The following is a 56,577-nucleotide window of genomic DNA, read 5'->3' on the forward strand; positions in this document are numbered from 1 at the left end:
CAAACCCGAAAGTCTGCCCAGCACGGGGTATAAATCATAATTGGCACTGGCTTATCAAGCACCCTGTTGAGTTCTCAAAGAACAACCACACACCATTCGGTCACCGCTTATCGCGGCGAACCGTCCGGGGCAACTCGCTTAACTTACTAGGGCTGAATTTCGCTGTCAAATTCGCTTCCGCGATCAGCCAGCTCGACTCAAACCATTTCCACGCCGACGCACGCCGTTTCCGGCGGTCGTTGCTGTCGTGGGAATCGGCAGACCGGCTGGCATCCGCTTTCGCGGCGCCCGCCCGGCTCCCTGCCGGCTTCAGCACTCTACCCGGTCAGCTTCGCGTTCGCAACCCCAACCTGCGGGGCCTCTCGCACTGCCCGATCCTCAGCATCGCTCGGCGTCTCCGCCACGATCCTGGTGCTTGCTTTCAGCCGGTTTGTCCGGCCTGCCGCGTGCAGAGAGAAAGTTACGCGGCTGTCCACCGGAAGGCAAATCAATGATCGTCACTTTCCGTGCTCGGCGGTCGTACCATCCGAGCGGCCGGCACCCGGTCGACCGGCTGACCCCCCTCCCGGCGGCAGCCGGCCCGCTGCGGGGCGGTACGACGTGCCGGGCGCGCTGGGATGCGCCGAGTTCGCTGCGGCACCGCGCACCGGAACCGACGACGGGATGGCCGATCCGTGCCAGAGTGGCTGCCATGGATGAGGCGTCCCGATCCCCCACGGTCACCCTCGCCGACGACGCGCTGCTCGGGCTCCTCCTGCCCTTCTGGCAGCTGGTGATCGCGGCGGTCGTTCTCGTCGTCGTCGTACTGTCGGTCGTTCGACTCGCCCAGCGGGGACCGTCCAGGATGGGAACGGCGTTGCTGGTGACGGCCGCCGCGATCATCGGCCTGGCCATCGCCGGGGTACTGCTGAGCTGACCCGACACGCACCCCGCCCCGGACCCGGCGGATCGTGAACCGGCAGCCGCACCGCAGCGAGGCACCGCCGGACCAACAGGGCCAGAACAGGCCGGTGCTCGGCGACCAGGTCGGTCGGCGACCGGTCCAGATGCCAGCAGGCGCAGGGCGGCATCGCCGGGGCGTCGAGGTCAGTCAGAGACGACGGTTCGCCAGGCTGGGCAGCTCGGCCCGGATCGTGCGCAGCCGATCGAGGTCCAGGTCGACGACGGTCAGGCCCGGCCCGTCCGGCACCTGGCCGAGGACCGTGCCCCACGGGTCGATCACCATGCTGCGCCCGAAACAGGTCCGACCCGGCTCGTGGTCGCCGGTCTGCCCGGCCGCGGCCACGAAACACTGGTTCTCGATCGCCCGGGCCCGCAGCAGGACCTCCCAGTGGTCCCGCCCGGTGTGCATCATGAACGCCGCCGGAACGACCAGCAGATGCGCGCCCCCCTCGACGGCGAGCCGCCGGTAGAGCTCCGGGAAACGCAGGTCATAACAGATGGACAGGCCCACCCGCAGCCCTTCCACGTCGACCACCACCGGCTCGTGTCCCGGCGCCACCGTGGCGGATTCCCGGTAGGACACCCGGCCGGGGATCTCCACGTCGTACAGATGGATCTTTCGGTAGCTGGCGGCCAGCCTGCCGGACCGGTCGAAGACCAGCGAGGTGTTCCAGGTGTGCGCCGGGTCCGGCCCGACCTCGTGGAAGGAACCGGCGACCAGCCAGATCCCCAGCCGGCCGGCTACCTCGGCGAAGAAGGTCCCCACCGCGCCGTCGGCCCCCTCCGCCGCCGGCATCCCGTCGGACCGGCCGAGATAGTCGACGTACTCGGGAAGGACCGCCAGGTCGGCACCGGCCGCCGCGGCCCTGACCAGCAGGGCCTCGGCGGCGGCCAGGTTGGCCGCCCGGTCGTCGCGGGCGTTGAGCTGGCAGACGGCGACGCGCATGATGCCAGGGTACGGGCGGACGGCGACCCGGGACAGCGGACAGCCTGCGGCGGACAGCGGACGCGCACGGCAGACCCGGACAGCGGGCCGGCGCTGCGACCCACCACACCGGCGAAGACCGCTCCCGGTCCCCCGTGAACGCCCACAGCACGGCGGTGGGCGGACGGCACACGCCGTGGCTCCCCCGGGCACCACGTGGGGCGTCCCCGGCCGGTGGTGACCGGCTACAGCCCGTCAGCGACGCCGCTCAGCAGTTCGGCGGCTGTTGCCCCGCCGTTGCCCGGCGGGGCAACAGCGGCGACATGCCCGTGCCGGCGACGACAGCCAGCAGGCCGGGGCAGGTGGCGAAAACCGGGGGCAGACCCGGACCCGTCACGCGCAGAAGCACGGCCCGGGACAGCGGCCGTGCTTCCGACGGTGTTCGGGGAGGGGTCGGTCAGGCCGACTTCTCCTCGCGGTCGCGGCGGGCCCGGCGGCCGGTGAACTCGCGCGGGACGATGGTCGGGTTGACGTTCTCCAGGACGGCCTCGCGGGTGATCAGCACCCGGGCGGCGTCGGGGTTGCTCGGCACCTCGTACATCACGGAGAGGAGGACCTCTTCCATGATGGCGCGCAGACCCCGGGCACCGGTGCCCCGGAGCATGGCCTGGTCGGCGATCGCCTCCAACGCCGGCGGCTCGAACTCCAGCTCGACGCCGTCCAGCTCGAAGAGCCGCTGGTATTGCCGCACGAGGGCGTTACGCGGCTCGGTGAGGATGCGCACCAGGGCGGAGCGGTCCAGGCTGCGGACGTTGGTGATCACCGGCAGTCGGCCGATGAACTCGGGGATCAGCCCGAACTTGAGCATGTCCTCCGGCATCACCTGGCTGAAGATGTCGTCGGTGGAGCGCTCCGAGACCGACCGGAGCCGAGCGCCGAAGCCGGTGCCGCCGGAACCGGTGCGGGACTCGATGATCTGGTCGAGGCCGGCGAAGGCACCACCGCAGATGAACAACACGTTGGTGGTGTCGATCTGGATGAACTCCTGGTGGGGGTGCTTGCGTCCGCCCTGCGGCGGCACGTTGGACACCGTGCCCTCAAGCATCTTGAGCAGCGCCTGCTGCACCCCTTCGCCGGAGACGTCCCGGGTGATCGACGGGTTCTCCGACTTACGGGCGATCTTGTCGACCTCGTCGATGTAGATGATGCCGGTCTCGGCGCGCTTGATGTCGTAGTCGGCGGCCTGGATCAGCTTGAGCAGGATGTTCTCCACGTCCTCGCCGACGTAGCCCGCCTCGGTCAGCGCCGTGGCGTCCGCGATCGCGAAGGGGACGTTCAGCATCCGGGCCAGGGTCTGCGCGAGGTGTGTCTTACCGCAGCCGGTGGGGCCGAGCAGCAGGATGTTGGACTTGGCCAGCTCGACCGCGTCGTTGCCGGAGCCCGGCGCGTTGGCCGCCTCGGCCTGGATCCGCTTGTAGTGGTTGTAGACCGCGACCGCGAGCGCCTTCTTGGCCTGGTCCTGGCCGACGACGTAGTTGTCGAGGAACTGGCAGATCTCCATCGGCTTGGGAAGCTCTTCCCACTTCACCTCGCCGGACTCGGCCAGCTCCTCTTCGATGATCTCGTTGCAGAGGTCGATGCACTCGTCGCAGATGTAGACACCTGGCCCCGCGATGAGCTTCTTGACCTGCTTCTGCGACTTGCCGCAGAACGAGCACTTCAGTAGGTCGCCGCCGTCACCGATCCGTGCCACCTACGTTCTCCCTGCACTCGTCGACCGGAACCCGGCCCTGAACCGCGGGCGCCGGGGCACCCGTCCGTGGTGAAATCCGTTCCGCCGGTCCGACCCGGCCACGCCGTACGGACCCGACGTTACCCGCTGGCGGGGGTTTCTCCGACCCCCAAAACGGGTGTGTCAGAGGCCGGTCGGGAACTCCTCGCCCCGACCGACCTCCGATCGGCAGTGCTCAGCGGGCCGCGTTGGAGGCCAGCAGACCCTTCTTGCGGCTGGTCAGGATCGTGTCGACCAGCCCGTACTCCTTGGACTCCTCGGCCGTCATGATCTTGTCACGGTCGATGTCCTTGCGAACCTGCTCGATCGGCCGGTTGCAGTGCCGGGAGAGCATGTCCTCCAGCTGGGTACGCATCCGCAGGATCTCCCGGGCCTGGATCTCGATGTCCGAGCCCTGCCCGTAGCCGCCCTCGGTGGCCGGCTGGTGGATGATGATCCGCGAGTTGGGCAGCGCCATCCGCTTACCGGGGGTGCCCGCCGACAACAGCACCGCCGCCGCGCTGGCCGCCTGACCCAGGCAGACCGTGGAGATGTCCGGCCGGACGTACTGCATGGTGTCGTAGATCGCCGTCATGGCGGTGAACGAACCACCGGGCGAGTTGATGTACATGATGATGTCGCGGTCCGGGTCGGTGCCCTCGAGCGTCAGCAGCTGCGCCATCACGTCGTTGGCCGACGCGTCGTCGACCTGGACGCCGAGGAAGATGATCCGGTCCTCGAAGAGCTTGTTGTACGGGTTGGACTCCTTGACCCCGTACGAGGTGCGCTCGACGAACGACGGCAGGACGTAACGGTTGTGCACGGCCGCGAACTGGGGCGGCAGGCTCAGATCGGTCATCGTCAGCTCCTCAGCTCAGGGTCCCGGCGCCATCCGGAACCTGCGTGGCCCCGATGATCACCTTGTCGATGAAGCCGTAGTCCATGGCCTCCTGGGCGGTGAACCAGCGGTCCCGGTCCGAGTCGGCCTCGATCTGCGCCTGGCTCTGGCCGGTGTGGTGCGCGACCCGCTCCTGGAACATCCGCTTGGTGTAGAGCATCTGCTCGGCCTGGATCGCGATGTCCGACGCGGTGCCGCCGAGGCCACCGGACGGCTGGTGCATCATGATCCGCGCGTGCGGCAGGGCGTACCGCTTGCCCTTGGTGCCCGCGCAGAGCAGCAGCTGACCCATCGAGGCGGCCATACCCATCGCCACGGTCGACACGTCGTTGTCGATGTACTGCATGGTGTCGTAGATCGCCATGCCGGAGTAGACCGAGCCACCCGGCGAGTTGATCCAGAGGAAGATGTCGCGGTCCGGGTCCTCCGCCGCGAGCAGCAGCAGCTGGGCGCAGATGCGGTTGGCGACCTGGTCGTTCACCTCACTGCCGAGGAAGATGATGCGCTCCTTGAGCAACCGGTTGTAGACCGAGTCGTCGAGGTTGCCAATGGTGTCGCCACCTCGGGCTTCGATCGCCCGGAGCGGCTTCGCTGGGATGTGCATGTCGGTCATGGCAGCCCTTCGCTCTCCGTACCGTCGTACCCGACATTAACCGCTCCACCGGGTGATCGACTCCCGGTCGCGGCACTGTTCGCTCTCAGCGCAGCTGGCTCGGGACGTACCCGCAGAAGTGGTTCGGCCGCCGTTCGCCGCAACGGGCGGACGGCGGCCGACCGGGTCGGATCAGTGCTCGTGGTCGTGGTCGTGCGCCTGCTCGCTCTCGGCCCGCAGCGCATCGAGGGTGACCTCGTTGCCGGCGGTGTCCTTGATCTTGATCTTCTCCATCACGGAGGCGAGCGCCTTGCCGCGCCGCACGTCACCGAAGACGGCGGCGGCAGCGCCGGAGCGGACCAGCTGGTCGTAGTACTGCTGCGGGGCCATCCCGGCGCGCTGCGCCCGGTGGACGATCTCGTGGCCGAACTCGTCGTCGGAGACCTGGGTGTCCTCGGCGTCGGCCAGGGTGTCCAGCAGCAGCTGGATCTTGACACCCTCGGTCGCCGCCTCGGCCAGCTCGGCGTCGATCTGCTCCTCGGTCTTCTCCTCGGCGGCGAGGTACTCCTCCATCGAGGCGCCGATCCGCTCCAGCTGGTCGACCATCGCCTGCTTGCGGCTCTCGACCTCCTCGCGGACGATGCCCTCCGGCGCCGGCACCTCGGCGGCGGCGACCAGCTGCTCCAGGGCCTTGTCCCGGGCGGCGTAGATCTGCTCGACCCGCTTGCCCCGGCTGACCTTCTCCCGCAGGTCGGCACGCAGCTCGTCGATGGTGTCGAACTCGCTGGCCATCTGGGCGAAGTCGTCGTCCAGCTCCGGCAGCTCCTTCTCCTTGACCGTACGGACGGTCACCGCCACCTCGGCGTCGCGGCCGGCGAAGTCGCCGCCCACCAGCTGGGTGGTGAAGGTGGTGTCGTCGCCGGCGGCGAGACCGACCAGGGCCTCGTCCAGCCCCGGCAGGAGCTGCTTGCTGCCGACCTCGTGCGAGATGTTGCTCGCCGAACCGCCGGGCACGTCCTCGCCGTCGACCGTCGCGTTCAGGTCGATCTGCACGTAGTCGCCCTCGGCGGCGGCCCGCTCGACGGTCTTGAGCGTGGCGAACCGCTCGCGCAGGTTCTTGACCTGCTCGTCGATCTCGCTCTCGTCGATCTGCAGCTCGTCGACGGTCACCTCGACGGTGGCCGGGTCCGGCAGGGTCAACTCGGGCCGCACGTCGACCTCGGCGGTGAAGTTGAGCGAATCGCCGTCGTTGAACTCGGTGATCTCCACCTCGGGACGACCGAGCGTCTTGAGGTCGTGCTCGCGGACCGCGGCGAGGATGTTCTGCGGGATGGCCTCCTGCACCGCCTCGTTGAGCACGGTGCCCCGGCCCACCCGCTGGTCGATCACGGCGGCGGGGATCTTGCCCCGACGGAAGCCGGGAACCTGGACCTGCTGGCCGATCTCCCGGTACGCCTTCTTGAGGCTCGGCTCGAGCTCGACGAACGGCACCTCGATGGCGAGCCGCACGCGCGTCGGGCTCAGAGTCTCGACGGTGCTCTTCACAGGCGTACTCCTTGACGGATCTCAGTGGTGGGTCTGGGCGTGATTGCGCGCATCGAGTGTAGGCGAGCCGGGACGCTGCTCCGGCAGCGCCCGGCATACCGCACGGAATCGGCGTCGCCCCCGGGAGGTGCCCCGGATGCGCACGCAGTCGGGGTGGCGGGATTTGAACCCACGGCCCCTCGCTCCCAAAGCGAGTGCGCTACCAAGCTGCGCCACACCCCGTGGCAAAAGAAGTGTAAGCCGTCCCGCCCCGCCGGGAATGCCGGGGCGTCCCCACCACCCCCTCCCCCACCCCACCTCCGGCGCACCCCCCGAAAGGCCACCCGCCCCGGTGATCAAGAGGTTTGCGCCAAGTTGATCGCCGCAGGTGACGCAAACCTCTTGATCACCGGGGTCGAGGCGGGGAGGGAATGCCGGTGCGCGGGGGGTGGAGGGAGCGGGTAAGGTGTGGGCGCGTCCTGGTGTACGGGGCGCGATGCGGGCGTAGCTCAATGGTAGAGCTTCAGTCTTCCAAACTGACGGTGCGGGTTCGATTCCCGTCGCCCGCTCCACCCAAAGGACCAGGTGAACCGCCTGATCGCGGCACCTGGGTCGGCTACTTCTCCCTAGTAGGTGACTAGCATCGGCTCCCGGGGTCACGAGCCAGTTCGGGCGGGGTCGCCGGGATTGCGGCCGAGACCTCGGTGATCAGGTCGCGGACCTCGTCACCCCGACCGGTCACCTCACGCTACGACTCATCCGCCTGCGGCTCCGTCGTACCGCCATCAAGGTGCCGCGCCAGCGCGGCGCAGGTCCGCCACGCTCGGTGGATCCGGGTTCGACAGTCAGTCGTCCGCGCCGCCATCGTCTTCGTCGCGCAGCAGGCGATCGAGGTCTTCCGGTTTCATCCGCTTGATCTCAGCTTCGAACTTGTGGCTGTAATTGCGGTCATTGGGATCGCTGCAGTTGCTGGCCGCCACCCGGCCGTACGCCCTCATGAACGATCCGAGTTCGCGTCGAATCCGATCCTGTCGATGCCCCATCCGCCTCACGGTACGAGGCCGGGCGCGTCCCCTCACAGCGATTTACCCGCTGACGACCCGGCGCGTCATCCGAGCCGGTCGATCGCGTCCAGCTTCTCACCGACGGCGGTCCTCGCAGGTGACGCCGTCCGGCCCGCCGCACTCTCCGGCCCGCCGCACCCTCCGGTCGGCGCGGTGCGGTGCGGTGAACGTGGACACGTCGACGATGGAGTAGAACAGCGCCGTGGACCTCGAGACCCTCGGCCGTGCCCTCGACGACGTGTTCGACCACGCGCTGGTCTACCACGGGTTCACCGACTACATGCGGGACTACGAGGCCATCGTCCACGTGACCGCGGATCCCCGCACCGAGATCGCGCCGACCTACCTGCGCTACCTGTTCCGGTACTGCGTCGAGGCGCACTGCCGGACCTCGGTCCCGCCGGTCACCTGGCGGGCGTCCCTGGACGATCGCCTGATCGACCACGAGACAGGCGTCGACCTGGACGGGTACGTGTGGGGGGTGAAGTGGCACGCGCTCTATCCGGGGGCCCGGGTCCAGGCGGAGTCGGCCACCGCGCGGAGCTGGGCCGAGGCGACCGGGCTCGACTTCCACGAGGTGCTGATTGAGACCAACGCCCACGTGCTCACCCTGGTCTTCTCCGACCTGCAGGTCAGCGAGGTGCCACCGGGGTACCGCCCGTTCACGGTCGACCGGGACGGCTAGGTTGGACCGCCGTGCGGGTGCCGGTCGGCAGCGCGCCCGCCACCGTGGGCCGGCGTACCGGCGCGCAGCCGGGCCGGCCCGGGGCGGCTACGCCGGGGCGGACCCGGTTGCGACCTGGGCCTCGGCTGCCGCCAGCCAGCGCCGGTACCAGCGGGCGAAGCCGAGCGGCGTGCCGTCGTCGTCGTGCAGGGGCCGGAAACCACCACCCTCGGCGATGTCGTCCGCCCACATCCGACCCCGTGCGGGGCCGCTGACCACGAGCGCCTCCCGCAGCGCGCAGCCGAGATGGCACAGGTACAGCAGGCCCATCGAGTGCTCGGGCGTGAAGACGAGCCTCTCGTACTGCTCCTCGTAGGCGTCCTGCGCGGCGGTGAACGCCTCCTGCGAGTCGTAGTCGTCCTCGTCCGGGTGGGCGGGCAGGCCGTCGGCCGGGTTGAACGCCGCGACGTGGGCGAAGGGACGCCCGAGCGCCTCCGGGGTGGTGAGGTCGGCGCCGTCGCCCTCCCACTGCCACCGGCCGTCGAGCCGTCGCATCGGGAAGAGTCCGTAGGCCGGCCCGGCTCCACCCCGTCCCGCCTCCAGCAGGAACGACCGGTACTCGGCGGGCAGCTCGACCTGGAACTGCGCCTCGGCCTGCGCCAGCTCCTCGGTGGTCAACGGCAGTTCGAGCTGCCACCCGTGGTCGGCGGCACCGAACACCGCGCCGGCACCGGGGGCTGCGGCCAGCAGCGCGAGTCGTCCACGGACGTCTGACCAGTCGGGGCGCGTCACGCCGGGGACGATACAAGCCGACGGGGTCAGAGCCGCCGGCCGGCCGCGTCGCGGGCGACGATGCCGTCGAGACGTACGCCGGGCGTCAGATCGGCCGGGTCGAACCAGAAGATCACCAGGTCCGGGTCCGTGCTCCAGCGGACCAGCCGGGCGTCGACCTGCCGCCCGGCGGCGGTGCCGACGATCCGGGTTGCCGGCCCGACGAAGTAGCCGAAGGTGGGCACCACCGGGCGGACATCCGAGGGGGTCGCGTCGTCGTAGCCGATCTCGTGGAAGCCCGGCCTCCGGTCGCTGCCCCGCACGTCGTTGACGACGATGTCGTCGATCAGCTCGCCGGCCGAAGTGCGGCGACCGGCCATCAACCCGATCGTCACCCCGGGTGCCTCCGGCAGGTCGACCGCGACGACATAGAGCACCCGCTCGCCGGAGCCGTACCGGATGCCGGTGTCCACCACGTCGCCGACGGGCTGCCGGCGTTGCTCCCCCCGGGTCGGGCCCGGGTAGGGCGGCGACGTGACCGGGGGTCCCACGGTGGGGGCGGAGAGGGTGGGGGCAGGGAGGGTGGGGGCGGTCGCGGCGGCGGGTGGGCGGTCCGGTGCCGGCGGCCGGGTCCACCGCACGCCGAGCCCCACACCGCCGGCCACCAGCACGGTGACCAGCGCCGTCGCGCCTGCCCCGGCGAGCCGGCGGCGGCGACGCAACCGCCGGCCGTCGCGCATGATCACGGTCAGGTCGAGGTCCTCGGGGTACGGCCGTTCGGTCGCCCGCATCGCCCGGCGCAACTGCTCAGGCTCGGTCATCGGCCGGTCCCCTGGGTCGCCGGGGTCCCGGTGGCGCGCAGCTTCTGCAACGCCCGGGAACCGGTGCTCTTCACCGTGCCGAGCGATACGCCCAGTTCGCGGGCCACCTGTGCCTCCGGTAGGTCGAAGTAGTAGCGGAGCACGACGATGGCCCGCTCGCGAGGGCTGAGCGCGCCGAGGATGTCGAGCAGCCAACGGCGGGTGGCCACGTCGTCGGCGACGTCGCCGCGCCGCTGCTCGGGCAGGTCGTCGGTGGGGTACTCCCGGATCGGCCGCCGCCACCCGTCGACGAGGTGGTTGACCAGCACCGTGCGGGCGTACCCGTAGGCGTCCTCCTCGCGGATCCGGGACCAGGACGCGTACGTGCGGACCAGGGCGGTCTGCGCGGCGTCCTCGGCCTGGTGGTGGTTGCCGGTCATCAGGAACGCGGCGTGTCTGAGCCGCCCGGAGGCGGACCGGGCGAACTCGACGAACTCGGCGTCACCCCGGGCCATGCCCGCTCTTCCCATCTGCCACGCCGGACAGGACGGGCGGGGGCACCGAAAGGTTGAGTCCCGTCGGGATCAACTGTTCCGGCGGACCGCCCGTCCTTCCCGCTGCCCGACGCTGCCCGGCGGTGGGCGGAGGAGGCAGCATGGCGACGAAGGTTAGCCCCCGCACCGGCACCGGCCCACGCGGACGGTCGGTGACGGCGCTGCTGATGGCGGCCTGGCTGACCGGCTGCGGGATGCCGGCGGCAGAGCGTCCCCCGGCGGGGCCGGCGTCCCCGGCCGTCCCCGCCGGGATGTCCGACCGGCCCGGTGACTCCGGCCGGGCGGGCGGGCCGATCGGGCCGGGTGACTCCGGCCCGGCGGGTGGGACGGACAGACCTGGCGGGGCGGGCGGACCTGGCGGAGCGGCACCCGCACCGGTCAGTTATCCGGCGGACGGGACCAACCGCTGGCAGGTGGCGGCCGGTGAGCCGGCGGCCCCGGCGGGAACCGGGCGGCTGCTGCGGTACCGGGTCGCCGTGGAAGGCGACATCCGAGGGCTGCCGGTGGCGCAGTTCGCGGCCGAGGTCGGCGCGACGTTGACCGCCCCGCAGGGGTGGACCACGGGCGGGACGCTGCGGCTGTGGCGGGTCGGCCCCGGCGGCCCGGCCGACTTCACCGTCCACCTGGCCACCCCGGGCACCCGCGACGAGCTGTGCGGGGACGCGGCGGACGGCTACACCTCGTGCCGCAACGGCAACCGGGTGGTGATCAACGTGGCCCGCTGGATGAAGGGGGTGCCGGGCTACGGCGCGAGCCTGGCCGTCTACCGGCGGTACATGGTCAACCACGAGGTCGGGCACCGGCTGGGCCACGGCCACGAGCGGTGCCCGGGGCGGGGCCGACCTGCGCCGGTGATGCAGCAGCAGACGCTGGGCCTGCACGGGTGCACCGCGAACGCCACGCCGTACCGCGACGGGGTGCGCTACTCGGGGCCGGCCGGCTCCTACGCCGACGCGATCCCGCCCCGCGAACCCGGCCGTCGGGGCTGAGCGGACCCGGTGGTCCGGCCCCGGGGTCACGACGGCAGTGAGCACGGCCGACGGCGGGGCGGCACGGGCTGCGTACCATGCGGGACCGGGCATCCCCTCGCCCGGTGGAGGTAGCGACGGATGGCAGGCCAGCAGGACGGATACGCCCTCGGGATCGACCTGGGCACCTCCAACACGGTGGCCGTGTTGCGCTGGCCGGACGGGCGGACCCGACCGCTGCTCGTCGACGGTCACCCGATCCTCCCCTCCGGGGTGTACGCCGACACCGACGGCCGGCTGCACGTCGGCCGGGACGCCCAACGGCTGGCCCAGGCGGACCCGACGCGCTACGAGCCGAACCCGAAGCGTCGGGTGGACGACCCGACGGTCCTCCTCGGCGACCGGTCGTACGCCCCGGCGGAGCTGCTCGCCGCGACCCTGTGGGCGGTCGCCGAGCAGGCGGTGGCGACGGTGGGGTTCCTGCCGCCGGCGGTACTCACCTACCCCGCCGCCTGGGAGGCCCCCCGACGGCAGGTGCTGCACGACGCGCTGGCCCTGGCCGGTTGGCCGTCGGCCGCCGAGCACACCATGTCCGGTCCGGTGCCGGTCGGCACCCGGCTGCTGCGGGAACCGGTCGCGGCGGCCCGCTACTACACCGAGGTGCTGCGCCGACCGGTGCCGGTGGGCGAGGCGGTCGCCGTGTTCGACTTCGGCGGCGGCACGCTGGACGTGGCGGTGGTCCGCAACGAGGGCGCCGACCCCTGGGGCGACTCGGGTTTCACGGTGATCGCCACCGGCGGGATGGCCGACCTCGGCGGACTGGACCTGGACGCGGCCCTGCTCGGACGGCTCGGTGAGCGGCTCGGCGACGCGCAGGCGGCGCTGTGGGCCCGGCTGACCCGGCCGGAGACGACCGGGCAGTGGCGGGACCGGCAGCAGCTCTGGGACAACGTCCGGGGGGCGAAGGAGATGCTGTCCCGGGTCGCGGTGGCACCGGTCGCGGTGCCCGGCCTGGAAACCGCCGTCCCGCTCACCCGGGCGGAGCTGGAGCAACTCGCCACTCCCCTGCTGATCCGGGCGGTCGCCCGGACCCGGGAGGTGGTCGCCGAGGCGGGCCTCACCCCGGACCGGCTCGCCGGGTTGTTCCTCGTCGGCGGCTCGTCCCGGGTGCCGCTGGTGGCCCGGCTGCTGCACGGCGAGCTGGGGGTCGCGCCGACCGTGCTGGAGCAGCCCGAGCTGCCGGTGGCCGAGGGGGCGCTCACCGACCTGCCGCTGCCCCGGCCGGGCCGACGTCCCGGGCCGGCCGGCGCAGCCGGGCCCGCCCCGGCACCGCCATCGCCCGCCCCGGTGCAGGCCCCGCCCGCCCCGCCCGCTGCGACGCACGACGCCGCGCCGTGGGCACCCGACGCCGTGTCCGCCCCGGTCGGGTCGGATGACGGCCAACCTGCCGGCACGGCCGCCAACCTGCCGGCAGGCGTAGCGGCGGCCGGCGGCACGAGCCACACCCTCCTGCCAGGGCCAGGCCCCACCCTGCCGGCGGGACCCGGCGCGACGCTGGTGGCCGGGGCGGGTACCCCGCTCGGTGGGACACCGGTGGCCGGATCAGGCGGAACGCCGGTGCCGACCCTGGGCGGGATGCCGCCGCACGGGACCGTACCGGGCAGCGCGCCCGCCCAGGCCGGGTATCCGGCGGGCTGGCCGGGCGTACCACCGGGGGCGGTGCCACCACCGGGGACCGGTGCCGGCCCCCCGACGCCGGTGCGGCGCGGGCGTCGCCGGCTGTGGATCGGGCTCGGTGCGGGCCTGGCGCTGCTCGGCGTGCTCGGCGCGGCGGCGCTCTGGTTCACCCGGGACCGCTATCCGGCGCTGGAGTTCCACACCCTCACCCAGGTGGCCCGGCCCGCTGCCGACGGGGACCGGCCGACGGCGATGTTCACCACCGTCCTCGACGACCGCGCCTACCTGGCCTACCAGCTGTCCGACGACCGGCTGACGGTGGTGGCGGTCGACGCCGGCACCGGCAAGCAGGCGTGGCGGAGCACGATCTCGGCGGGCAGCCAGCGGTGGGCCGGTCTGCGGGCGGTGCCGGGCGCGGTGCTGGCCGTCGCCGACGCGGCCGGCGACAGCACCCCCCGCGACGTGGTGGTGCTCGACGCCGGCGACGGCGGGGAACGGTGGCGGCTGCCCGTACACGGGGACGACGCGGTGCACGTCACCCGGGAGACCCTGGTGTGGGTGGACCGCGCCGGCAGCCGCCTGGTCGGGCTGCGGCTGCGCGACGGACGGCAGGGCTGGGCACAGGACAACCCGCGCAGCGAGTACGGCGACACCCGCAGCACGGTGCTGCCGGTCGGCACCGAGCAGGCCGAGGTCGGCCCCGCCGGGTTCGACGGCGTCTCCCGCGCCCCCTGGCTCGGTGACACCGACCGGCTGGTGCAGGTGGGTGCCGACCGCTCGGTCCGGGTGCTCGACATGGACAGTGGCGAGGTGCTGCGTCGCCGCGACGGGGTGGCCGACGTCAGCGACCGGATGGTCGCGTACGGCGACCGGTTCTACGTCGTGGAGGAGGACCAGGGATACAAGCTGCTCGGCTACGATCTGGGCAGCTTCGCCGAGCCGACGGTGCTCTACAGCGCGGGTCAGCAGCGGCGGGTCACCGGGCTGGTGGCCTGCGGCGAGCACCGGGCCTGCCTGTTGGAGGTGCCCGAGGGTGACGCCGAGCGGACCGAGGTGGTCGCCGCCACCGAGGGCAAGGGCAGCCGGCGCTGGGCGACGCCGGGCGGCGCGGACCTGGTGCCGGTGGGTGGGCACCTGCTCGTCCGGCGGCAGTCGCCGAAGACCACGGTGAGCCTGTACGACCCGGCCGGGAAGGCGGTGCTGACCGACCGCCAGGGCACGGCGGCCCGGGTCGACGCCGGCAACCTGCTGCTCTTCGCCGAGACGCCGAGCAGTGTCGAGGACGACCGCAGCCTCGCCGGGGTGTCCAAGGCCGGCGACCTGACCGAGATGGGGCAGCTTCAGGGCGTCCGCAGCGAGTCGTGTGCGTGGAACACCTCGGTGATCGTCTGCGGGGCGGAACGGGACTTCGTGCTGTACCGGTTCGCCGGGGACGGCTGAGCCGGCCACACCCCGGCACGGGGACGGCTGAGCCGGCAGCGCCGTCCGCACCGGGACGGCCGAGCCGGCAGCGCCCCCGCACGTGGGCCCCCGACGGGTCGGACGTGACCGCGCCACCGACGGCCCGGCAGGGCGGTCGGTGGCGCGGTGGTGCGTGGTGCGGGTGGTCCCGGTTGCGGGCCGGCGGGTCAGCCGCCGAGGCTGGCGGCTGCCGAGGCGATCGACGCGGCGAACGTGCTCACCTGGGTGTAGACGCCGGGGGCGTTGGGCCGGGCGCAGCCGTCGCCCCAGCTGACGATGCCCACCTGGATCCAGGCGTTCGCGGCGTCGCGGCGGAACATCGGGCCACCGGAGTCGCCCTGGCAGGTGTCGGTGCCGCCACTGGCGTAGCCGGCGCAGATCTCCTCGGCGGCGACCAGCTCACCGGGGTAGGAGGCGGAGCAGCTGGCGTCGCTGACGAAGGGCACCGTCGCCTTGAGCAGGTAACGCTGCTGCGCACCGCCCTCGCGGGCCGCACCCCAACCGGCGATGGTGAAGGTGCCGCTGTCGTACGCGGTGGTGGTGGCGATCGGCAGGGTGGCCTGTGAGGTGACCGGGGTGGCGAGCCGGATGAGCGCCCAGTCCTTACCGGTGCCGTTGTAGCCGGGGGCCCGGTATACGTAGTTCGACTTGACCTGGATCCGGCTGCTCGACTGGAGGTCGACCGCGCCGAGGGTCGCGGTGATGCTGGTGTTCGTTCCGGTGCGGTTCACGCAGTGGGCGGCGGTGAGCACCAGCCGGGGGCTGTAGAGCGCCCCGCCGCAGCCCATGGAGAGCCGGACCATGAACGGGAACTCGCCCTGCGCCGCCCGGGTGCCGCCGACGACGGACGGGGCCGCGTCGGGGGTCGGCGCGGCGGTGGCCGGGGCGGTCAGGACGAGCGATCCGGCGGTGACCGCCACCAGTGTGGCGGCCATCCGGCCGATGAGACTGCGCCAACGGTTCACTGGGCCTCCAACCCTCGGCGGCGCGCTTGGTGGGGCGCCGGTTCGATGGCGGGAGCCTAGGGCGATAAATTGACACAGCTCAACATCTCGATGAGGTCATACGATCGTGGTCCCGCCGCCGGGGGTCACCCGGCCGGACGGGGATGAAGCCGTCGCGGCGGGGTAAGACAGCCCCCGGCCTGGAGGAGTGTCGACCGGTGTCGCGGGGCGTCCCCGCGACCGGACGCGGGCGGACCGGGTCACACCCGGCCCGCCCGCGGTGCCGTCCGGGGCCGGCCCGGGTGGAAGGCGGTGCCGTCCGGCCCGGGTGGGTGGCGGTGCCGTCCGGCCCGGCCAGGCGGCCGACTCAGTTGCCGGTGAGGAAGTTCCAGGCGTCCATCACCCACTGGGTCTGCTGGAGGTAGGCGATGCCGACCCCGGCCAGGAACACCGCGGTCACCAGGTGCGCGCCGCGCGCGCTGCGGCGTACCCGGCCCAGTTGGCGTTCCAGGACCACCCGGCCGAGCAGCCGGGAGAGCGCGAACAGGCCGGCCGCCACCAGCAGGCTGAGCAGGAAGGTGAGCAGCGGGGTGCCCAGTTCGCCCCGACCGGAGATGGCCCAGATCCCCCAGCAGACGAACGCGAACAACGCGCCGGCCGCGCTCCACTCGCCGCCCCGGCGCAACTGCTCCACGTGCCAGCTCATCGGCCGGCGCGGCGTCGCCGGCTCGGACCAGCCGGACGTGTCGTGCTCGACCACCGGGAACGGCTCGGTACGCGGAGCCCGGGACTGCCCCACCGAGGCGACGCCCCGACGGAACGGCTCCCGCTGCGGCGGGACCCCGACACCGGGCTGGGGTGGCACCTCGACGGTCCGCTCCGCCCACGGCTGTGTCTGGTCTGCCATCTCGTTTCCTCCCCATGACCGGTGCCGGCCGTCGACCGGTCCACCACCTCCGAGGGTAGCGAGCGGACAAACTGCCTCGACCGGCCCGGCCCGGGGGCCTGTCGGACGGTACGGTCGGGAGATGGCGGATGCGGAGCGGCGGCGACGCCGGTTACGGCACCAGCCGGAGGCGACGGACGGTGGCGGTGAGCTTCCGACGGCGGCGACGGCGCCGGTGCACGACGGGACACCGGCCCCCCGGCCCCGGCGCGGTGGCCCGGGGGCGGAGGACAGCGAGCGAGGGCTGCGCGGGCTGGTCGGTTCCGGCTCGTCCCAGGTCGGGGTGGGTTCCGCGCTGCGGGCCCGGGACGCCGCCCGCCCCACCGAGCAGGATCTGGCCGAGGCCGAGGAACGACTGGTGATCATCCGACGGAACTGGGTGCCCCGGGAGGAGTTGCCCCGCTCGGGCCGGTGACCGGGCCGGCCGGTGACCGGGCCGGCGGCGGCCGGCCCGGTCGAGAGGTCAGGACGAGGCGGGGGTCAGGGCAGCTCGGCGGGGGCGGGCAGCTCGGGCAGCTCGTGGGTGCGCTCGTACTCGGCCACCTGGGCGATCCGCCGGGCGTGCCGCTCATTGCCCGAGAACGGGGTGGTGAGGAACGCCTCGACGATGGCGGCGGCCTCGTCCAGGGTGTGCTGGCGGGCGCCGACGGCCACCACGTTGGCGTCGTTGTGCTGCCGGCCGAGCTGGGCGGTCTCGACGCTCCAGGCCAGCGCCGCCCGGATGCCGGCGACCTTGTTGGCGGCGATCTGCTCGCCGTTGCCGGAGCCGCCGATGACCACACCCAGGCTGCCCGGGTCGGCCACCACCCGGTCGCCGGTGTGCAGGCAGAAGGTCGGGTAGTCGTCGTCGGGGTCGAAGGCGTGCGGGCCGACGTCGACCAGCTCGTAGCCCTGCTTGGCCAGATGATTGGCCAGGTGCACCTTCAACTCGAAACCGGCGTGATCGGATCCCAGGTAGACGCGCATACCGGGCAGTCTGTCAGGGCCGCGCCCCGGCCCGCCGTGGGGGCGGCGTGCCGGGGCGAATTCGTCACAACCGGGAGCGGGGGTACGCCGGGACGGCGACCACCGCCGGGGGCGCGATCAGCAGCGGGCCGGGATCAGCGGGGCAGCTCGGCGACGACCAGGCCGCCGCGTGCCTTCGGGGTGAACCAGGTGCTCTTGCGGGGCATCTTCTCCCGGGCCAGGTTCACCGCGACGAAGTCGTCCACGGTCACCGGGGCGATCAGGACGGCGAGCTCCGCCCGGCCGGCGTCGACCTCGCCGGTGAGCCAGCTCGCCGGGTAGTCGCCGCCGACGTAGGTGATCCGCTTGTCGCCCGGGTCGAGGCCGAGGGCGTCGCGCAGCAGCAGCCGCTCCACCAGGGCGTGGTCGAGGTTCTCCAGCCGGGCGGCGTCCGCGTCGTGCGGCAGGGTCACCGCGTACCCCTGGCCGGCGAGGCGGAGGTGCACGGTGCCGCCGGCCGCCGGGACCTCGACCGGGCCGTCGACCGGGGCGAGCTGCGCCCCGGCGGCGCGCAGCCGGTCGAGCAGCTCGTCGGGGGTGCAGGGCAGCTCGCTGACCAGCCGGTTGTAGGGCTGGATGGCGACCGACGCCGGGGTGGTGACCACCGCGAGGAAGCGCGGGAAGCCGCCGGTCTGCGCGGCCAGGCTGCGGTGGTTGCCGTCGGCGACCACCAGCTCGCCGCCGCCGGCCAGCGCGGTCAGCGCGTCCTGCTCCGGGCCGGGGCCGACCAGCCAGATGGCGTGCGTGCGGCCGGCCTGGTCGGTGTCGGTGGCGGCCGGCACCCCGGCCTGGTCGGTGGCCGCCGCGAGCGCGGCGTGCAGCTCGTCACCGCGCCCGGTCTGGAGAAGGAGTACGGGGGACAGCAGGTGCCCCAGCGCCTCGGCCAGGGCGACCCGCTCCCGCACCTTGGCGATGAACACGTCCTCGTTGCGGATCACCAGGCCGGGCTCGTCGGCGCTGGTGGAGATCTGGTCGGTGTCGACCATGGCGAACAGCCCGTACGCCGACTCCTCCCCCGGCGCGCTGATCCGGTAGAGGACCACCACCTGCTCGGCCGGGGTGTAGCTGCCGTCGTCCTTGGCCTCGGTGAGCCGGGACACCGCGTCGCCGAGCGCGTCGAGGAAGGACTTCCCCAGGCTTTCCGGCGCCCGGTGGGGCATCTCGATGCCGAGGGCACTGTGCGGGTTCGCCTCGATGATCGCGGTGATCTCCGCGTCGTCGGCGAACTCGTCGTAGTTCTGCGCGCCGGTGCCGCCAGTGGTGATCCAGGCCCGGGCGATCGGATGTACGACCGTCATGGGGGTTGACGCTACCGGCGACGACGGCCCAGGCGACGCCGACCCCGCGCCGGGTCCACCAGATGAACCGTCCCCCGGTCGGGGCCCGGCCCGACCGGACCGGGACCCGACCGGGGTGGGGATCAGTCGAAGATCGGGCCCAGCTCGCGGGACCGCTTCAGCTCGTAGAAGCCGGGGGTGCCGGCGACCAGCAGGACGCCGTCCCAGAGCCGACCGGCGGCCTCCCCCTTCGGCGACGGGGTGATGACCGGGCCGAAGAAGGCGACCTTCTCGCCGTCCGGGCCGGGGGCGTGCACCACGGGGGTGCCGACGTCGGTGCCGACCGGCCGCATCCCGGCCTCGTGGCTGGCCCGCAGCGCCTCGTCGTACTCGGTGGAGTCGGCGGCGTCGGCGAACGACGGGTCCAGCCCGACGTCGGCGAGCGCCGCGGTGATCATCTCCCGGCCGAGCGATTCCTTGCCGAGGTGGATCCGGGTGCCCATGGCGGTGTAGAGCTTCGCCAGCGTCGCGCCGCCGTGCGCCTGCTCCACGGCGATGCAGACCCGCACCGGCCCCCAACCCAGCTTCATCATCTCCTGGTACTGCTCGGGCAGTTCCCGGCCCTCGTTGAGCACGGACAGGCTCATCACGTGGTAGCTGATGTCCACCTCCCGGACCTGTTCGACCTCCAGGAGCCAACGGGAGGTGATCCAGGCCCACGGGCACAGCGGGTCGAACCACATGTCGACGGCGACACGTTCGGTCACGGTGGAGTCCCTTCGTGACATCAGGCACGTCGGCGGACCCGACGCGGCTGATTCGATCCTCACCCCGAACGGCATCGATCGGTAGCGGAATGAGAGCGTGACGTCGACCACCGCAGGGTCGGTGCATGGAAGACTCGGCTCGGGTCGCCGCCACGAGCGGCCGGCAGGGGCTGGCGCAGCCGGAAGGCGGCGAGAGTGGGATGGAGACGAAAGTGCCAGGAGTGCGCAACCTGACCCAGGTCGAGGCCACCGAGCGGGCCCGCCTGCTGGAGGTCACCGGGTACGACATCAACCTCGACCTGTCCACCGCGGTGCAGGCCGAGGGCCGCACCTTCCGGTCGGTGACCGAGGTCAGGTTCCGCTGCGCCGAACCCGGCGCCGGCACCTTCATCGAGACCGCCGCCGAGGCGGTGCACGCGGCCACGCTCAACGGCGAACCGGTGGACCTCGCCGGCTGGTCGGCCGAGAAGGGCCTGGCGCTGACCGGGCTGGCCACCGAGAACGTGCTCGTGGTGGAGGCCGACTTCGGCTACTCCAACAGCGGGCAGGGCCTGCACCGCACGGTCGACCCGGTCGACGGCGAGACCTACCTCTACAGCCAGTTCGAGACGGCCGACGCGCAGAAGGTCTTCGCCTGCTTCGACCAGCCCGACCTGAAGAGCGTCTACACCTGGCACGCCACCGTCCCGGCGCACTGGCGGGTGGTGTCCAACATGCCCGTCGAGCGGGAGGAACCGGCCGGCGAGGGGCTCAAGACCGTCCACTTCACCACCTCGGCGCGGATGAGCACCTACGTCACCGCGCTCTGTGCCGGGCCGTACCACGAGGTGCGCGACAGCCACGACGGCATCGACCTGGGGGTCTTCTGCCGGGCGTCGATGGCCCCCCACCTGGAGGCCGACGACCTGTTCCTGATCACCAAGCAGGGCTTCGACTTCTTCCACGAGCAGTTCGGGGTGCGCTACCCGTTGCCCAAGTACGACCAGCTCTGGGTGCCCGACTTCAACGCCGGCGCGATGGAGAACTTCGGCTGCGTCACCCACGCCGAGTCGCACTACCTGTTCCGCTCGCAGGTCACCGACTTCGAGTACGAGCAGCGGGCCAACACGATCCTGCACGAGCTGGCCCACATGTGGTTCGGTGACCTGGTCACCATGCGCTGGTGGAACGACCTGTGGCTCAACGAGTCGTTCGCCGAGTGGGCCAGCCACTGGTGCAACACCCACGCCACCCGGTTCTCCGAGGCGTGGACGACCTTCCTGTCGATCCGCAAGAACTGGGGTTACCGGCAGGACCAGCTCTCTTCCACCCACCCGGTCTACTGCGAGATGCCCGACCTGGAGGCCGTCGAGGTCAACTTCGACGGCATCACGTACGCCAAGGGTGCCAGCGTGCTCAAGCAGCTCGTGGCGTACGTCGGTGAGGAGCCGTTCCTGGCCGGGCTGCGGGCCTACTTCGCCAAGCACGCCTGGGGCAACGCCACCTTCGACGACCTGCTGTCGGAGCTGGAGACGGCCTCCGGCCGGGAGCTGCGCAAGTTCGCCGCCCAGTGGCTGGAGACCGCCCAGGTCAACACCCTGCGCCCCGAGGTGACCATCGACGCCGACGGCGGCTACGAGCGGGTGCTGGTCCGGCAGGAGGCACCGGCCGGCCACCCGACGCTGCGTACCCACCGGATCGGGGTGGGCCTGTACGACCTGACCGAGGGCCGGCTGGTCCGCCGGGAACGGGTCGAGGTCGACGTCACCGGCGAGGCGACCGACCTGTCGGTGCTGCACGGCCGCCCGGCCGCCGACGTGCTGCTGCTCAACGACGACGACCTGACCTACACCAAGCTGCGCCTCGACGAGCGGTCGATGGCGACGGTGGTGCAGCACATCGCCGGCTTCGACTCGTCGCTGGCCCGGGCGCTGTGCTGGACGGCCGCCTGGGACATGGTCCGCGACGCCGAGCTGTCCGCCCGCGACTACGTGGCGCTGGTGCTGGCCGGGCTGCCCGCCGAGACCGACATCAACCTGGTCACCGCCACCCTGCGGCAGGCCAGCACGGCGCTGATCTTCTACGCCGACCCGGCGTGGGCACCGACCGGCTGGGCCGGGCTGTCCCGGGCCGCGAAGGACGCGCTGGCGGCGGCCGAGCCGGGCAGCGGATTCCAGCTCGCCTGGGCCCGCGCGTACGCCTCGGCGGCCCGCGCCGACGAGGACCTGGCGACGCTGCGCGGCTGGCTGACCGGCACCGACGTGCCCACCGGTCTGACCGTCGACACCGAGCTGCGCTGGACGATCCTGCAGTCGCTGGTGGCCAACGGGGCGGCCGGCACCGCCGAGATCGAGGCGGAACTGGCCGGCGACCGGACGGCCTCCGGTGAACGGGAGGCCGCGTACGCGCACGCGCTGGTGCCGACCGAGGCGAACAAGGCGACGGTGTGGTCCCTGCTGACCGGCCCGGACGCGCTGCCGAACTGGCGTAACCGGGCGCTGTTGCAGGGGTTGACCCACCCGGCGCAGGTCGCGCTGGTCGCGCCGTACCGGGAGCGGTACTTCGCCACGGTGGCGCAGGTGTGGGCGCAGCGCGACAGCGAGCCGGCGCAGGAGTTCGTGCAGCTGGCGTACCCGGCGTACCTGGTCGAGGAGGAGACGGTGGCGGCCACCGACGCGTGGCTGGCCGGCGACGGCCACCCGGCGTCGCTGCGCCGGTTGGTGGCCGAGGGGCGCGACGGGGTGGTCCGGGCGTTGAAGGCCCGCGCGCGGGACGCCCGCAACGGCTGATTCTGGCGGCCCGGCCCGGGGCCGGCGCGGGTGGCAGCCCACGCCGACCCCGGCCGTTATCGTGTGTCGAGGAGGTGGACGTGATGGCACAGCCGACGTACGAGTGGCGGCCACCCGGGCGGGACTGGCGCGAACAGGACCTGTTCGACCTGCCCGAGGACGGTAACCGCTACGAGATCATCGACGGGAGTCTGCACGTGACCCCTCCGGCCGGGCCGTACCATCACGAACTCGCCGACGACATCCGGATGGCGCTGCGGCAGAGCGCGCCCACCGGCTGGCGGGTGATCCGGGAGATCGGGGTTCGGGTGCCGGCCGGCAACCTCATCCCGGACGTCACCGTGCTCAGGCCGGGCACCCCCCGGGACCGGATGTGGGCCGACCCCGCGGACGTCGCTTTGGTCGTCGAGGTGGAATCGCCCAACAGCCGCCGCCACGACCGGCTGACCAAACCCGCGCTCTATGCGGAGTCCGGCATTCCCGCCTACTGGCGGGTCGAGCGGGGCGACTTCGGTCCGGTCGTCTACCGGTACACCCTGGTCAAGGGGGTGCACTACAACCTGCTCGGCACGGTCGGCCCGGACGAGCCGGTGCCGGTCGACGAGCCGTGGCCGATGCGACTCGATCCCTCAGGCTGGCCCCGCTGAGCGCTGTCCACGCAGCAGGCCGCTGACCGGACCGGATCCGGTCAGCGGAAGCTGGACTACCGGGAGCACCCGGATGTGCCGGAGCCCGGTCCGCGTGCTGCGGGCCGGGCTCCGGACGGGTCAGCGGGTTGCGGGCGGGCTCAGGCCCGACCGGCGTGGCTGGCGAGCTGGTCGAGGCCCTGGATGATGCCGCCGGCCAGGTCACCGCCGCCGAAGGACGCCACCATGGACAGCGCGGCCAGCTTGACGTACGTGTCGGGGATGCGCTTGCGGGCGTACCGGCCGGTGACGACCTCCAGCTGGCGCTGGTTGGGCGACACGGCGATCAGCACCGACTTGTCCGGCTCGGCGAGCTGCCGGTGCAGCCGCTCGGCGTGCTCCCGGACCGGCTCGTCGAGACCTCCGACATAGACCGAGAAGACCAGGCCGCTGCCCTGGTCGGCCAGGCGCAGCGCCTCGTCGATGCGCAGCAGTTGCCGGGTCGAGAACGGCCCGTCCAGCACCTCGGGCGGGGTGCCCGTACCGGCCTGGTCGACCTGCTCACCAACGGTCACTTGCGCCTCCGGTTCCACCGGCCGGCGCCTCGATGCCGGCCTGCTGCTGCTTGTGGCTGGTCAGCGCCGGTGCCTGGGCGCCGGCGGCCAGGGCGGTGCCGGCCGAGTCGGCCAACTGCTCCGGGCGGCCCAGGAACCAGACCGGCGTGAAGTCGAAGCGTCGGCCCGGCCGGTAGCGCTTGGCGCCGCCGGCGCTGCCGTGGTTGGCGGCGAAGACCAGCCCGACGATCACCAGCACCACCGCCGCCGGGATGCCGACGAAGATCAGCAACGTGTCAGTGACAGACAATCCCAACGCCCCCAGGCGGTAAGAGAGACCAGAGCTTCCGGGTCGGGTGGACGATCGTGACAACGGGCTCCCGACTCCGCTGCCATTCACGTTAGCGGAGCCGACGCCCCGCGAGCCTGCGGGGTGCCGATCCCATCTGTCACTCCAGTGTTCCAGCGGCCCCGCGATGGCGACGAGTCGGGTCGAACCGGTCCCATCCTGCCGGTTCGGCACCCGATCGCGCCGGGACGACACGACCGGCACGGGTGTGGCGTGCGCCCCATATTCCGTCTGACATGACCCGGCCGGGATTGCCGGTCTCGGTGCCGGGACCCGGAGGATGGCCCGTACCGATCGGACGTTTTCGATCGATTCCGGTCCACCCACCCGCAGGGAGCCCCCGTGCAACCCGTGCCCGCCCTCCACGCCCACCCCGCCCGGCCCCGGTCCCGGTCCCGCCGGCCCTGGCCCCGACTGGTCACCCGCCCGCTGCTCGCGCTCGCCCTGGTCGGCGGCAGCGCGGTCGCCGCACCCGCCGCGACCGCCGCACCCGTCGACAGCCGGACGGTCGCAGCGGTCGCCGCCAATCCCTACGAGCGGGGCCCCGCCCCGACGACGGCCAGCATCGAGGCCACCCGGGGCCCGTTCGCCATCGCCCAGAGCACCGTCGCGGCGTCCGCCGTGAGCGGGTTCCGGGGTGGCACGATCTACTACCCGACCAGCACCGCCGAGGGCACCTTCGGCGCGGTGGCGATCTCCCCCGGTTATACCGCCAGCCAGTCCAGCGTCGCCTGGCTCGGCCCCCGGCTGGCCTCGCAGGGCTTCGTGGTGATCACCATCGACACCCTCTCCGTGTACGACCAGCCGGCCTCCCGGGGCACCCAGCTGCTCGCCGCGTTGGACTACCTGACCGGCAGCAGCGCGGTGCGGACCCGGATCGACCGCACCCGACTCGCGGTGATGGGGCACTCGATGGGCGGCGGCGGCAGCCTGTCGGCGGCGAACACCCGGCCCGCGTTGCAGGCCGCCATCCCGCTCACCGGCTGGCACACGGTCAAGAACTGGTCGTCGGTACGGGTGCCGACGCTGGTGATCGGCGCGGAGAACGACTCGACCGCCCCGGTGGCCTCGCACTCGGAGCCGTTCTACACCAGCCTGCCGGCGAGCCTGGACAAGGCGTACCTGGAGTTGAACGCGGCCGGTCACTCCGCGCCGACCTCGCCCAACGTCACCGTGGCGAAGTACAGCATCTCCTGGCTGAAGCGGTTCGTCGACGACGACACCCGCTACGAGCAGTTCCTCTGCCCGGCGCCCCGGGGCAGCGCGATCCAGGAGTACCGGGACACCTGCCCGCACTCCTGACCGCACACCGGCCGGTCCCGTCGCCCCGCCCGGCGGCGGGGCCGGCCCGTGGACCGGACGCGGTGCCGTGGCCCGCCGCGAGCGCGGGCTGCCGGGGTCACATCGCGGTGCGGGCCGACCACAGTTCGGGGAAGACCACCCGGGACATGCTGCGCTGCAACCAGGCCAGCCCGGCCGACCCGCCGCTGCCCACCTTGGCGCCCATGGTGCGCTGCACGGCCTTGACGTGGTTCCAGCGCCAGTCGCCGAACTGCTCGGCCACGTCGGCCAGCGCGTCGCCGAGCTGCCGCAGGTGGTTGTCCGGGCCGTCGTCGTCGTAGACCGCCACCCAGGCCGCCTCGACCCGGGGATGCGGCAGGTGCTCGTCGGTGACGTCCCGGTCGAGCAGCTCGGCGGGCAGGTCGTGACCGTGCCGGCCGAGCAGGGCGACCACCTCGTCCCAGAGGCTCGGCTCGGCCAGCGCGGCGTGCAGTTCGTCGTAGACCTGGGTCTGCCGGCGGAAGGGGCGGATCAGCGCCGGTTCGCGCAGCCCGAGCAGGAACTCCAGCTGGCGGTACATCGCGGACTGGAAACCGGAGCCCTCACCGAGCAGGTTGCGGAACCGGTTGAAGTCGGCCGGGGTCATCCAGCGCAGTCCGCGCCAGGCGGCGTTGAGCCCTTCCAGGTGCAGGGCGGCGCGGCGCAGCGGGGCGAGCGCCGGCCAGACCCGGTCGGCCCGCAGGTCGTCCCGGGCCTGGCGTAGCTCGTGGCAGGTCAGCCCGAAGTACAGCTCCATGATCTGGCTGACCATCAGGAAGGACATCTCCCCCGGGTCGCTGCTCAGCGGCTGCTGGAGGGTGTGCAGGGTGCTGGCGTGCACGTACGCGTCGTAGGGCACCCGGTCGGCGAACTCCAGGGTGGGTTCGCCGCCGTTGCGGGCGGCCCGGGCGCTGCGCTGCTGCGGGGTGACCGGGCGCACCGCCGGGGTGGTGGCGCGCGCCCGCAGGTCCGTCTGTTCCACCGTCTCGCCTCCTCCGATGCCTTGTCCGACATGATCTCCCGACGGGCCGGGGCGGTGGAATGCCGCTTTGACGGAGCTGAGCGACTTCCACTTCACGAACGAAAGGCACTTCGGCGGATCAGCCTGCCGAAGATAAGGTCGGTGCGTGGACGAGATGGACTGGGCCCTGCTGCGCGAGTTGCAGGCCGACGCGCGGCTGTCGTACAGCGAGTTGTCCCGGCGGGTGCACCTGTCCCCACCTGCGGTCGCCGAGCGGGTCCGGCGACTGGAGGAGTCCGGCGTGATCACCGGCTACCACGCCCATGTCGACCTGGCCCGCGCCGGCCGACCGGTGGTGGCGCTGATCCGGATGTCCTGTTATGGCTCGCGCTGCATCCTGCACGACCCGCAGGTCGTCGACTGGCCGGAGATCCAGGAGATCCACCGGATCACCGGGGACGCGTGCAGCGTGCTCAAGGTCGCCGCCGGCTCGATCGGGCAGTTCGAGGCGGTCATCGACCGACTCGCCCCGTACGGGCAGCCCTCCAGCACGATGGTGCTGTCCAGCCCGTTGCAGTGGCATCCGGTCACCCCGCTGCCGCCCACCCCCACCCCCGGGCGGGCCTGAGTCCGGGTTTGCCCCCGGGCCAGCGGGAATGCAGGTCCGCACACCCGTCGCAGGATTCCGGCGAATCGTCGCCGGGAGGGGGGAATCATGCGGGGGCTCACTCTGCACCGTCGTGCCATCCACGCCGTACTCACGATGTTCGCCCTGGTCGGGGCATTCGTCCTGATGGCGGCCCCAGCGGCGCGGGCCGGCGAGAACACCTTCGTCGAGGTCACGCCGAACAGCGCGCAGGCCGGCACCCGGGTCACCGTCCGGGCCAACTGCGACAACGCCAACAACCAGCAGGCCACCGTGCACTCGGACGCCTTCGGGCGGGTGGTGCTGCGCCCCGGCAACGGCTTCCTCACCGGTGCGGTCACCATCCCGGGCAACAAGCAGGCCGGCGACTACCCGGTCGACCTGCGGTGCGCCAACGGCAACACCGCCTCCACCATGCTGACCGTGCTGAACATGGCGCAGCCGAGCAAGGGTCCGGCGACCGGCGGCGGTGGCATGGCGGGCGACCGGGGTGCCGGTTCGCTGCTGCTGGTCGGCGGGCTGGCCGTGGTCGCCGTGGTCGCCGGGCTCGGCGTCTTCGGCGGCAACCGTCGGCGAACCCGGCCGGGTTCCTGACCGCCCGCCGCCATGGCCCGTACCCGTCACCGTCGGCCCCGGCCGAGCGGCAACCGGATGCGGGCGGCGGCCCGGCGGACCGGGCGGGCCGCCACCCGCTGCCGCCGGGCCGCCGGCCGGGCCGCCGCCCGCGCCTGCCGGACCGCACGCCGCCTCCGCCGGGTGGCCGTCCGCTTCCGCCGGGTGGCCGGGCAGGCGTTCTCCGCCAGCGTGACCACCGCCGACCCGGTCACCCAGGCCCGTCCGGTACGCCCGGTGCCCCGGCAACCGGCGTTCGGCGGCCGGTTCGCCGGCACCGGGCCGGGCCTTCCGGTGCTGGCGATCGCCGCCGTGATGCTGCTGATCGTGACGATGCTCGGGGTGGAACGGGTCACCGGACTGAGTGTCCTGCCGGACCGGTTCATCGCCGGCCTGCGTCCACCACCGAAGAAGTTCCCCGTGCTGTCGGGGAGCCCTCCGACGCAGATCGCCATCTCCCGGCTCGACCTGCGCGCCCCCGTACACCAGGTCGGCATCGCCGCGGACGGCAGCATCGCCGTCCCGGACGCCACCCGCGCCCAGGAGGCCGGCTGGTACGACCAGGGCCCCACCCCCGGCCAGTACGGCCCGGCGGTGATCGTCGGGCACGTGGACACCACCACCGGGCCGGCGGTCTTCCACGGGTTGAAGGAACTACGCGACGGTGACGAGATCGAGGTGACCCGCGCCGACCGTCAGGTGGCCGTCTTCACGGTCGACGAGGTGCAGCGGTACGGCAAGGAACGGTTGCCGACCGACCAGATATTCGGCGACTTCAGCCGCCCCAACCTGCGGTTGATCACCTGCGGTGGCCGCTGGGTCGGCGGCGCGACGGGCTACGCCGACAACGTCGTGGTCTATGCCACCCTGGTCCGGGCCCACTGACCGGTCGGGCAACCCCGGTCAGGCGGCCTCGGCCTCGCGCAGCGGGTCGCGCAGGTCCAGCCAGTCCGCCCAGCGGGGGTCCGGCGCGCGGTGGCCGAGCACCCGCCAGGCGTTGCCCTTCGGTGCCGCCGGCAGGCTGTGCAGCCGCCAGCCCAGCTCGGCGGGGGTCTTGTCGCCCTTGGTGTGGTTGCACCGGGCGCACGCGGCGACCACGTTCTCCCACGCGTGCCGACCACCCCGGCTACGCGGGAAGACGTGGTCGATGGTCTCGGCCGGCCCTCGGCAGTAGGCACACCGGCCACCGTCGCGGGCGAAGATGGCCCGGCGGGACAGCCCCACGTGGGTGCGGTAGGGCACCCGGACGAAACGGGTCAGCCGCACCACCGAGGGGACCGGTAACGCGTCGTGGGCGCTGTGCAGGATGCCGTCGCCGTCGGCGACACAGACAGCCTTGGCGGTGAGCACCAGGATCGCGGCCCGACGCACGGACACGACGCACAGCGGCTCGTAGGTGGCGTTGAGAACCAGCGCGCCGGAGCCCACCGTGGGTCGTATGTCAGGCATCGTGCTCACCCTCCCGGTCCAGCCGCTCCCACCGCTGGCTGCGCCGGTCGACCCCCGGGCAGCCGAGGGCCACGACCGACTCCGGCGGGATCACCGTCGTCCGTTGACGCCAATCGTCCCTGATCGGACCCCGTAATGCACGTACTAATCCGGGGTACCCGCGGAACCCTCCGCACGGTGTAGGAAGATGTCCGGTTCGACGTCGTACGACCATGGGCCGGGACTCCCCGGTGGGCCGGCCGTCGGCCGCCGCACCCGCTGCGGTACTAAGACAGGGTGAGCGCCTTCAGCCTGTCGACCGTCGTCCTGTCCGCCGCACCGAGCCCGGCGCCGAGTGGCAGCCCGGGGGCCGGGAGCGGCTCGGGTGCCGACTGTCTGGGCAGCACCTCCTGCGAATACCTGTACCGGCTGACCGGGTCGGCCTGGTTCGCCGAAGGCAGCTACTGGATCCTGCTCAAGCCGCTGCGGGTGGTGCTGATCCTGCTGCTGGCGTTCGTGGCCCGCTGGGCGCTGCACCGGACGATCGACCGGCTGGTCCGTACCACCGCGCACGGGTCGGTGCCCACGTTGCTGCGTCCCCTGCGGGAGCGGGTGCCGACGGCCGCGCTCGATCCGACCGAGTTCGTCCCCGAACGGCGTCGCCAACGGGCCGAGGCGATCGGTTCGGTGCTGCGCAGCATGGTCACCGCCTTCGTCTTCGGCATCGCCCTACTGATGATCCTGCGCGAGTTCAGCTTCGACCTGGCCCCACTGCTGGCCAGCGCCGGCATCGCCGGGGTGGCCCTCGGCTTCGGCGCGCAGAGTTTGGTGAAGGACCTGATCGCCGGGCTGTTCATGCTCATCGAGGACCAGTACGGCGTCGGTGACACGGTCGACCTGGGCGAGGCGACCGGGGTGGTCGAGTCGGTGGGGCTGCGGGTCACCACGGTCCGCGACGGGCGCGGGGTGCTCTGGTACATCCGCAACGGCGAGATCATCCGGGTGGGCAACAAGAGTCAGGGCTGGGCGCTGGTCGTGATCGACCTGCCGATCGGGTTCGCCGGCACCGAGGAGGCCAACGCGGTCCTGCGCACGGCCGCCGCCTCGGTCGCGATGGACCCGGACCTGGCCCCGGAGATCGTCGAGCCGCCCGAGGTGCTCGGGGTGGAACAGGTCACGGTCGACGGTGCGGTGCTCCGTACGGTGGTCAAGACCACTGCGGAGGGGCAGTTCGCGGTGGGCCGGGAGTTGCGCCGCCGACTCGCCGAGGCGCTGGAGAACTCGGGCATCACCGCGCGGATCGCCGCCGCCCGGCTCTATCCGGGACTGCCCCCGATGGGCACGACCACCTTCCCGGCGACCCCCGCCGGCTCCGGGCCGGCCGGCACCGGCCCGACAGCACCCACCACCACCGGCCCGGCAGCACCCACCACCACCGGTCCGGCCGGGTCCGGCGGCACCGGGTCCGGCGACCGGACCTGACGACCACCGGGAAGCCGTCCGGCGGGCCCGGACCGGATCAGGGTCGGGGTCCACAGTGCCGGTCGACCGGTCGGGCAGGTCTCGCGGCACCTGCCCGACGGGGCGGATCGTGGGCTCCGCCCCTGGTGGACACACCTCCACCCGGTCGGCACCACCGTGCACACCGGCCCGAAAAGTCGGGGCTCGCCTACCGGCCGGCCCCTCGGGTATCGTCCGTTCGTTCAGTCGGGGATGCGACGATCAATCCGTTCGCCCTAGTCAGTTGTCAGACGATCGGGCAGAATCCGGTGCACGCGTTCCCGGGAGCGTGATCACGTCATCGCTGATCCGCGAATCTGACGACGGGGCCCCGCCGGGCCATCACAAGTGGCCGGTGCCGGGGCCCGATGGAGGCGACGGTGTCCGACGATCGACCGGCCCCGGACCAACCGGCCACCTTCCGTGAGGTGTTCGGGCGGGCCGAGTTCCGAGCGGTCTTCACCGCCAGCATCCTGTCCTGGGTCGGCGACTACGTCGCCAAGGCCGCGGTCACCGTGCTGGTCTACCAGGAGAGCCGGTCAGTCGCCCTCTCCGCCGCCGCGTTCGCGGTCAGCTACCTGCCCTGGCTGGTCGGTGGTCCGCTGCTCGCCGCCCTCGCCGAACGCTACCGGCACCGGCAGGTGATGGTGACCTGCGACGTGATCCGGATGGTACTGACCGCCCTGATCGTGCTGCCCGGTCTGCCGGTCTGGGCGATCCTGGCCCTGCTCTTCGCCGCCACCCTGGCCAATCCACCCGGCCAGGCGGCCCGGTCGGCGCTGCTGCCGGCGATCCTCACCGGCGACCGGCTGGTGCTCGGGCTGTCGCTCAACGCCAGCGCCGGCCAGGCCGCGCAGGTGGTCGGTTACCTGGCCGGCGCGGCGGTCGCCGCGGTCAGTCCGACAGCGGCGCTGCTGCTCAACGCGGCCACGTTCGGCCTGTCGGCCCTGATCGTCCAGTTCGGCGTACGGGACCGTGAGCCCGCACTGAGCGCGGCCCACCGGACCCATCTGCTGCGGGAGACCGGTGAGGGCTTCCGGATCGTGTTCGGTACCCCCGTCCTGCGGGCGATCAGCCTGCTGGTGTTCAGCGCGATGCTCTTCTCGATCGTGCCGGAGGGACTGGCCGCGGCCTGGGCCGGCGAGCGCTCCGGCAACGGCCTGAACTCCGGTGCCGCCCAGGCCGTCATCATGGCGGCCAACCCGGTCGGCTACATCGTCGGCGGGTTGCTGGTGGGGCGGTTGGTGTCACCCGGCGGCCGGCTCGCCCTGATGCGCCCGCTGGCGGTGCTCGCCCCGTTGGCGCTGGTGCCGGCGCTGCTGAATCCTCCGCCGGTGGTGGTCGCCCTGCTCGCGGCGGCCTGCGGCTTCGCGGTCGCCGGGCTGATCCCGACCGCGAACGGCCTCTTCGTGCGGGCCCTGCCCAACGGCTACCGGGCCCGCGCGTTCGGCGTGATGGCGACCGGGATCCAGGTGATCCAGGGCGGTGCGGTGCTCGCCACCGGCCTGCTCGCCGACCGTTTCTCGGTCCCGGTGGTGGTCGGGGTGTGGAGCGCCGCCGGGGTGGTGCTGATGCTGTTCACCGCGTTGCACTGGCCGGACCGCACGACGGTCGACGCCGCCGTGAACGCCGCCGACCGGGCCAACGCCGGCACCGGCAGGCCCGCCGAGGACCGGCCCGACAGCACGGCGACACGGCCCGGGGAGCGGGCCCCCCAACGGCACGCTGTGACGTGATCGGCCGGCGGGCGGCGGCCGTGGCACCGGCACACCTGGCAGGATGAGAGGGTGACCTCCGCAGGCGAATCCCGGCCCGTTCCGCAGGCGACCCTCTTCGACGCGGTCGGTGGTGAGCCCACCTTCCGCAGGCTGGTCGACAGGTTCTATGCCGGTATCGCCGCCGACCCGCTGCTGCGTCCCATGTACCCGGAGGGCGACCTCGGGCCGGCTGCCGAGCGGATGACCCTGTTCCTGATGCAGTACTGGGGCGGCCCGAACACCTACTCCGCCCAGCGGGGGCATCCCCGGCTGCGGATGCGGCACGCACCGTTCCGGATCGGGGCGGCCGAGCGGGACGCGTGGCTGAGCCACATGCGCCGGGCGGTGGACGAGTTGGCGCTGCCACCGGAGCTCGCCGCCACTCTCTGGGACTACCTGGAGCGGTCGGCCTACTTCATGGTCAACGTGATGGAGGACCCGGCCGCCCGGTGAACCGGCGGGGGCGGGTCCTCCGGTCGCCCGTCAGAGCAGGGCACCCTCGTCGTGCAGCCAGTCGACGAAGGTGGTGGCCACGGCCGCCCCGCAGTCCAGCATCTCCACCAGCAGCGCGTCGTGCGCCCCGGCGCCGAGCGGCACCTGCAACTCGGCGTAGATGGGCAACTGGCCGCGCTCGGTCGGGTCACCGATGTAGGCCTTGCAGAACCGGCGGGTGTGGTTCCACTCGTTGACCACCCGGTAGGCCCGGTCGGCCCAGTCCGGCGGGACGGTCGCGTGCGGACGGGCCCGCATGACCAGGATCTCGTCCTCCGGGCCTTCGAGGGTGACCAGCACCGCGTGCCGCTCCCACATGGCCAGCAGGTTGCCGTCGCCGTCGGCGAGGTAACGCACGTCGAGCAGGTCGAGTGCGTCGCACACCCGGGCCAGGGTGACCGGTGCCACGGAGACGGGTCGGTCGGTCACCACGGGCCGCTCGGTGTTGGGGCAGTCCTCCGCCGGTTGGCGGGGAGCCGGTGGCCCCACCCGGGGGCTGTCCACCGAGATCCCGCTTCGAGTTTCCGTGTCGCCGCCAGCGGCGGGACCAGGGCGCCATGACCACCACGGCATCGCTCGCGCACCTCACTCCCCAGCGGATCCAATCGCCTACGGTGCGTTGGATCCGAGGATGGACGGTACCCGGACAGCCGGGTTGAGACACCCCCCCAACGGCAGCACCAACCCGGAAGAATGAGCCGGGGTCATACTTTCGGCTGATCCCGCGCCGGACGAATTGCGAGATCCGAAACTTTCCGCGACCAGGCGGCTCCATATGGTCCCACCAGGCCGACCCACCGGCCCGCCACCCGCACCTGGACCTCCTGCGCCCCGGTCACCTCGGCCGGGCCGAGGAAGCCCATCCGGACCACACCCTGCACCAACCGCTGGGTCACCTCCACCGGCTCGGTGGGGTCGGCGTCCGGCGTGACGGTCACCGCGACATGGTCGAGCAACGCGTCGCGCAGCACCCGCTGCCCCACCGCTCGGCCGCGTACCCCCTCGGCGGCGGCCGTGCGCAGGGTGCCGGCCGCGGCTTCGGCGATCCGCCGCAACCCGGCCGCGGGCAACACCTCGACCGGTCGACTCGCCCCCGGCGGCAACGGCCAGCGCCACCGGTCGTCGCGGCCGGGAGGCAACGCGGCGTCGGCCGCCGCCAACCGGGCCAGCAACTCGGCCGCCACCACGGTCACGTCGGCGGGGGCCAGGCCGGCCACCGTCCGGACCACCAGCACGTCCCACGGCAACCGGGCCCAGAGGGCGGTACGGCCGACGTCGGGCAGCGGGCGTAACCGGACCACCGTGGCCGGGTCGAGGCGCACCAGCCGGGCCAGGAAGGCTCCCGCGTCGGCGGCACCGGCCAGCCCGTGCCCGGGCCGGACGGTGGACCCGCCGTTCACGCCGCCCCGTCGGTCAGCGCCCACGACTCCAGGAAGGCCCGTTCGTCGTCGCTGATCCGCCGGGGTCGCTTCTCGACCAGGTCGAACGGGACCAGCACCGAGCGGGCGGTGCTGGCCAGCACCTCACCGTCGTACAGCTCGTAGGCGACGGTGAACGAGGCGGCCCGGATGCGCTCCACCCACAGTTCGATCCGGACGGTCGGCGCGGCCTGGGCGGTGGCCCGACCGAGCGCGTAGTCGACCGGGCGCAGGTAGTCGACCTCGTGCCGGCGGATGACGACCCCGTCGGCGAACGAGCCGCCCCCCCACGCCTTGCCGCCGGCGAACATCAACGCCACCCGCGCCTCCTCGTACAGGGTGAGGAAGCGCGAGTTGTTGACGTGGCCGTACGCGTCCAGGTCGGACCAGCGCAGGGTGCAGTGGTAGACGAAACGGTCCGCCATGCTCAGTCGCGGGTCAGCTTGCGGTAGGTCACCCGGTGCGGGCGGGCCGCCTCGGCGCCGAGCCGGTCGATCTTGTTCTTCTCGTACGCGTCGAAGTTGCCCTCGAACCAGAACCACTTCGACGGGTTCTCGTCGTCGCCCTCCCAGGCCAGGATGTGGGTGGCGACCCGGTCGAGGAACATCCGGTCGTGGGAGATGACCACGGCGCACCCGGGGAACTCCAGCAGCGCGTTCTCCAGGCTGGACAGCGTCTCGACGTCCAGGTCGTTGGTCGGCTCGTCGAGCAGGATGACGTTGCCGCCGATCTTGAGGGTGAGCGCCAGGTTGAGCCGGTTGCGCTCGCCACCGGAGAGCACCTTGGTCGGCTTCTGCTGGTCGGGCCCCTTGAACCCGAAGGCGGCGATGTACGCCCGGGACGGCATCTCGACCTTGCCCACCATCAGGTAGTCGAGCCCGTCGGAGACGACCTCCCAGACCGTCTTGTCGCCGTCGAGGCCCTGCCGGTTCTGGTCGACGTACGACAGGGAGACGGTGGGGCCCACCCGGACCTCGCCGTCGGTCGGCTGCTCCAGCCCGACGATCGTCTTGAACAGGGTGGTCTTGCCGACGCCGTTCGGGCCGATGATGCCGACGATGCCGTTGCGCGGCAGTGAGAAGGACAGGTCGTCGATCAGCAGCCGGTCGCCGAAGCCCTTGCTGAGGTGGTTGGCCTCGATCACCGTGCTGCCCAGGCGCGGGCCCGGCGGGATCTGGATCTCCTCGAAGTCCAGCTTGCGGGTCTTCTCCGCCTCGCTGGCCATCTCGTCGTAGCGGTCCAGGCGGGCCTTGGACTTGGTCTGCCGGGCCTTGGCGTTGGAGCGGACCCACTCCAGTTCCTCGGTGAGCCGCTTCTTCATCTTGGCGTCGCGGCGACCCTCGACGGCCAGCCGGGCGGCCTTCTTCTCCAGGTAGGTGGAGTAGTTGCCCTCGTACGGGTAGGTCCGGCCGCGGTCGAGCTCCAGGATCCAGTTGGCCACGTTGTCGAGGAAGTACCGGTCGTGGGTGATCGCCATGACGGTGCCCGCGTACTTGGCCAGGTGCTGTTCCAACCAGGAGACGCTCTCCGCGTCGAGGTGGTTGGTGGGCTCGTCGAGCAGCAGCAGGTCGGGGGCCTCCAGCAGCAGCTTGCACAGGGCGACCCGGCGACGCTCCCCACCGGAGAGCTGGGTGACGTCGGCGTCCGGCGGCGGGCAGCGCAGCGCGTCCATGGCCAGTTCGAGCTTGGAGTCGACGTCCCAGGCGTCGAGGTGGTCCAGCTCCTCCTGGAGCCGGCCCATCTCCTCCATCAGCTCGTCGGAGTAGTCGGTGGCCATCTGCTCGGCGATGGCGTTGAACCGGTCCAGCTTGGCCTTGGTCTCGGCGACCGCCTCCTCGACGTTGCCGAGCACGGTCTTGCTGTCGTTGAGCGGGGGCTCCTGGGCGAGCATGCCGACGGTGTAGCCGGGCATCAGCCGGGCCTCGCCGTTACTCGGCTTGTCGAGCCCTGCCATGATCTTCAGCAGGCTGGACTTACCGGCGCCGTTCGGGCCGACCACACCGATCTTGGCCCCCGGCAGGAAGTTCAGCGTCACGTTGTCGAGCACGACCTTGTCGCCGTGCGCCTTGCGCGCCTTTTCCAGGACGTAGATGAACTGGGCCACGGTGCGGGCTACCTCCGTCGATTGCTGTCGCCTTGGACGGCGGCGCGGCGCGGGCTGCGACTTCGCCCGCCGCCGCCGGCCGGGGGCCGGCCACGCGCACGCCACCGTCAATCCTGACAGGTACGGCCCGCCGCGCCCACATCACCCCGCCAGGTCGGGTCCACGTCACTTTCGCTACCGCTGAGCTGGTGATGTTGACAAGATCACGGTACGGGTTCAGCGGGCGTGGGAAGGGTAGGTAACTCCGGCACGGGGTCCCAGATGCCGCAGCTACGCTCAGTACGCTCATCGCGGTGGACCCGTCAGCACCCGGAGGTGGCCGATCGTGACCGTCCGTAGCTCCTTTGTCGTTGTGGCCAACCGACTGCCGGTCGACGAGGTGAGCACACCCGAGGGGCGGCAGTGGCGACGCAGCCCGGGTGGGCTGGTGACCGCGCTGCACCCCGTCCTGGCCGAGCACCGGGGCACCTGGGTGGGCTGGGCCGGTGGCACCGGCGCCGCCCCGGAGCCGTTCGATCTGGAGGGCATCCGCCTGCATCCGGTGCCGTTGAGCGCCGAGGAGTTGGAACGCTACTACGAGGGCCAGTCCAACGCGACCATCTGGCCGCTCTATCACGACGCGGTCGAGACCCCCGCCTACAAGCGTCGCTGGCGGGAGGCGTACCGGCTGGTGAACGCCCGGTTCGCGGAGGCGGCGGCGGACGTCGCGGCCGAGGGCGCGACGGTCTGGGTGCAGGACTACCAGCTCCAGCTGGTCCCGGCGATGCTGCGCGAGCTGCGGCCGGATCTCAAGATCGGCTTCTTCCTGCACATCCCGTTCCCGCCGATCGAGCTGTTCATGCAGATGCCGTTCCGCACCGAGATCCTGCGCGGTCTGCTCGGCAGCGACCTGGTCGGTTTCCAGCAGCGGTTGGCGGCACAGAACTTCGTCCGGCTGGCCCGGCACCTGCTCGGGCTGCGCTACGAGGGCCAGATGATCCAGGTCGACGGGCGGCAGGTGAAGGCGGGCGCCTTCCCGATCTCCATCGAGACCAAGGAGATGGAGCGGCTGGCCGAGGACCCGGCGATCCAGGCCCGCGCCAAGCAGATCCGCGAGGAGCTGGGCAACCCGAAGACGATCATCCTGGGCGTCGACCGGCTCGACTACACCAAGGGCATCGAACTCCGCCTCAAGGCCTTCCGGGAACTCCTCTCTGACGGAAAGTTGACAGTTCCGGACGCGGTTATGGTGCAGGTCGCCACGCCCAGCCGCGAGCGCGTGGAGCACTACCAGGCACTTCGGGTCAAGGTGGAACGCGAGGTTGGTCGGATTAATGGCGAATTCGGCAGGGTCGGCGTGCCTGCGGTGCATTACCTGCATCAGTCGTACAGTCGCTCCGAACTGGCCGCGATGTACGTCGCGGCCGACGTGATGATGGTGACCCCGCTGCGAGACGGAATGAACCTGGTGGCCAAGGAGTACGTCGCATCGCGCGCCGACCAGGGCGGTGCGCTCGTGCTCAGCGAATTCGCCGGCGCGGCCACCGAGCTGCGTCAGGCGTTCCTGTGCAACCCGCACGACCCCGACGCCGTCAAGGACGCCCTCCTGCGGGCTGTACACGTAGAGAAGCCGGAGGCCCGCAGACGCATGCGGATCATGCAACGTCATCTGCGCACCCACGATGTGGGGCACTGGGCGAAGTCCTTTCTGACCGAGTTGGGCGCACCGGGAACGGAGGCCGAGTGAACGCCCCCACCGCCGAGATCATCACCCCCGCCGCCGGGACGATGGACCCGGAGCTGCTCGCCGCGATCGGACGCATCGCCCGCGTACCACAGCTCCTGGTCGCCTGCGACTACGACGGCACGCTCGCGCCGATCGTCGAGGACCCGAGCAAGGCGGTGCCGCTGCCCGAGTCGGTCGCCGCCGTCCGGGCGCTGGCCGCGCTGCCGCAGACCACCGTCGCGGTGGTCTCCGGGCGCGCGCTGCGCGACCTGGCCGCGCTGTCCCGGCTGCCCAACGAGATCCACCTCGTCGGCAGCCACGGCTCCGAGTTCGACATCGGCTTCGTCGAGCGGCTCTCCCCCGAGCTGGTCGCGGTCCGCACCCGGCTGCGCGACGCGCTGCGTGAGATCGCCCAGGCCCACCCGGGGGTGCGGCTGGAACGCAAGCCGGCCAGCGTCGCGGTGCACACCCGCGGGGTCGACCCGCAGGTCGCCGCCGCCGCCGTCGAGGCCGTCCGCAACGGGCCCGCGAAGTGGGACGACGTCACCGTCACCCAGGGCAAGGAGGTCATCGAGCTGTCGGTGGTCGCCACCCACAAGGGCACCGCGGTCGACCAGCTACGCACCCAGCTCTCGGCCAGCGCGGTGCTCTTCATCGGCGACGACGTCACCGACGAGAACGCCTTCGGCACCCTGCGTGGCCCCGACCTCGGCATCAAGATCGGCCCCGGGGACACCCAGGCGCACTACCGGGTGGCCGAACCGATCGAGGCGGCCCGGGCGCTCGGCCTGCTGCTGGAGACCCGACGGCACTGGCTCTTCGGCGAGCGGGCGGTGCCGATCGAACGGCACTCGATGCTGGCCAACGGGCGTACCGTCGCGCTGCTCACCCCCGAGGCCAAGGTCAGCTGGCTCTGCCACCCCAAGCCCGACTCGGCGGCGATCTTCGCCGACCTGGTCGGCGGCAGCCCCGCCGGGCACTTCACCGTCGGGCCGGAGCGCGGCGGCATCCCGCTGGGCCAGCGCTACCGCAACGGCACGATGACCGTGGAGACCCGCTGGTCGGGGCTCACCGTCACCGACTGGCTGGACCTGCCGGCCCGGGAGACCACCCCGGACGGCCCGGCCGTCATCACCGGCGACTCCACCCTCGTCCGGGTGCTCACCGGCTCCGGCCGGGCCCGCATCGAGTTCGCCCCCCGCCCGGAGTTCGGTCAGGTCGCCACCCAGCTCCAGCCGTCGGACGACGGCCTGCTGGTGCTCGGCTCCAACGAACCCGTCGCGCTCTACTCCCCCGGGGTGACCTGGCAGGTCCGCAACGACGGCGGCTACGAGACCGCGCACGCCGTGGTCGACCTCTCCGCCACCGGCGGCCAGGTGGTGCTGGAGCTGCGCTTCGGCACGCACAGCCTGGAGGACCACGCGGTCGCCGTCCACGACCGGCAGGCCAAGGCCGAGCAGCCCTGGAAGGACTGGGTGGCCTCGCTGCGGCTGCCCGCCACCGCCCGGGACCTGGTCGCCCGCAGCGCGCTCACCCTGCGCGGGCTCTGCCACGAGGCGACCGGCTCGATCCTGGCGGCGGCGACCACCTCGCTGCCGGAGGAGCTGGGCGGCGTCCGCAACTGGGACTACCGGTACTGCTGGCTGCGCGACGCGGCGATGACCGCGCGGGCCCTGGTCGACCTCGGCTCGATCGAGGAGGCCGAGGCGCTGCTGCGCTGGGTCGACGGCTGCATCGAGCGCACCGGCGGCCACCCCGAGCGGCTGCACCCGCTCTACACGGTGGACGGCTACGAGCTGGGTGCCGAGGCGGTCATCGACACCCTGCCCGGGTACGCCGGCTCCCGGCCGGTCCGGGTCGGCAACCTCGCCAACCACCAGCTCCAACTGGACGTCTTCGGCCCGATCGCCGACCTGATCGCGGCCGTCGCCGACGCCCGCGGTTCGGTCCGCGACGACGAGTGGCGGGTGCTGGACAACATGGTCGAGGCGGTCCGCCGCCGCTGGCACGAGCCCGACCACGGCATCTGGGAGGCCCGCCTCCCACCCCGGCACCACATCTTCTCCAAGGTGATGTGCTGGATGACCGTCGACCGGGCCCTGCACGTGGTGCGTCAGCACGACGGTGAGGACCGGCCGGAGTGGGTGGAGCTGCGCGACCGGATCGGCGCCAACGTGCTGGAGAACGGCTGGCACGAGGAGGTCGAGGCGTACAGCGTCGCGTACGGCGACGAGGACATGGATGCCTCCTCGCTCTGGATCGGGCTGTCCGGCCTGCTCCCGGGCGACGACCCACGCTTCCTCTCCACCGTGCTCAAGATCGAGGCGGATCTGCGTAGCGGCCCGGTCGTCTACCGCTACCACTGGGACGACGGTCTGCCGGGCCGGGAGGGCGGCTTCCACATCTGCACGGCGTGGCTGATCGAGGCGTACCTGCGCACCGGTCGGCGTACCGACGCCGAGGAGCTGTTCGCCCAGATGGTCGACACCGCCGGCCCGACCGGGCTGCTCCCCGAGCAGTACGACCCGCTGGCCGAGCGGGGGCTGGGCAACCACCCGCAGGCGTACAGCCACCTCGGGCTGATCCGCTGTGCCCTGCTGCTGGACAACATGCTCAAGCAGTAGATCGACTGGTTCGATCGACTCGTCTGGTCGAAGGTAGCGGTGTCCCCGGGCGGGGACACCGCTACCTTCGCGAACGGGAGTCGATCACCCCCCGTGGCCCGGCGGGCGGGGTCAGGTGGCGAGGGCGTCGACCACGTCGCCGATCACCACGATGGCCGGGGGCCGCAGCCCCGCCCCGACCACGTCGGCCGCCACCGCGCCAAGGGTCGACCGCAGGCTGCGCTGACCACCCGTGGTGCCCTCCTGGATCACCGCGACCGGGGTGGCCGCGTCCCGGCCGTGCCGGGTCAGGGTGTCGGCGATGGCGGCCAGGTTCTTGAGCCCCATCAGCACCACCAGGGTGCCCCGCAGGCCGGCGAGGGCCTCCCAGCGCACCAGGGAGACCGGCGAGTCCGGAGCGACGTGGCCGGAGACCACCGTGAACTCGTGCGCCACCGCCCGGTGGGTGACCGGGACACCGACCGACGCCGGCACGGCCACGGCGCTGGTCACCCCGGGCACCACGGTCACCGGTACGCCGGCTTCCGCGCAGGCCAGCAACTCCTCCCCGCCACGCCCGAAGACGTACGGGTCGCCACCCTTGAGGCGTACCACGACCTTGCCGGCGAGCGCCCGGTCGACCAGGATCCGGTTGATCTCCTCCTGGGCGCGGGACGGCCCGTAGGGGATCTTCGCGGCGTCGACCAGCTCGACGTCGGGGCGCAACTCGTCCAGGAGCAACCCGGGCACCAGCCGGTCGGCGACCACCACCTCAGCCTCGGTGAGCAGCCGCCACCCCTTCACCGTGATCAGCTCCGGGTCGCCCGGTCCCGCGCCGACCAGCGACACCCGACCGACCGGGCCACCCGGACGGGTCGCGGCGTCGCCGGACCCGGCCGGCGTCGGCTCCGGCGGGCCCGCGAGGGGCGCGTCCGCCACCGGTTCACCCGGGTCGACCTCCCCCGGGTCGACGAGCGGGCCCGTCCGGGCGGTGAGCAGCTCCCGGACGGCGTCCCGGACCCCCATCGCCCGGTGCGGGTCCCCCCCGCCCAGCACGGCCACCGTCACCGGCCCGTGCCGGGTGACCGCCGGGGTCCACGCGGTGGCCGCCGTCCGGTCGTCGGCCCGGACGCAGAAGATCCGCCGTTCGTCGGCGACGGCGCTGACCGAGGCGGCGGCGAGCGGATCGTCCACCGCGACCTGGACCAGCCACGCCCCGTCGAGGTCGTCGGGGGCGAACCGGCGGGGTCGCCAGTGCAGCCGCCCGGCGTCGACGTGCGCGCGTAACGCGGGGGTGACCTCGGGGGCGACCAGCAGCACGTCGGCCCCGGCGTCCAGCAGGGCGGGCACCCGCCGGCTGGCCACGGCGCCGCCGCCCACCACGACCACCCGGCGTCCGGCGAGCCGCAGGCCGAGGGGGTACGGGTTGGTGCTCACTTCTCGGAAACCCCCGCCGCGTCGAACGTCGCCACCTCGTGCAGCACCCGGACCGCTCCGGTGACCACCGGCAGGGCCAGCAGCGCGCCGGTGCCCTCGCCGAGGCGCAGCCCGAGGTCGACCAGCGGGTCGAGACCGAGGTGCCGCAGCGCCACGGTGGCGCCCGGCTCGGCGGAGCGGTGCCCGGCGACCATCGCGCCGACCGCGTCGGGGGCGAGGGCGGCGGCGGCGAGCGCGGCACTGACCGCGATCACCCCGTCGAGCAGCACCGGCACCCGGCGGGCCGCCGCGCCGAGGATCAGCCCGGTCAGCGCCGCGTGCTCCAGGCCACCGACGGCGGCCAGCACCCCCAACGGGTCGGCCGGGTCGGGCCGGTGCCGGTCCAGCGCCGCGCGCACCACGCCGACCTTGCGTCGGTACGTCTCGTCGTCCACCCCGGTGCCCCGGCCGGTCGCCTCGGCCGGGTCCACCCCGGTGAACGCGGCGATCAGCGCGGCGGCCGGCGTGGTGTTGGCGATCCCCATGTCGCCGGTGAGCAGCACGCCCGCCCCGGCGTCGAGCAGCTCACCGGCGACCCGGATGCCGACCTCCACCGCCGCCCGCGCCTCGTCCCGGGTGAGCGCGGCGGTGACCGTCATGTCCCGGGTGCCCCGCCGTACGTTCGCGTCGAGCAGGCGCGGCGGTGCCAGGGTGGTGCCGGTCGGGGCGGGCACGTCGGCGGGCGCGGCGTCGGCGGGCGGGAACGGCAGCGGCGCGGCCACGCCGACGTCGACCACGGTGACCGAGGCGCCGGCCTGTCGGGCGAACGCGTTGACCACCGCCCCGCCGGCCAGGAAGTTCCCGATCATCTGGGCGGTGACCTCCTGCGGCCACGGGGTGACCCGCTGGGCGTGCACACCGTGGTCACCGGCGAAGATCGCCACCGCCGCCGGTTCGGGCAGCGGCGGTGGGCAGGCCCCGGCCAGGCCGGCCAGGCGTACGGACAGCTCCTCCAGGGCGCCGAGTGAGCCGGCCGGCTTGGTCAGCCGGGCCTGGAGGTCCCGGGCTGCGGTCATCGCCGACCCGTCCAGCGGACCGATCGCCGCGATCGTCGTCTCCAGCATCATGCCTCCAGGATTTCCCTCAGTACCTCGATGAACGCGTCGGTGGTCGCCGGGTCGCGGACGGCGATCCGCAGCCAGTCCGGCCCCAGCCCGGGGAAGGTGTCACCGCGTCGGACGGCCCACCCGCGCTCGCGCAGCACCTGGCGCAACCGGTCGGCCCCGGGGCGGTGGATCAGGACGAAGGCGCTGGCCGGTCGGCCCACGACGCGTACCCCGGGCAGGGCCGACAGGCGGCGCACCAGGTGGTCGCGGTCGACGGCGAGCCGGGCGGCGATGGCGCGCTCGGCGGCGACCCCGGTCGGGGACGCGACGGCGGTGGCGGCGGCCAGCGCCGGGGTGGAGACGGCCCAGAGCGGCTGGACGGCGGCCAGCCGCGCCAGCAGCGCGGCGTCACCCAGCAGGTAGCCGATCCGCAGGCCGGCCAGACCCCAGGTCTTGGTGAGGCTGCGCACCACCACCAGGCCGGGCAGGTCGCGGCGGGTGGCGAGCGACTCCGGCTCACCCTCGACGCCGGGTACGCCTGTGGTGTCGGCGAACGCCTCGTCGACGACGAGCACCCGGCCGGGCCGGGCCAGGGCGGCCAGGTCGGCGGCGGGGTGCAGCACCGAGGTCGGGTTGGTCGGGTTGCCGATCATGACCAGGTCGGCGTCGGCCGGCACCCGGGCCGGGTCGAGCCGGAAGTCGTCGTCCGGGTCGAGCAGCACCCGCTCGACCCGGTGCCCGGCGGCCCGCAGCGCGGCCTCCGGCTCGGTGAACTGCGGGTGCACCACCACCGGCCGGCGTACCCCGCCCAGGGCGCGGGCGAGCAGCACGAAGCCCTCGGCGGCACCGGCGGTGAGCAGCACCTCCGCCGGTGGGCGGCCGTGCCGGGCGGCGACGGCGGCCCGGGCCTCCCGGGGGTCGGGGTAGCCGGCCAGGTCGGCGAGGGCGGCGGTGAGCGGGCCGGCCAGCCAGTCCGGCATCGGGTCGCGGCGCACGTTGACGGCCAGGTCGACCAGGCCGGGGGTGGCCTCGGCGTCCCCGTGGTGCGCGAGATCCGGCTCGGTCCCGGCGGACGGCCCGGGGTCGGCAGGCCCAGGGCCGGTCGGCGGGCCGGGAACGACGGGCCCCGGGCCGGTCGGCGGCTCGGTGCCGGTCGATTGCCCACGCATGACCGCGATCCTGCCGGGAAGCCGGCGCGGGGGACAGCCGATCCCGGCGTGGGCCACATCACGGCGGGGGGCCGCACCTCGGAGGCGTTCACGAGTTCTTCTCATGGATGAATCGGAAATGTCATAACTTGACCAGGTGAGCAATCGACCCCTTTCCGCCGCAGGCCGTTCCGTTCCCCTCCTCCGCGCCGGGCTGATCGCCGGCGTCGTGCTCGCCGCCGTGGCGTACCCGCTGGCCGCCGTGACCGGCCTGGGCGCCAAGGCCACCGCGCACGCCGTGGAGCACAAGACGAACATCCTGCGCACCGCCCTGCCCGCCGAGACGTCCTACCTCTACGCGCCGGACGGCAAGACGATCCTGACGATGTTCTACGAGGAGTACCGGCAATACACCAAGTTGTCGGACATGTCGCCGAACATCCAGCAGGCCATCGTCGCCGCCGAGGACAACCGCTTCTACCAGCACTCGGGTGTCGACCCGAAGGGCGTGGCCCGTGCCTTCGTGGCCAACGCCCGCTCCAGCGGCGTCTCCCAGGGCGCCTCCACCCTGACCATGCAGTACGTCCGGATGGCGCTACGGGACAGCGCACAGACGCCGCAGGAGGTCCAGGAGGCCACCCAGCAGACCAGCCTGCGCAAGGTCAAGGAGATGCGGATGGCGCTGGACATCGAGAAGGAGCTGACCAAGGAGCAGATCCTGGAGCGCTATCTCAACTCGGCGTACTTCGGCCACCGGGCGTACGGCATCTACGCGGCGGCGCAGATCTTCTTCTCCAAGACCCCGGCCACCCTCACCCCCGTCGAGGCGGCCACCCTCGCCGGGCTGGTCAAGTCCCCCTCCGAGTACGACCCGCTCAGCTCGGACCAGAAGGAGGCCACCGGCCGGCGCAACTACGTCCTCGACAAGATGACCCAGCTCGGCTACCTGTCCCCGGACGCCGCCGCAGTGGCCAAGAACGAACCGATCCGGACCCGGCCCACCACCCCGGCCAACGACTGCGCCGCGATCTCCAGCGCCTACAACGCCTGGGGCTTCGCCTGCGACTACGTGAAGAACTGGTGGAGCGCGCAGCCCGCGTTCGGGGAGAACCGGCTGGAACGGATGGACAAGTTGCGCCGGGGCGGCTACCGGATCGTGCTGAGCCTCGACCCCAAGGTCCAGTCCGCCGCCGAGAAGAACGTCCGCGCCAAGGAGGGCGTCGGCAGCCCCTTCGCCAACGGGATCGTGGTCGCCGAACCGGGCACCGGACGGATCAAGGCGATGGCCGTGAACCGGACCTACTCCCTGGACATCGGCGGCAACGGGCCCAGCTCGAACCCCGAGGCCGACCCGAAGACGAAGGCGAACTACCCGAACACGGTCGCCCCGCTGCTCGGCGGCGGCACCCTCCCCGGTTACCAGGCCGGCTCGACGTTCAAGATGTTCCCGATGCTGGCCGCCCTGGACGCCGGGATGCCGCTGTCCACCGCGTTCGACTCGCCGTACCGCTACCGGTCGTCCGTCTACGACGGGTGGGCACCGTCCAACGCCAGTGGGGCGATGACCGGCCGGCAGACCATGTGGTCCGGGTTCGGCAAGTCGGTCAACACCTACTTCGTCCAACTGGAGGAGAAGATCGGCGCGGATCGGGGGGTGCACCTGGCCGAGCAGTTGGGCCTGCGCTGGCGTACCGACGTCGACAAGGAGCAGGCGTCACCGGCGAAGGCCAAGAAGTGGGGCGCGTTCACCCTGGGCGTCTCCGACGCCACCCCGCTGGAGATGGCCAACGCGTACGCCGCGATCGCCGCCGACGGCCGGTACTGCGAGGCGATGCCGGTCAACTCGATCACCAACCGGGACGGCACCCCGGCCACCTACAAGACCGCCGGTGGCATCGAACGGGAGGTCGCCAAGCCCCGCTGCCGGCAGGTGGTGAACGCCGACGCGGCGCGGGCCGCCACCGACGCGGCGCGCTGCCCCACCGGCGACACCCCGGCCAAGGGCACCTGCGGCGGCTGGTCGACGGCGGACAGCGTCCGCCGCACGGTGGGACGCCCGGTCGCCGGCAAGACCGGCACCACGGACAGCACCCGGTCGGCCTGGTTCGTCGGCTACACCCCGGAACTGGCGGCGGCGAGCTTCATCGCCGACCCGGACAACCCGTTCAACGCCGTCGGCGACGGGCAGTCCCAGGTGCCGGTCAACGCGGTCGCCCAGACCCTGCGCGACGGTCTCAAGGGCACCCCGACCCGCCAGTTCACCCCACCGTCGGACGCCATCGTCGGCTGAAACCCGGGCCGACGGGTGCCGTCAGGCCGGGGCGGCGACGCCCTCGACCGGCGACGGCAGCGCCGCCGCCGTCACCAACCGGGTCGCGATCTCGGGGTACGCCACCCAGTGCAGGCCGAGCTGGGAGGCGTGCACCCCCCGCCAGACGAAACCCTCGGGCGTGCCACCCTCCCAGCTCCAGGCCGCCCGTGGCCCGGACCGGGGGGTGAGCACCGCGCCGTGCTGCTTGTAGCCCACCACCGTCGCACCCGCCCGGGCGACCACGCTGTCGGACTGGGCGGTCGCCTCCCGGTAGCCCACCACCAGACCGTCCCGGCTCGCGCCGATCGCGTCCAGCACCCCGCACATCGGCAACCCGTCCAGTTCCCGGGCCAGCCACAGCAGGCCGGTGCCCTCGGCGAGCACCGGGCGGCCGGTACGGGCCAGCTCGGCCACCGCGATGCAGAGCCGCCGGTTGGCCGACAGGTCCCGCGCGTACGACTCGGGTAGCGCACCCCCGACGACAAGCGCGCGGGTCCCGGCGGGCAGCGCCTCGTCGCGCAGCGGGTCGACGGTGACCACCTGCGCCCCGACGGCCCGCAGCAGCTCGGCGGTCTCCGGGTGGCCGTAGCTGCCGCCGGGCCCCCCGGCCAGCGCCACCACCGGCGCGTCCGCCACCGGGGTCCCGGTGGCCGGCGACCAGGCCGCGACGGACAGCGCCGGAGCAGAGCGGGCCAGCGCGAGCAGGCGCTCCAGATCGACCGTGCCGGCGACCGCCTCACCGAGCCGGCGGACCGCCCGGGTCGCCTCCGCGTCGCGGGCGAGGACCGGCACCACGCCGTGCCGGCGCGCAGGCAGCACCGGGGGCAGCTCGTGGCGGCGCAACGCCCCGTAGACCGGCACCCCGACATCGTCGAGCGCCTCCCGCAGCATGGACTCGTGCCGGCCGGAGGCGACCTGGGTGAGGATCACCCCACCCAACCAGAGCTGCTCGTCGTACGAGCGGAAACCGTGCACCAGGGCCGCCACCGACTGCCCCATCGCCGCCACGTCGACCACCAGCACGACGGGGCTGCGCAGGGCGGTCGCGACCGCGGCGGTGGACTCCGCCTCGGGGCGGCCGGCGACCGAGTCGTACAGCCCCATGGTGCCCTGGACCAGGGCCAGCGCGGCACCCTGCGCGCCGTGGGCGAAGAGCGGCCCGAGGCGGTCGGCCCCGATCAGCCGGGGATCGAGGTTGCGACCGGGACGGCCGGCCGCCAGGCCGAGGTACGCGGCGTCCACGTGGTCCGGGCCGACCTTGAAACCGGCGACGTCGAGCCCCCGGTCGGCCAGCGCCGCCAGCAGGCCGACGGAGAGCGCATTGGTGCCGTGACCGGAGGACGGCGCGCTGAACACGAGGCGCGGCACGGCAGTCATCATCGACTCCTCGGTGGTGACGGACGGTGACCCGGACGGCCGCCAGGAACACCGGCGGCGATCCGCTCGCGTGACCATACCCGCCCGCATCAACAGGTGGGACCGCCGATCCGGTGCCACCCGGGCCGGTCCCGGGCCGTCGCGGAGGGTGGCCCCGGTCATACGGGTAGCCTCGTGCTGTGTACCGGTTCCTGCTGACCCCACGCTGGCTGGGCATCCTCGCGCTGACCCTGGTCGCCGCCGCCGTCATGGTGCTGCTCGGCAACTGGCAGCTGGACCGCTACCGGGAGCGCACCGCCGTCAACGAACGCATCGACGCCGGCACCGCGGGCACCCCCGCACCGCTACGGTCGACGCTGCCCGCCCCGACCGGCGGCGCGGGCACGGTCGGCCCAGCCCCCGCCGAGCAGGACGAATGGAGCCGGGTCACCGTCAGCGGCCGGTACGACGCCGCGAACGTCGTCCTGGTCCGGGGCCGCACGGTGGAGAGCAGGGTCGGCTTCGAGGTGCTCGCCCCGCTGGTGCTCGACGACGGCACGGCGGTGCTGGTCGACCGGGGTTGGGTCCCCCCGGCACCCGGCGGCGCGCTGGCGATGCCCGAGGTGCCGGCACTGCCGACCGGCACGGTGACCGTCGTCGGCCGGGTGCACCCCACCGAGAGCGGCGGCAACGGGGTGGACCGGCGCGACGGCCGGTTGGAGACCCGCCGGGTGACCGTGGACAAGCTGGCCCGGGAGTTGCCGTACCCGCTGCACGGGGCGTACCTGCTGCTCGACGAGCAGACCCCGGCGAACGACCCGACGTTCCGGGCGGTGCCGATCGGGCACACCAACAACTGGCAGAACTTCGGCTACGTCGTCCAGTGGTGGTTGTTCGCCGCGATGACGCTCTTCGGCTACGGCTGGGTGGCCCGACGGGAGGCCCGCCGCGCCGCCGGCCTGGACGCCCCGAAGCCGCCCGTCGACCGAGCCGCCGAACCCGTCACCCCCGCCTGACCGCCCGACCGGCACTTTCGCCCGACCGGCACTTTCGCCCGACCGGCACCCCCGCCTGGCCGCGATCCCCGCTGAACGGTCCCCTCCCGCAGCGCCAGGCACTCCACTGCCGACCAGGCTTGGCCGACCGGGTCGGTTCCACCGGACGGACGGTGTGGGTCCCAGCCGACCCGCGCCGCCCCACCGCCGGCGGACCTGGCACCAGCCGGGGGCGGCGCATCATAGGTGCGCGTCCTTTCGAGCTGATGACGTCACAGCATCAACCGGTCGACCGCCGGGACCGTGCGACTCGGCCCATCACGCCCCGGTAGGCCTGACTCGTTCTCGTCATCACCTCGAAAGGGCGCACGACAGGCATCTAACCGGCCGGGCCGACAGGCCGGCACCACGCCGGAACACGGGGCGACGCCGAAATGCGGGGCGGGGCCGGGACATGGCACCACGCCGAGACGCGGGGCGACGCCGGGACATGGCACCACGCCGGAACACGGCACCACACCGGGACGCAAGGCGACGCCGGACGCTGTATGGTCCGCAGGATGTTCAACGCGCGTGAGGTGTCGCGGTGACCTCCGACCCCGCCCCGTCGTACCCGTCCGATCCGCCCACGCCGGCGAACCCCGCCTACGATCCCTGGGCGCCGTCGCCGGACGTGCCCCCGGCCCCGGCGCAGCAGACACCTCCCACGGCCCCGTTCCCGACCGCACCTCCCCCGGCGGTGCCGGTCGACCTCTCCGCCCCGTCGATGGGCGGCGGACCGTACTCGGCCCCGCCCGCCCGGTTCTCCGCATCGCCAGACCAGTTCTCGGCCCCACCGGCCCAGTTCGCCACGTCACCGGCGCCGTTCCCGGCACCGGCCGGGGTCGACCCGTACGCCGCGTCGATGGGCCAGCCGGGGCCGTACCCGCCGCGCTTCACCCCGCCGCCGGGGGCGATGGGTGGTCAGCAGCCGGTGGCGGTGCAGATCGGCGAGATCATGGTCACCCCGCCGGTGATCCGCACCCCGACCGGCGTGCTGCCCCTGGCCGGCGCCACCTGGTACGTGGCCGACTACTGGCAGCGGGAGGAGAAGATCGCCAGTTGGGCGATCGTCTGCGCCATCCTCGGCTTCTTCTGCCTGACCATCTTCAGCCTGCTCTTCCTGCTGATCAAGGAGACGCGGCACCACGGCACCGTGCAGGTGACGGTGACCAACGGCGGACACCAGTACGTGGCCCGCATCCCGGTCGTCGACCAGGCGCAGGTCCAGCAGATCAACAACCAGGTCAACTACGCCCGGTCGCTGTCCACGCTCTGACCGGCGTCCCACCGGGTGCGGCTCAGCCGGTGAGCCGTCCGGCGTGCAGTGCCCGGACCGTGTCGATGGTGTCGGCCTCGGCAGCCGACTTGTCGTCGCGGTAACGCAGCACCCGGGCGAACCGCAGCGCCACCCCGCCCGGGTAGCGGGTGCTGGCGAGCACCCCGTCGAAGGCGATCTCGACCACCTGCTCGGGGCGGACCCGCACCACCCAGTCGCCGCGCTCCACGGCCAGCCCGAGGAAGCGTTCGGTCTGCCAGCGCAGCAACTCGTCGGTGAGCCCCTTGAAGGTCTTGCCGAGCATGACGAACTCACCGGTGCGCGGATCCCTCGCCCCGAGATGGAGGTTGGACAGCCAACCCTCCCGCCGGCCGCTGCCCCACTCCACCGCCAGCACGACCAGGTCGAGGGTGTGCCGGGGCTTGACCTTGACCCAGGCCGTGCCCCGGCGACCGGCGTCGTAGGGGGCGTCCGGAGACTTGACCACCACCCCCTCCTGACCGGCGTCGAGCGCGGCGGCGAACGCCGCGCCGGCCTGCTCGGGATCGTCGACCGCGACCCGACCGACCAGCAGCGACCCGTCGACCACGTCGGCGAGCCGGGCCCACCGCTGCCGGCCGGGCAGGTCGATCAGGTCGTCGCCGTCGAGGTGCAGCAGATCGAAGAAGTACGGCGTGAGCGCGGTCGCCTCGGCCAGCGGGGCCACGTCGGCCGCAGCGCTGGCGGCGGGGGCACCGTCGGCGGAGGTCGCAGCGGCGGCGGAGGTCGCAGCGGTCGCGGCGGCGGTGGCCCGGCGGGCCGCCCGGCTGGAGGTCTGCGGGAACGGCAACGGGCGGCCTGCGGTGTCCAACCCGATCGCCTCGCCGTCGAGCACCAGCTCCCGGGCCGGCAACGCACGCACGGCGGCCACCACGCCGGGCACCCGGTCGGTGATCTCGTCGAGGCTGCGGGTGAAGACCGCGACGTCGTCGCCGTTGCGGTGCACCTGGATGCGGATGCCGTCGAGTTTCACGTCGACCACCGCCGGGACCCCGGTGGCCTGGAGCGCGGCATCGACCGAGGGTGCGCTCTGGGCCAGCATCGGCGCGAGCGGCCGGCCCACCTGGAGCCCGAACCCGGCCAGCGCGGCGGCCCCGCCGGTGCGGGCGGCCAGCGCGACGGCCCGCAGGTCACCGGCGAGCAGCAGGGCGCGGCGGACCGCCGTCACCGGCACCTCGGCGGCCCGGGCGATGGCGTCGGCGAGCAGGCCCGCCTGGGCGCCCTGGCGCAGCTCGCCACGGAACAGGTCGACCAACAGCCGCTGCTCGTCGGCGGTGGCGGCACCCAGGAGGGCGGCGAGCAGGTGCCGGCGGCGGGCCTGGGAACCGGGGCCGTGCACGGCGGCGATCTCGTCGATCGCCGCGTCGACAGCGGTCACGGTCAGGGTCGGCTCGGCGGCCGGTGGCGGCAGTTCGCGCAGGCTGGCCCAGCCCACGCCGGTCTGCCGCTGGCGCAGCTCACCGGCGAGATAGCCGGAGCCGACCGACACCTCTGACGGGTCGAGCGCCCGCAGCGCGCCAGCCAGCAACTCCACCTTGGCGCGTCGGCCGGAGGTGGCCGCGACGGCCGCGGAGGTGGCTGCCAGGTCGAGGAACCGCACGCACCTCATCCTGCCAGCCACCCCCGACATCACCCGGGTATTGCCGTACCCGGGCCGTCCCGATCGGGCCGTCCTCCCCAACGGCACCGGGTGTGACCACCCGGACCACGGCTCAGGCCGAGACGGGCTCCTCGATGCGCAGACCCCGGGCGCGGACGCCGTCGGCGACCCGGGACAACACCCCGTCCAGGGCGACCAACACCGCCGAAAGCTCGCCGAGCTGTTCCTTGAGCGTGTCCTCGGGCCACGCGGAGACGTCGACGTCTCCCAGAGCGCTCACGGCGGCTTCCAGCCGCGTCATCACGTCGTTCGTACGCATGTTCGAAAGGCTATACCAGCCTGCCGTCCGACACGCCGCAAACTCCGACAACGACCCCGAAATTTGTGGTTCCGCGGCCTAACCGACCTGCCGCCCCTGCTCGGCCACCCCGGCCAGCAACAGCGCCTCGGCCAGGCAGACCCGGGCGAACTCACCGAGGTGCAGGCTCTCGTTCGGGCCGTGCGCCCGCGCGTGCGGGTCCTCCACCCCGGTTACCAGGATCGCCGCCTGCGGGAACATCTCCTGGAAGGTGGCGATGAACGGGATCGAACCGCCGACGCCGATGTCCACCGGCTCGGTGCCGTCCCAGGCGGCCCGGAACGCCGCGCGGGCCGCGTCGAACATCGGCCCCGACGCGTCGATGACACACGGGTCACCGTCGTGCTCCAGGGTCACCGCCACCCGGGCACCCCACGGGGCGTGCTGCTCCAGATGGGCACACACCGCGTCGTACGCCCGCTTGGGGTCGTCACCCGGCGCCAGCCGTACGCTCAGCTTGGCCTTCGCCGCCGGGACCAGAGCGTTCGGTGCCTCACCGGTGGCCGGGGCGTCGATGCCGAGCACGGCCAACGCCGGCCTCGTCCAGAGCCGGTCGGTGATCCGGCCGCTGCCGATCAGCGACACCCCCTCGACCAGCCCGGCCTCGGCCCGGAACCGGTCCTGCGGATAGTCGACGGCGGCACCGGTCCGGCTGGTCAGGCCCGCGACGGCCACGTCTCCGGCATCGTCGTGCAGGGTCGCCAGCAGACGCACCAGCGCGGTCAGCGCATCCGGCACGGCACCGCCGAACATGCCGCTGTGCACCGCGTGGTCCAGGGTGCGCAGCTCGACGAACAGGTTGACCACGCCGCGCAGCGAGGTGGTCAGGGCCGGTACGCCCACGTCCCAGTTGGTGGAGTCGGCGATCACGATGACGTCCGAGGCGATCTCCTCCCGGTGCTCGGCGAGCAGCCGCTCCAGCGAGTCGGAGCCGTACTCCTCCTCACCCTCGATGAACAGCACCACGCCGACCGGGAGTCGGTCACCGAAGGCGCGCAGGGCGGCGACGTGCGCCATGATGCCGGCCTTGTCGTCGGCCGCGCCGCGCCCGTAGAGGCGGCCGTCCCGCTCGACCGGCTCGAACGGCTCGGACTCCCACAGCGACAGGTCGCCGACGGGCTGCACGTCGTGGTGGGCGTACATCAGCACGGTGGGTGCGCCGGGCGGGGCGGCCCTCGTCCCGATCACGGCGGGTTGGCCGCCCGACCGCACGATCCGCACGTCGAGGTCGCAGCCGCGCAGCAACTCGGCGACCGCCTCGGCGGAGCGCTCGACGTGCGAGTGGTCGAAGCCCTCGAACGCGATGCCGGGGATGCGGACGAGGCGTTCGAGGTCGGCACGGACACCGGGCAGCTCCCGCGCGACGGCGGCCCGTACCTCGGACTCGGACATGATCGGTGAGGTCATGACCGGCATCGTATGCCGGCCTTACCGGGAGGTACCCGGCGAGCCGGAACCGGCAGCGACCGTCCCCTGCACGGGCGTCAGACCGGGGTCAGCGGAGCCAGGCCGGGTCGACCGGGGCGGCGGACGGCGGGCGGCGGACGTAGTAGTGGTCCCGGTCGTGCGGCAGCGTCGGTGCCCCGTCGACCACCAGGTCCACGGCGGCGGCCGTCCGGTCGGCGGCGAAGTGGGTCTCCTCCCCGGCGTGCCAGCGCCGCAGCTCCGGCAGGAGCTGCACCCCGTCCCGGTCCAGCGCGCGGCGCAGCCGCAGCCCGGCCGGGGCGGTGACCTGCACCGACAGGGTCAGCTCCGGCCGGATCGCCGCCCGCGCCGCGCTCACCCCCTCCAGCAGCAGCACCGGCGCGACCGGCACCGGCACCGCGCGGGGCAGGAACGACCGCCGCACCCAGCTGTACCGCTGGTAGGACCCCGGTCGGCCGGCCCGCAGCGGGGCGAGCACCCGTCGCTCCAGCCGGGTCCAGAAGGTGAACTGGTCGTCCCAGCCGTCGAGCAGGTCGTCGGTGTGCACCACCGGTGGCCGCCCGCCGTCGGGCAGGGCGGCCAGGGCGTCCGCGAGGCGCGCGGTGAACACGCTCTTGCCCGCGCCGCTGGGCCCGTCAACGGCCACCAGTCGGGTACGCCCCAACCGGGCGGGTCCGCCGAGCACCCGGCGGGCCAGCGTCGCGTACGCCTCCACCAGGGCCACCGTCACACCGGTGACGCTAGCGGGTGTCCCCCGTGAGCCTGGTTCCGCCGTGGGGAGTGCTGTTCGTCAGGCGGGGGTGCGGGGGCCGGGGCATGATCTGGACGTGCTCAATGACGTGATGAGTCCCGGTGTGGACGCCCTGCTGGAACAGGCCCGAGCCGGGCTGCGGCGGCTGAGTCCTCAACAGACGGTCGAGGCGGTACGGGCGGGTGCGCTGCTGGTCGACACGCGTACCGAGGGTCAACGCCACGAGCAGGGGGAACTGCCCGGCGCGATCGTCATCGACCGGACGGTGCTGGAGTGGCGGCTGGACCCGGCCAGCGACTGGCGCATCCCCGAGTCGACCGGCTACGACCGGGAGATCGTGGTGGTGTGCCGGCACGGCTACAGCTCCAGCCTGGCGGCGGCCAGCCTCCAGGCGTTGGGCCTGCGCAACGCCACCGACATGACGGGCGGTGTGCAGGCGTGGCGGGAGGCGGGGCTGCCCCTGTCCGACCGCCCCGCCGACGTCCGGCTCTGAGCGGGCCGGTGACGGCGAGGCCCGCCTCTGAAAGATGCCCGGCGGGGGCCGCCGACATCCGGCTCTGACGACCCGCCGGTGGCCGGGCCACGGGCGGCACGATCGCCGCGACCGGCCGGTGCGGGCGGGACGGTCAGTTCGTCGGTGGTGCGCCGGGCGGGATGAACGGGAGGCCGGCGGGGGCGCCGGTCTCGACGAGCCGCCACAGCGCGGCCGTGTCCAGGTGCTCCTCGACCAGGTCACCGAGCAGGTCGAGGGAGCGTTCGCGGGCGGCGGCGAAGCTGGTGTCGGGTGCGACCGTGAAGCCGTGCCGCCCGGCCGACCGGGCCACCTCGGTGAGGAACCGGCGGCGGAACCCGTCGGACTCGAACGCACCGTGCCAGTGGGTGCCGTGCACCGCGCCGAGCCGGGCGCCTTCGGGACGGCCGTCGGCGTGGTGCAGCAGCGGGGGCAGCGCCGGATCGGCGGCGGAGACGAACCCGTGGTGGATCTCGTAGCCGCGCACCGGGACGTCGGCGGCGGTGCCGACGGCGGGCCGGACGGTCTTGCCCGGATCGAAGGTGATCTCGATGGGCAGCAGGCCCAGGCCGGGGACGCTGCCCTGCCGGCTCTCCACCGGGTCGTGGATGGCCGTGGCCAGCATCTGGAACCCGCCGCAGATGCCGAGCAGCGGCCGGCCGGCGGCGGCGTGCGCGGTGACCGCCTCGGCGAGCCCGGTCTCCCGCAGCCAGGCCAGGTCGGCGACGGTGGACTTGGAGCCGGGCAGGACGACCAGGTCGGCGGCGGCCAGCTCGGCGGGTTCGACGGTGAGCCGGACCCGGACCCCCGGCTCGGTGGCGAGGGCCTCCACGTCGGTGGCGTTGCTGATCCGGGGCAGCCGGACCACCGCGACGTCGAGCCATTCGGTGCCGTACGGGGCGGCGGGCCGGCCGAGCACCCGCCCGTAGGCCAGCGAGTCCTCGGCGTCGAGCCACAGGTCGAGCTGCCAGGGCAGCACCCCGTAGGTGGGCCGGCCGGTCACCCGGTGCAGCATGTCGAGCCCGGGGCGGAGCAGACCCAGATCGCCCCGGAACTTGTTGATCACGAAGCCGGCGATCAGCGCCTGGTCGGCGGGGTCGAGCAGGGCGACCGTGCCGAACATCGAGGCGAACACGCCGCCCCGGTCGATGTCGCCGACCACGATGGTGGGCAGACCGGCGTGCCGGGCGAGCCCCATGTTGACGTAGTCGCCGGCCCGCAGGTTGATCTCGGCGGGGCTGCCGGCCCCCTCACAGATCACCACGTCGTACGTTGCCCGCAGTTCGGCCAGAGCCGCGTACGCCGTCTCGGCGAGCCTGGGTCGCATGGTACGGAAGTTGCCGGCGGTGACCGTGTCGACGGCCTCCCCGAGCAGCACCACCTGACTGGCCAGGTCGCTGCCCGGTTTGAGCAGCACCGGGTTGAACCGCAGGTCGGGGGTGAGGCCACAGGCGGCGGCCTGCATCGCCTGGGCCCGACCGATCTCACCGCCACGCCCGTCGGGGCCGACCACCACGGCGGAGTTGTTCGACATGTTCTGCGCCTTGAACGGCGCGACGGCGACCCCCTGCCGGTGCAACCAGCGGCAGATGCCGGCGGTCAGCACGCTCTTGCCCGCGTCGGAGGTGGTGCCCGCGACGAGCAGCCCTCCGCTCACCGTCCGCTCACCCGGCCGGCGGTGCCGAGACGGGCGACGATCTGCCGGGCCGGTCGGCGCAGCAGGGTGCGGCCGGCGGCGGTGGCCAGCGGGCGGCCGGTCAACGGCCAGGCGGCAGCCAGCGCGAGGGCGGCCAGGCCGACCGTCCCGGACAGCCGGCCGGCCCGTTTCAGGTGCCGGGCCTCGGGGCGTG

At 72.9% G+C, this 56,577-nt stretch carries 51 protein-coding genes, 2 tRNA genes and 1 pseudogene (1 of these 54 only partly in view); 21 read left to right on the plus strand and 33 right to left on the minus strand.

The features are described from left to right. Nucleotides 1–691 precede the first annotated feature (691 nt). On the plus strand, nt 692–916 hold the full coding sequence (locus tag AB0C22_RS12110; protein WP_208570477.1) for a hypothetical protein: 225 nt from the start codon (nt 692–694) through the stop codon (nt 914–916). Between the two features lie 174 nt (nt 917–1,090). Here AB0C22_RS12110 and AB0C22_RS12115 read toward each other — a convergent pair whose 3' ends face one another. From AB0C22_RS12115 to AB0C22_RS12140, 6 genes are all read right to left on the minus strand, one after another. Then, nucleotides 1,091–1,888 carry a carbon-nitrogen hydrolase family protein gene (locus tag AB0C22_RS12115; RefSeq protein WP_208570476.1) on the minus strand — a complete coding sequence of 266 codons (798 nt, stop codon included), beginning with the start codon at nt 1,886–1,888 and terminating at the stop codon, nt 1,091–1,093. Nucleotides 1,889–2,324: 436 nt separating this feature from the next. After that, nucleotides 2,325–3,620: an ATP-dependent Clp protease ATP-binding subunit ClpX gene (gene clpX, locus AB0C22_RS12120; protein ID WP_067310644.1), complete on the minus strand. Its 1,296-nt coding sequence runs from the start codon at nt 3,618–3,620 to the stop codon at nt 2,325–2,327. 214 nt (nt 3,621–3,834) lie between these two features. Further along, on the minus strand, nt 3,835–4,497 hold the full coding sequence (locus AB0C22_RS12125; protein ID WP_091250718.1) for an ATP-dependent Clp protease proteolytic subunit: 663 nt from the start codon (nt 4,495–4,497) through the stop codon (nt 3,835–3,837). A 10-nt stretch (nt 4,498–4,507) separates the two neighbouring features. Next, nucleotides 4,508–5,149 (minus strand): ATP-dependent Clp protease proteolytic subunit, encoded by a 642-nt coding sequence (locus tag AB0C22_RS12130; protein WP_067310650.1) that lies wholly within the window; start codon nt 5,147–5,149, stop codon nt 4,508–4,510. Between the two features lie 171 nt (nt 5,150–5,320). Beyond that, nucleotides 5,321–6,673: a trigger factor gene (tig, locus tag AB0C22_RS12135; protein WP_208570475.1), complete on the minus strand. Its 1,353-nt coding sequence runs from the start codon at nt 6,671–6,673 to the stop codon at nt 5,321–5,323. Between the two features lie 148 nt (nt 6,674–6,821). Continuing rightward, nucleotides 6,822–6,895: transfer RNA gene (locus AB0C22_RS12140), tRNA-Pro, on the minus strand. Between the two features lie 255 nt (nt 6,896–7,150). On the opposite strand from AB0C22_RS12140, the gene AB0C22_RS12145 reads away from it, so the two are divergent. After that, nucleotides 7,151–7,224: transfer RNA gene (locus AB0C22_RS12145), tRNA-Gly, on the plus strand. Nucleotides 7,225–7,497: 273 nt separating this feature from the next. On the opposite strand, the gene AB0C22_RS12150 is transcribed toward AB0C22_RS12145, so the two are convergent. After that, the gene (locus tag AB0C22_RS12150) at nt 7,498–7,695 is read right to left on the minus strand and encodes a hypothetical protein (RefSeq protein ID WP_219464330.1); all 198 of its coding nucleotides are present in this window, start codon (nt 7,693–7,695) and stop codon (nt 7,498–7,500) included. Between the two features lie 223 nt (nt 7,696–7,918). Here AB0C22_RS12150 and AB0C22_RS12155 point away from each other — a divergent pair, with 223 nt between their 5' ends. Further along, the gene (locus tag AB0C22_RS12155) at nt 7,919–8,401 is read left to right on the plus strand and encodes a hypothetical protein (protein ID WP_219464332.1); all 483 of its coding nucleotides are present in this window, start codon (nt 7,919–7,921) and stop codon (nt 8,399–8,401) included. Nucleotides 8,402–8,488: 87 nt separating this feature from the next. Here the strand turns inward: AB0C22_RS12155 and AB0C22_RS12160 are convergent, their stop codons facing one another. From AB0C22_RS12160 to AB0C22_RS12170, 3 genes are read right to left on the minus strand one after another with little or no spacing between them, the layout of a single operon-like run. Then, the gene (locus AB0C22_RS12160) at nt 8,489–9,172 is read right to left on the minus strand and encodes an SMI1/KNR4 family protein (RefSeq protein WP_219464333.1); all 684 of its coding nucleotides are present in this window, start codon (nt 9,170–9,172) and stop codon (nt 8,489–8,491) included. Between the two features lie 26 nt (nt 9,173–9,198). Next, a complete protein-coding gene (locus tag AB0C22_RS12165) occupies nt 9,199–9,972 on the minus strand; it encodes a hypothetical protein (RefSeq protein WP_357534895.1) in 774 nt (257 codons plus the stop codon). After that, entirely contained in the window at nt 9,969–10,466 is a 498-nt protein-coding gene (locus tag AB0C22_RS12170; RefSeq protein ID WP_219464336.1) for a SigE family RNA polymerase sigma factor, read from the minus strand. The genes AB0C22_RS12165 and AB0C22_RS12170 overlap by 4 nt, the downstream gene beginning before the upstream one ends. A gap of 140 nt (nt 10,467–10,606) precedes the next feature. Here AB0C22_RS12170 and AB0C22_RS12175 point away from each other — a divergent pair, with 140 nt between their 5' ends. Together AB0C22_RS12175 and AB0C22_RS12180 are read left to right on the plus strand one after the other, a co-directional pair. Continuing rightward, on the plus strand, nt 10,607–11,494 hold the full coding sequence (locus tag AB0C22_RS12175) for a DUF3152 domain-containing protein (RefSeq protein ID WP_255597704.1): 888 nt from the start codon (nt 10,607–10,609) through the stop codon (nt 11,492–11,494). A gap of 120 nt (nt 11,495–11,614) precedes the next feature. Then, a complete protein-coding gene (locus tag AB0C22_RS12180) occupies nt 11,615–14,590 on the plus strand; it encodes an Hsp70 family protein (protein ID WP_357534897.1) in 2,976 nt (991 codons plus the stop codon). A 188-nt stretch (nt 14,591–14,778) separates the two neighbouring features. Here the strand turns inward: AB0C22_RS12180 and AB0C22_RS12185 are convergent, their stop codons facing one another. Continuing rightward, nucleotides 14,779–15,576 (minus strand): serine protease, encoded by a 798-nt coding sequence (locus tag AB0C22_RS12185; RefSeq protein ID WP_219464337.1) that lies wholly within the window; start codon nt 15,574–15,576, stop codon nt 14,779–14,781. Between the two features lie 346 nt (nt 15,577–15,922). After that, a complete protein-coding gene (locus tag AB0C22_RS12190; protein WP_219464338.1) occupies nt 15,923–16,462 on the minus strand; it encodes a hypothetical protein in 540 nt (179 codons plus the stop codon). A 121-nt stretch (nt 16,463–16,583) separates the two neighbouring features. Here AB0C22_RS12190 and AB0C22_RS12195 point away from each other — a divergent pair, with 121 nt between their 5' ends. Next, nucleotides 16,584–16,916 (plus strand): hypothetical protein, encoded by a 333-nt coding sequence (locus AB0C22_RS12195; protein ID WP_208570465.1) that lies wholly within the window; start codon nt 16,584–16,586, stop codon nt 16,914–16,916. 65 nt (nt 16,917–16,981) lie between these two features. Here AB0C22_RS12195 and AB0C22_RS12200 read toward each other — a convergent pair whose 3' ends face one another. The 3 genes from AB0C22_RS12200 to AB0C22_RS12210 form a co-directional block, all read right to left on the minus strand. Continuing rightward, entirely contained in the window at nt 16,982–17,467 is a 486-nt protein-coding gene (locus tag AB0C22_RS12200; RefSeq protein ID WP_208570464.1) for a ribose-5-phosphate isomerase, read from the minus strand. Nucleotides 17,468–17,601: 134 nt separating this feature from the next. Beyond that, nucleotides 17,602–18,804, minus strand: coding sequence for a DUF1015 family protein (locus tag AB0C22_RS12205; protein WP_357015113.1), 1,203 nt, complete (start codon nt 18,802–18,804; stop codon nt 17,602–17,604). A gap of 122 nt (nt 18,805–18,926) precedes the next feature. Beyond that, nucleotides 18,927–19,550 carry a DsbA family protein gene (locus AB0C22_RS12210; RefSeq protein WP_357534900.1) on the minus strand — a complete coding sequence of 208 codons (624 nt, stop codon included), beginning with the start codon at nt 19,548–19,550 and terminating at the stop codon, nt 18,927–18,929. Between the two features lie 221 nt (nt 19,551–19,771). Between AB0C22_RS12210 and pepN the strand changes: the two genes are divergently transcribed. Together pepN and AB0C22_RS12220 are read left to right on the plus strand one after the other, a co-directional pair. Then, nucleotides 19,772–22,318, plus strand: coding sequence for an aminopeptidase N (gene pepN, locus AB0C22_RS12215; RefSeq protein ID WP_357535254.1), 2,547 nt, complete (start codon nt 19,772–19,774; stop codon nt 22,316–22,318). A gap of 83 nt (nt 22,319–22,401) precedes the next feature. Continuing rightward, the gene (locus tag AB0C22_RS12220; protein ID WP_219464340.1) at nt 22,402–22,965 is read left to right on the plus strand and encodes a Uma2 family endonuclease; all 564 of its coding nucleotides are present in this window, start codon (nt 22,402–22,404) and stop codon (nt 22,963–22,965) included. Nucleotides 22,966–23,105: 140 nt separating this feature from the next. Here the strand turns inward: AB0C22_RS12220 and AB0C22_RS12225 are convergent, their stop codons facing one another. Together AB0C22_RS12225 and AB0C22_RS12230 are read right to left on the minus strand one after the other, a co-directional pair. Further along, the gene (locus AB0C22_RS12225; protein WP_219464342.1) at nt 23,106–23,519 is read right to left on the minus strand and encodes a DUF5130 family protein; all 414 of its coding nucleotides are present in this window, start codon (nt 23,517–23,519) and stop codon (nt 23,106–23,108) included. Beyond that, a complete protein-coding gene (locus tag AB0C22_RS12230) occupies nt 23,506–23,790 on the minus strand; it encodes a hypothetical protein (protein WP_208570488.1) in 285 nt (94 codons plus the stop codon). Before AB0C22_RS12230 ends, AB0C22_RS12225 begins: the two co-directional genes overlap by 14 nt. Before the next feature lie 399 nt (nt 23,791–24,189). On the opposite strand from AB0C22_RS12230, the gene AB0C22_RS12235 reads away from it, so the two are divergent. Then, nucleotides 24,190–25,149: an alpha/beta hydrolase gene (locus AB0C22_RS12235; protein ID WP_308290888.1), complete on the plus strand. Its 960-nt coding sequence runs from the start codon at nt 24,190–24,192 to the stop codon at nt 25,147–25,149. 97 nt (nt 25,150–25,246) lie between these two features. On the opposite strand, the gene AB0C22_RS12240 is transcribed toward AB0C22_RS12235, so the two are convergent. Next, the gene (locus AB0C22_RS12240) at nt 25,247–26,149 is read right to left on the minus strand and encodes a tryptophan 2,3-dioxygenase family protein (protein ID WP_357534903.1); all 903 of its coding nucleotides are present in this window, start codon (nt 26,147–26,149) and stop codon (nt 25,247–25,249) included. A gap of 145 nt (nt 26,150–26,294) precedes the next feature. On the opposite strand from AB0C22_RS12240, the gene AB0C22_RS12245 reads away from it, so the two are divergent. The 3 genes from AB0C22_RS12245 (at nt 26,295) to AB0C22_RS12255 (ending at nt 28,271) form a co-directional block, all read left to right on the plus strand. After that, on the plus strand, nt 26,295–26,756 hold the full coding sequence (locus tag AB0C22_RS12245; RefSeq protein WP_357534905.1) for an Lrp/AsnC family transcriptional regulator: 462 nt from the start codon (nt 26,295–26,297) through the stop codon (nt 26,754–26,756). Between the two features lie 87 nt (nt 26,757–26,843). After that, nucleotides 26,844–27,368, plus strand: a complete 525-nt coding sequence (locus tag AB0C22_RS12250; RefSeq protein ID WP_255597709.1) for a hypothetical protein — start codon at nt 26,844–26,846, stop codon at nt 27,366–27,368. Nucleotides 27,369–27,425: 57 nt separating this feature from the next. Beyond that, the gene (locus tag AB0C22_RS12255) at nt 27,426–28,271 is read left to right on the plus strand and encodes a class F sortase (protein WP_219470301.1); all 846 of its coding nucleotides are present in this window, start codon (nt 27,426–27,428) and stop codon (nt 28,269–28,271) included. 18 nt (nt 28,272–28,289) lie between these two features. Here AB0C22_RS12255 and AB0C22_RS12260 read toward each other — a convergent pair whose 3' ends face one another. Beyond that, on the minus strand, nt 28,290–28,835 hold the full coding sequence (locus AB0C22_RS12260) for an HNH endonuclease (protein ID WP_208570457.1): 546 nt from the start codon (nt 28,833–28,835) through the stop codon (nt 28,290–28,292). Between the two features lie 375 nt (nt 28,836–29,210). On the opposite strand from AB0C22_RS12260, the pseudogene AB0C22_RS12265 reads away from it, so the two are divergent. The 3 genes and pseudogenes from AB0C22_RS12265 to AB0C22_RS12275 form a co-directional block, all read left to right on the plus strand. Beyond that, a pseudogene (locus tag AB0C22_RS12265) lies at nt 29,211–30,146 on the plus strand (mechanosensitive ion channel family protein); the annotation flags it as partial. Nucleotides 30,147–30,682: 536 nt separating this feature from the next. Further along, nucleotides 30,683–32,050, plus strand: coding sequence for an MFS transporter (locus AB0C22_RS12270; protein WP_208570456.1), 1,368 nt, complete (start codon nt 30,683–30,685; stop codon nt 32,048–32,050). A 51-nt stretch (nt 32,051–32,101) separates the two neighbouring features. After that, on the plus strand, nt 32,102–32,524 hold the full coding sequence (locus AB0C22_RS12275) for a globin (RefSeq protein WP_357534907.1): 423 nt from the start codon (nt 32,102–32,104) through the stop codon (nt 32,522–32,524). Nucleotides 32,525–32,554: 30 nt separating this feature from the next. Here the strand turns inward: AB0C22_RS12275 and AB0C22_RS12280 are convergent, their stop codons facing one another. The 4 genes from AB0C22_RS12280 to ettA form a co-directional block, all read right to left on the minus strand. Then, a complete protein-coding gene (locus AB0C22_RS12280; RefSeq protein WP_208570454.1) occupies nt 32,555–33,136 on the minus strand; it encodes a YbjN domain-containing protein in 582 nt (193 codons plus the stop codon). 131 nt (nt 33,137–33,267) lie between these two features. After that, complete coding sequence (locus tag AB0C22_RS12285) at nt 33,268–33,987, minus strand: hypothetical protein (protein ID WP_219464346.1); 720 nt, start codon at nt 33,985–33,987, stop codon at nt 33,268–33,270. Beyond that, nucleotides 33,960–34,406: a thioesterase family protein gene (locus AB0C22_RS12290; protein ID WP_357534909.1), complete on the minus strand. Its 447-nt coding sequence runs from the start codon at nt 34,404–34,406 to the stop codon at nt 33,960–33,962. Before AB0C22_RS12290 ends, AB0C22_RS12285 begins: the two co-directional genes overlap by 28 nt. 2 nt (nt 34,407–34,408) lie before the next feature. Next, the gene (gene ettA, locus AB0C22_RS12295; protein ID WP_219464347.1) at nt 34,409–36,085 is read right to left on the minus strand and encodes an energy-dependent translational throttle protein EttA; all 1,677 of its coding nucleotides are present in this window, start codon (nt 36,083–36,085) and stop codon (nt 34,409–34,411) included. A 325-nt stretch (nt 36,086–36,410) separates the two neighbouring features. On the opposite strand from ettA, the gene AB0C22_RS12300 reads away from it, so the two are divergent. Both AB0C22_RS12300 and otsB read left to right on the plus strand, forming a co-directional pair. Next, on the plus strand, nt 36,411–37,811 hold the full coding sequence (locus tag AB0C22_RS12300; RefSeq protein WP_208570450.1) for a trehalose-6-phosphate synthase: 1,401 nt from the start codon (nt 36,411–36,413) through the stop codon (nt 37,809–37,811). A gap of 41 nt (nt 37,812–37,852) precedes the next feature. Further along, on the plus strand, nt 37,853–40,414 hold the full coding sequence (otsB, locus tag AB0C22_RS12305; RefSeq protein ID WP_208570485.1) for a trehalose-phosphatase: 2,562 nt from the start codon (nt 37,853–37,855) through the stop codon (nt 40,412–40,414). 111 nt (nt 40,415–40,525) lie between these two features. Here otsB and cobA read toward each other — a convergent pair whose 3' ends face one another. Genes cobA through cobC form a run of 3 tightly spaced genes read right to left on the minus strand, consistent with a single transcriptional unit; the run spans nt 40,526 to nt 44,084 of the window. Beyond that, on the minus strand, nt 40,526–41,830 hold the full coding sequence (gene cobA / locus AB0C22_RS12310; RefSeq protein WP_357534911.1) for a uroporphyrinogen-III C-methyltransferase: 1,305 nt from the start codon (nt 41,828–41,830) through the stop codon (nt 40,526–40,528). Further along, the gene (gene cobT / locus AB0C22_RS12315; RefSeq protein ID WP_357535256.1) at nt 41,827–42,933 is read right to left on the minus strand and encodes a nicotinate-nucleotide--dimethylbenzimidazole phosphoribosyltransferase; all 1,107 of its coding nucleotides are present in this window, start codon (nt 42,931–42,933) and stop codon (nt 41,827–41,829) included. Before cobT ends, cobA begins: the two co-directional genes overlap by 4 nt. Further along, nucleotides 42,933–44,084, minus strand: coding sequence for an Rv2231c family pyridoxal phosphate-dependent protein CobC (cobC, locus tag AB0C22_RS12320; protein WP_357534913.1), 1,152 nt, complete (start codon nt 44,082–44,084; stop codon nt 42,933–42,935). The genes cobT and cobC overlap by 1 nt, the downstream gene beginning before the upstream one ends. 136 nt (nt 44,085–44,220) lie before the next feature. Between cobC and AB0C22_RS12325 the strand changes: the two genes are divergently transcribed. After that, nucleotides 44,221–46,353: a transglycosylase domain-containing protein gene (locus tag AB0C22_RS12325; RefSeq protein WP_219464348.1), complete on the plus strand. Its 2,133-nt coding sequence runs from the start codon at nt 44,221–44,223 to the stop codon at nt 46,351–46,353. Between the two features lie 21 nt (nt 46,354–46,374). Here the strand turns inward: AB0C22_RS12325 and AB0C22_RS12330 are convergent, their stop codons facing one another. Next, nucleotides 46,375–47,751, minus strand: a complete 1,377-nt coding sequence (locus AB0C22_RS12330) for a cobyrinate a,c-diamide synthase (RefSeq protein ID WP_208570446.1) — start codon at nt 47,749–47,751, stop codon at nt 46,375–46,377. Nucleotides 47,752–47,930: 179 nt separating this feature from the next. Between AB0C22_RS12330 and AB0C22_RS12335 the strand changes: the two genes are divergently transcribed. Then, nucleotides 47,931–48,746, plus strand: a complete 816-nt coding sequence (locus tag AB0C22_RS12335) for an SURF1 family protein (RefSeq protein ID WP_219464349.1) — start codon at nt 47,931–47,933, stop codon at nt 48,744–48,746. Nucleotides 48,747–49,311: 565 nt separating this feature from the next. Then, nucleotides 49,312–50,043 carry a hypothetical protein gene (locus tag AB0C22_RS12340; protein WP_357534916.1) on the plus strand — a complete coding sequence of 244 codons (732 nt, stop codon included), beginning with the start codon at nt 49,312–49,314 and terminating at the stop codon, nt 50,041–50,043. 22 nt (nt 50,044–50,065) lie between these two features. On the opposite strand, the gene AB0C22_RS12345 is transcribed toward AB0C22_RS12340, so the two are convergent. The 4 genes from AB0C22_RS12345 to AB0C22_RS12360 all read right to left on the minus strand — a co-directional run bounded on the left by AB0C22_RS12345 (nt 50,066) and on the right by AB0C22_RS12360 (nt 54,195). Next, the gene (locus AB0C22_RS12345) at nt 50,066–51,691 is read right to left on the minus strand and encodes an ATP-dependent DNA ligase (RefSeq protein ID WP_357534918.1); all 1,626 of its coding nucleotides are present in this window, start codon (nt 51,689–51,691) and stop codon (nt 50,066–50,068) included. A gap of 103 nt (nt 51,692–51,794) precedes the next feature. After that, nucleotides 51,795–52,001 (minus strand): hypothetical protein, encoded by a 207-nt coding sequence (locus AB0C22_RS12350; RefSeq protein ID WP_208570443.1) that lies wholly within the window; start codon nt 51,999–52,001, stop codon nt 51,795–51,797. A 78-nt stretch (nt 52,002–52,079) separates the two neighbouring features. After that, on the minus strand, nt 52,080–53,432 hold the full coding sequence (locus AB0C22_RS12355) for a dipeptidase (RefSeq protein WP_357535258.1): 1,353 nt from the start codon (nt 53,430–53,432) through the stop codon (nt 52,080–52,082). 103 nt (nt 53,433–53,535) lie between these two features. Then, entirely contained in the window at nt 53,536–54,195 is a 660-nt protein-coding gene (locus AB0C22_RS12360; RefSeq protein WP_219464351.1) for a hypothetical protein, read from the minus strand. Nucleotides 54,196–54,307: 112 nt separating this feature from the next. On the opposite strand from AB0C22_RS12360, the gene AB0C22_RS12365 reads away from it, so the two are divergent. Next, nucleotides 54,308–54,709, plus strand: coding sequence for a rhodanese-like domain-containing protein (locus AB0C22_RS12365; protein ID WP_219470309.1), 402 nt, complete (start codon nt 54,308–54,310; stop codon nt 54,707–54,709). Between the two features lie 133 nt (nt 54,710–54,842). Here the strand turns inward: AB0C22_RS12365 and AB0C22_RS12370 are convergent, their stop codons facing one another. After that, nucleotides 54,843–56,384, minus strand: a complete 1,542-nt coding sequence (locus AB0C22_RS12370; protein ID WP_219464352.1) for a cobyric acid synthase — start codon at nt 56,382–56,384, stop codon at nt 54,843–54,845. Then, nucleotides 56,381–56,577: the final stretch of a cobalamin biosynthesis protein gene (locus tag AB0C22_RS12375; protein ID WP_357534921.1), read on the minus strand. 841 nt of this gene lie beyond the right edge of the window; 197 of the gene's 1,038 nt are visible here — the last part of the coding sequence; its start codon lies off the right edge, out of view; the stop codon is at nt 56,381–56,383. Before AB0C22_RS12375 ends, AB0C22_RS12370 begins: the two co-directional genes overlap by 4 nt.

Origin of the sequence: Micromonospora sp. NPDC048894 (assembly GCF_040649765.1) — a bacterium.
In the GTDB taxonomy this organism is placed as follows: domain Bacteria; phylum Actinomycetota; class Actinomycetes; order Mycobacteriales; family Micromonosporaceae; genus Micromonospora; species Micromonospora antibiotica.

What these genes read in the sequence shown, in the direction of transcription:
- AB0C22_RS12110 (WP_208570477.1), top strand. Translation starts at nt 692, where the DNA reads ATGGATGAGGCGTCCCGATCCCCCACGGTCACCCTCGCCGACGACGCG.
- AB0C22_RS12115 (WP_208570476.1), bottom strand. Translation starts at nt 1,888, where the DNA reads ATGCGCGTCGCCGTCTGCCAGCTCAACGCCCGCGACGACCGGGCGGCC.
- AB0C22_RS12125 (WP_091250718.1), bottom strand. Translation starts at nt 4,497, where the DNA reads ATGACCGATCTGAGCCTGCCGCCCCAGTTCGCGGCCGTGCACAACCGT.
- AB0C22_RS12130 (WP_067310650.1), bottom strand. Translation starts at nt 5,149, where the DNA reads ATGACCGACATGCACATCCCAGCGAAGCCGCTCCGGGCGATCGAAGCC.
- AB0C22_RS12150 (WP_219464330.1), bottom strand. Translation starts at nt 7,695, where the DNA reads ATGGGGCATCGACAGGATCGGATTCGACGCGAACTCGGATCGTTCATG.
- AB0C22_RS12165 (WP_357534895.1), bottom strand. Translation starts at nt 9,972, where the DNA reads ATGACCGAGCCTGAGCAGTTGCGCCGGGCGATGCGGGCGACCGAACGG.
- AB0C22_RS12170 (WP_219464336.1), bottom strand. Translation starts at nt 10,466, where the DNA reads ATGGCCCGGGGTGACGCCGAGTTCGTCGAGTTCGCCCGGTCCGCCTCC.
- AB0C22_RS12175 (WP_255597704.1), top strand. Translation starts at nt 10,607, where the DNA reads ATGGCGACGAAGGTTAGCCCCCGCACCGGCACCGGCCCACGCGGACGG.
- AB0C22_RS12180 (WP_357534897.1), top strand. Translation starts at nt 11,615, where the DNA reads ATGGCAGGCCAGCAGGACGGATACGCCCTCGGGATCGACCTGGGCACC.
- AB0C22_RS12190 (WP_219464338.1), bottom strand. Translation starts at nt 16,462, where the DNA reads ATGGCAGACCAGACACAGCCGTGGGCGGAGCGGACCGTCGAGGTGCCA.
- AB0C22_RS12195 (WP_208570465.1), top strand. Translation starts at nt 16,584, where the DNA reads ATGGCGGATGCGGAGCGGCGGCGACGCCGGTTACGGCACCAGCCGGAG.
- AB0C22_RS12200 (WP_208570464.1), bottom strand. Translation starts at nt 17,467, where the DNA reads ATGCGCGTCTACCTGGGATCCGATCACGCCGGTTTCGAGTTGAAGGTG.
- AB0C22_RS12205 (WP_357015113.1), bottom strand. Translation starts at nt 18,804, where the DNA reads ATGACGGTCGTACATCCGATCGCCCGGGCCTGGATCACCACTGGCGGC.
- AB0C22_RS12220 (WP_219464340.1), top strand. Translation starts at nt 22,402, where the DNA reads ATGGCACAGCCGACGTACGAGTGGCGGCCACCCGGGCGGGACTGGCGC.
- AB0C22_RS12250 (WP_255597709.1), top strand. Translation starts at nt 26,844, where the DNA reads ATGCGGGGGCTCACTCTGCACCGTCGTGCCATCCACGCCGTACTCACG.
- AB0C22_RS12255 (WP_219470301.1), top strand. Translation starts at nt 27,426, where the DNA reads ATGCGGGCGGCGGCCCGGCGGACCGGGCGGGCCGCCACCCGCTGCCGC.
- AB0C22_RS12260 (WP_208570457.1), bottom strand. Translation starts at nt 28,835, where the DNA reads ATGCCTGACATACGACCCACGGTGGGCTCCGGCGCGCTGGTTCTCAAC.
- AB0C22_RS12270 (WP_208570456.1), top strand. Translation starts at nt 30,683, where the DNA reads ATGGAGGCGACGGTGTCCGACGATCGACCGGCCCCGGACCAACCGGCC.
- AB0C22_RS12280 (WP_208570454.1), bottom strand. Translation starts at nt 33,136, where the DNA reads ATGCCGTGGTGGTCATGGCGCCCTGGTCCCGCCGCTGGCGGCGACACG.
- AB0C22_RS12290 (WP_357534909.1), bottom strand. Translation starts at nt 34,406, where the DNA reads ATGGCGGACCGTTTCGTCTACCACTGCACCCTGCGCTGGTCCGACCTG.
- otsB (WP_208570485.1), top strand. Translation starts at nt 37,853, where the DNA reads ATGGACCCGGAGCTGCTCGCCGCGATCGGACGCATCGCCCGCGTACCA.
- cobT (WP_357535256.1), bottom strand. Translation starts at nt 42,933, where the DNA reads ATGCTGGAGACGACGATCGCGGCGATCGGTCCGCTGGACGGGTCGGCG.
- cobC (WP_357534913.1), bottom strand. Translation starts at nt 44,084, where the DNA reads ATGCGTGGGCAATCGACCGGCACCGAGCCGCCGACCGGCCCGGGGCCC.
- AB0C22_RS12330 (WP_208570446.1), bottom strand. Translation starts at nt 47,751, where the DNA reads ATGACTGCCGTGCCGCGCCTCGTGTTCAGCGCGCCGTCCTCCGGTCAC.
- AB0C22_RS12345 (WP_357534918.1), bottom strand. Translation starts at nt 51,691, where the DNA reads ATGAGGTGCGTGCGGTTCCTCGACCTGGCAGCCACCTCCGCGGCCGTC.
- AB0C22_RS12350 (WP_208570443.1), bottom strand. Translation starts at nt 52,001, where the DNA reads ATGCGTACGAACGACGTGATGACGCGGCTGGAAGCCGCCGTGAGCGCT.
- AB0C22_RS12355 (WP_357535258.1), bottom strand. Translation starts at nt 53,432, where the DNA reads ATGTCCGAGTCCGAGGTACGGGCCGCCGTCGCGCGGGAGCTGCCCGGT.
- AB0C22_RS12365 (WP_219470309.1), top strand. Translation starts at nt 54,308, where the DNA reads ATGAGTCCCGGTGTGGACGCCCTGCTGGAACAGGCCCGAGCCGGGCTG.